Annotated in this window: 35 protein-coding genes and 1 tRNA gene (1 of these 36 running past the window's edge); 15 read left to right on the top strand and 21 right to left on the bottom strand. The window is 37.4% G+C overall.

Translation table 11 applies throughout. The features are described 5' to 3' along the window. Positions 1-9: 9 nt before the first annotated feature. Entirely contained in the window at positions 10-3,054 is a 3,045-nt protein-coding gene (locus XYLOR_RS11905) for a SusC/RagA family TonB-linked outer membrane protein (protein WP_084608608.1), read from the bottom strand. Between the two features lie 171 nt (positions 3,055-3,225). On the opposite strand from XYLOR_RS11905, the gene XYLOR_RS11900 reads away from it, so the two are divergent. Next, positions 3,226-7,296 (top strand): hybrid sensor histidine kinase/response regulator transcription factor, encoded by a 4,071-nt coding sequence (locus XYLOR_RS11900; protein WP_036879878.1) that lies wholly within the window; start codon positions 3,226-3,228, stop codon positions 7,294-7,296. A 280-nt stretch (positions 7,297-7,576) separates the two neighbouring features. On the opposite strand, the gene XYLOR_RS11895 is transcribed toward XYLOR_RS11900, so the two are convergent. Then, complete coding sequence (locus XYLOR_RS11895; protein WP_036879876.1) at positions 7,577-9,148, bottom strand: carboxylesterase/lipase family protein; 1,572 nt, start codon at positions 9,146-9,148, stop codon at positions 7,577-7,579. Between the two features lie 351 nt (positions 9,149-9,499). On the opposite strand from XYLOR_RS11895, the gene XYLOR_RS11890 reads away from it, so the two are divergent. From XYLOR_RS11890 to XYLOR_RS11880, 3 genes are all read left to right on the top strand, one after another. After that, positions 9,500-11,839 carry a glycoside hydrolase family 3 C-terminal domain-containing protein gene (locus XYLOR_RS11890; protein WP_036879874.1) on the top strand — a complete coding sequence of 780 codons (2,340 nt, stop codon included), beginning with the start codon at positions 9,500-9,502 and terminating at the stop codon, positions 11,837-11,839. A gap of 37 nt (positions 11,840-11,876) precedes the next feature. Beyond that, the gene (locus XYLOR_RS11885; RefSeq protein ID WP_036879872.1) at positions 11,877-14,147 is read left to right on the top strand and encodes a TonB-dependent receptor; all 2,271 of its coding nucleotides are present in this window, start codon (positions 11,877-11,879) and stop codon (positions 14,145-14,147) included. A gap of 70 nt (positions 14,148-14,217) precedes the next feature. After that, positions 14,218-15,843, top strand: a complete 1,626-nt coding sequence (locus XYLOR_RS11880; RefSeq protein ID WP_036879869.1) for a carboxylesterase/lipase family protein — start codon at positions 14,218-14,220, stop codon at positions 15,841-15,843. A gap of 70 nt (positions 15,844-15,913) precedes the next feature. Here XYLOR_RS11880 and XYLOR_RS11875 read toward each other — a convergent pair whose 3' ends face one another. The 7 genes from XYLOR_RS11875 to XYLOR_RS11845 all read right to left on the bottom strand — a co-directional run bounded on the left by XYLOR_RS11875 (position 15,914) and on the right by XYLOR_RS11845 (position 24,308). Next, on the bottom strand, positions 15,914-17,548 hold the full coding sequence (locus XYLOR_RS11875; RefSeq protein ID WP_036879867.1) for a DUF6377 domain-containing protein: 1,635 nt from the start codon (positions 17,546-17,548) through the stop codon (positions 15,914-15,916). A 103-nt stretch (positions 17,549-17,651) separates the two neighbouring features. Next, positions 17,652-18,782, bottom strand: coding sequence for a glycoside hydrolase family 43 protein (locus XYLOR_RS11870; RefSeq protein ID WP_036881072.1), 1,131 nt, complete (start codon positions 18,780-18,782; stop codon positions 17,652-17,654). Between the two features lie 110 nt (positions 18,783-18,892). Then, the gene (locus tag XYLOR_RS11865) at positions 18,893-20,560 is read right to left on the bottom strand and encodes a glycoside hydrolase family 43 protein (protein WP_036879864.1); all 1,668 of its coding nucleotides are present in this window, start codon (positions 20,558-20,560) and stop codon (positions 18,893-18,895) included. A 154-nt stretch (positions 20,561-20,714) separates the two neighbouring features. Further along, positions 20,715-21,140, bottom strand: coding sequence for a hypothetical protein (locus XYLOR_RS11860; protein WP_036879863.1), 426 nt, complete (start codon positions 21,138-21,140; stop codon positions 20,715-20,717). A 1,374-nt stretch (positions 21,141-22,514) separates the two neighbouring features. After that, positions 22,515-22,877: a DUF4377 domain-containing protein gene (locus XYLOR_RS13470; RefSeq protein WP_084608607.1), complete on the bottom strand. Its 363-nt coding sequence runs from the start codon at positions 22,875-22,877 to the stop codon at positions 22,515-22,517. 188 nt (positions 22,878-23,065) lie between these two features. After that, complete coding sequence (locus XYLOR_RS11850) at positions 23,066-23,500, bottom strand: hypothetical protein (protein WP_036879861.1); 435 nt, start codon at positions 23,498-23,500, stop codon at positions 23,066-23,068. Between the two features lie 127 nt (positions 23,501-23,627). Next, complete coding sequence (locus XYLOR_RS11845) at positions 23,628-24,308, bottom strand: NigD1/NigD2 family lipoprotein (RefSeq protein ID WP_036879859.1); 681 nt, start codon at positions 24,306-24,308, stop codon at positions 23,628-23,630. Between the two features lie 254 nt (positions 24,309-24,562). On the opposite strand from XYLOR_RS11845, the gene XYLOR_RS11840 reads away from it, so the two are divergent. After that, a complete protein-coding gene (locus XYLOR_RS11840; RefSeq protein WP_036879857.1) occupies positions 24,563-25,072 on the top strand; it encodes a hypothetical protein in 510 nt (169 codons plus the stop codon). Between the two features lie 3 nt (positions 25,073-25,075). Here the strand turns inward: XYLOR_RS11840 and XYLOR_RS11835 are convergent, their stop codons facing one another. Next, the gene (locus tag XYLOR_RS11835; protein WP_036879853.1) at positions 25,076-27,148 is read right to left on the bottom strand and encodes an outer membrane beta-barrel protein; all 2,073 of its coding nucleotides are present in this window, start codon (positions 27,146-27,148) and stop codon (positions 25,076-25,078) included. A 129-nt stretch (positions 27,149-27,277) separates the two neighbouring features. Here XYLOR_RS11835 and XYLOR_RS11830 point away from each other — a divergent pair, with 129 nt between their 5' ends. The 4 genes from XYLOR_RS11830 (at position 27,278) to XYLOR_RS11815 (ending at position 31,581) form a co-directional block, all read left to right on the top strand. Next, entirely contained in the window at positions 27,278-28,750 is a 1,473-nt protein-coding gene (locus XYLOR_RS11830) for a sensor histidine kinase (RefSeq protein WP_309477144.1), read from the top strand. Beyond that, entirely contained in the window at positions 28,743-29,441 is a 699-nt protein-coding gene (locus XYLOR_RS11825) for a response regulator transcription factor (RefSeq protein ID WP_036879847.1), read from the top strand. The genes XYLOR_RS11830 and XYLOR_RS11825 overlap by 8 nt, the downstream gene beginning before the upstream one ends. Positions 29,442-29,687: 246 nt before the next feature. Further along, a complete protein-coding gene (locus XYLOR_RS11820) occupies positions 29,688-30,935 on the top strand; it encodes a C10 family peptidase (RefSeq protein ID WP_036879844.1) in 1,248 nt (415 codons plus the stop codon). Positions 30,936-30,939: 4 nt separating this feature from the next. Beyond that, positions 30,940-31,581, top strand: a complete 642-nt coding sequence (locus XYLOR_RS11815) for a hypothetical protein (RefSeq protein ID WP_036879842.1) — start codon at positions 30,940-30,942, stop codon at positions 31,579-31,581. 83 nt (positions 31,582-31,664) lie between these two features. Here XYLOR_RS11815 and XYLOR_RS11810 read toward each other — a convergent pair whose 3' ends face one another. Further along, the gene (locus tag XYLOR_RS11810) at positions 31,665-33,215 is read right to left on the bottom strand and encodes a tetratricopeptide repeat protein (protein ID WP_036879839.1); all 1,551 of its coding nucleotides are present in this window, start codon (positions 33,213-33,215) and stop codon (positions 31,665-31,667) included. A gap of 374 nt (positions 33,216-33,589) precedes the next feature. Continuing rightward, positions 33,590-33,671: transfer RNA gene (locus XYLOR_RS11805), tRNA-Leu, on the bottom strand. A 125-nt stretch (positions 33,672-33,796) separates the two neighbouring features. Here XYLOR_RS11805 and XYLOR_RS11800 point away from each other — a divergent pair. Next, the gene (locus XYLOR_RS11800) at positions 33,797-34,888 is read left to right on the top strand and encodes a mannose-1-phosphate guanylyltransferase (RefSeq protein ID WP_036879836.1); all 1,092 of its coding nucleotides are present in this window, start codon (positions 33,797-33,799) and stop codon (positions 34,886-34,888) included. Between the two features lie 53 nt (positions 34,889-34,941). Here XYLOR_RS11800 and XYLOR_RS11795 read toward each other — a convergent pair whose 3' ends face one another. Both XYLOR_RS11795 and greA read right to left on the bottom strand, forming a co-directional pair. Next, positions 34,942-35,343 (bottom strand): HIT family protein, encoded by a 402-nt coding sequence (locus XYLOR_RS11795; RefSeq protein WP_036879833.1) that lies wholly within the window; start codon positions 35,341-35,343, stop codon positions 34,942-34,944. A gap of 3 nt (positions 35,344-35,346) precedes the next feature. Continuing rightward, positions 35,347-35,811, bottom strand: a complete 465-nt coding sequence (gene greA, locus XYLOR_RS11790; RefSeq protein ID WP_036879831.1) for a transcription elongation factor GreA — start codon at positions 35,809-35,811, stop codon at positions 35,347-35,349. 237 nt (positions 35,812-36,048) lie between these two features. On the opposite strand from greA, the gene XYLOR_RS11785 reads away from it, so the two are divergent. Together XYLOR_RS11785 and XYLOR_RS11780 are read left to right on the top strand one after the other, a co-directional pair. Then, entirely contained in the window at positions 36,049-37,347 is a 1,299-nt protein-coding gene (locus XYLOR_RS11785; RefSeq protein ID WP_036879828.1) for an L-cysteine desulfidase family protein, read from the top strand. Between the two features lie 22 nt (positions 37,348-37,369). Beyond that, on the top strand, positions 37,370-39,412 hold the full coding sequence (locus XYLOR_RS11780; RefSeq protein ID WP_036879825.1) for a protein-disulfide reductase DsbD family protein: 2,043 nt from the start codon (positions 37,370-37,372) through the stop codon (positions 39,410-39,412). A 180-nt stretch (positions 39,413-39,592) separates the two neighbouring features. Here the strand turns inward: XYLOR_RS11780 and XYLOR_RS11775 are convergent, their stop codons facing one another. From XYLOR_RS11775 to XYLOR_RS11745, 7 genes are all read right to left on the bottom strand, one after another. Beyond that, positions 39,593-42,994 carry a DEAD/DEAH box helicase gene (locus XYLOR_RS11775; protein WP_036879821.1) on the bottom strand — a complete coding sequence of 1,134 codons (3,402 nt, stop codon included), beginning with the start codon at positions 42,992-42,994 and terminating at the stop codon, positions 39,593-39,595. Positions 42,995-43,510: 516 nt separating this feature from the next. Then, a complete protein-coding gene (locus XYLOR_RS11770) occupies positions 43,511-44,500 on the bottom strand; it encodes a lysylphosphatidylglycerol synthase transmembrane domain-containing protein (protein ID WP_036879818.1) in 990 nt (329 codons plus the stop codon). Continuing rightward, complete coding sequence (locus XYLOR_RS11765; RefSeq protein WP_036881068.1) at positions 44,482-45,639, bottom strand: glycosyltransferase; 1,158 nt, start codon at positions 45,637-45,639, stop codon at positions 44,482-44,484. Before XYLOR_RS11765 ends, XYLOR_RS11770 begins: the two co-directional genes overlap by 19 nt. Before the next feature lie 125 nt (positions 45,640-45,764). Beyond that, the gene (hemG, locus tag XYLOR_RS11760; RefSeq protein WP_036879813.1) at positions 45,765-47,162 is read right to left on the bottom strand and encodes a protoporphyrinogen oxidase; all 1,398 of its coding nucleotides are present in this window, start codon (positions 47,160-47,162) and stop codon (positions 45,765-45,767) included. A gap of 11 nt (positions 47,163-47,173) precedes the next feature. After that, positions 47,174-48,541: an oxygen-independent coproporphyrinogen III oxidase gene (gene hemN, locus XYLOR_RS11755; protein WP_036879810.1), complete on the bottom strand. Its 1,368-nt coding sequence runs from the start codon at positions 48,539-48,541 to the stop codon at positions 47,174-47,176. Next, positions 48,510-49,757 (bottom strand): MFS transporter, encoded by a 1,248-nt coding sequence (locus XYLOR_RS11750; RefSeq protein ID WP_051508994.1) that lies wholly within the window; start codon positions 49,755-49,757, stop codon positions 48,510-48,512. The genes hemN and XYLOR_RS11750 overlap by 32 nt, the downstream gene beginning before the upstream one ends. A gap of 5 nt (positions 49,758-49,762) precedes the next feature. Continuing rightward, the gene (locus tag XYLOR_RS11745) at positions 49,763-51,823 is read right to left on the bottom strand and encodes a TonB-dependent receptor (RefSeq protein WP_036879808.1); all 2,061 of its coding nucleotides are present in this window, start codon (positions 51,821-51,823) and stop codon (positions 49,763-49,765) included. A gap of 895 nt (positions 51,824-52,718) precedes the next feature. Between XYLOR_RS11745 and XYLOR_RS11740 the strand changes: the two genes are divergently transcribed. The 3 genes in view from XYLOR_RS11740 to XYLOR_RS11730 are tightly spaced (at most 4 nt apart) and all read left to right on the top strand, a layout consistent with a single transcriptional unit that may run on beyond the window. Beyond that, a complete protein-coding gene (locus XYLOR_RS11740) occupies positions 52,719-55,895 on the top strand; it encodes a SusC/RagA family TonB-linked outer membrane protein (protein WP_036879805.1) in 3,177 nt (1,058 codons plus the stop codon). A 4-nt stretch (positions 55,896-55,899) separates the two neighbouring features. After that, complete coding sequence (locus XYLOR_RS11735) at positions 55,900-57,306, top strand: SusD/RagB family nutrient-binding outer membrane lipoprotein (protein ID WP_036879802.1); 1,407 nt, start codon at positions 55,900-55,902, stop codon at positions 57,304-57,306. A gap of 1 nt (position 57,307) precedes the next feature. Continuing rightward, positions 57,308-57,671 carry the start of an acyl-CoA--6-aminopenicillanic acid acyl-transferase gene (locus XYLOR_RS11730; RefSeq protein WP_036879799.1) on the top strand. The gene runs 881 nt beyond the window's last position, so only the first 364 of its 1,245 coding nucleotides appear in the window; it begins with the start codon at positions 57,308-57,310; its stop codon lies beyond the right edge, outside the window.

Genomic DNA, 57,671 nt, shown 5'->3' with positions numbered 1-57,671 from the left:
AATCATTAATTACAAAGTAAGATTAATCCCGAAGACCCAACTGCGTGTTGCAGGATAGTTCGTCTCCCAGTTGTCAGAACCGCGTCCATATTGAGAAGATTCAGGATCCCATCCTATCCAATTTGTAAATGTTGCCAAGTTACGTCCACTTACATAAAGTTGCAAACCACCAATACCCAAATTAGAAACTATCTGCAATGGGAAATTATAACTTAGTGTAATATCTTTGATTCGAGTAAAGTTTGCATCGCAAGGGAATCCATATCCATGTTTATTAGATGATTTACTCAAAGAACGCCATTCATTACTCTTATTTTCAGGTGTCCAATATCCTATTTCAGAAGGACCATTACGTCGTCCCATTTCATCAGCCGCCATACCAATTTCAGTATTATTCTTCATTAAGCCCTGTACTGTCTGAATAAATACATTCAGTGTAAAGTTCTTATACGTAAAAGTATTAGTAAGTCCACCAATCCATTTAGGAGTGGTTTGTCCTAGGATTGTACGGTCATTATCATCAATTTTATGATCTCCATTTAAATCAGCAAGTTTGACATCACCAGCTTGAGCAACAGGATCCCAATTTTTCTGATCACCTCTTGCTATTTCATCTTCTTGCCAGATGCCTACTTTCTTATAATCATAAATAACTCCTATTGGACTGCCAATGAACCAACGGTTGCCTATATCGTCTTTCCCGTCCCCATAAAGATCTTTAATTTTGTTTTTATTCCATGAGAAAACGATGGTACTGCTCCATGTGAAATCTTTTGTCGTTATATTATGAGTATTCAAGGTTGCTTCAATACCATAATTTTGAGTTTTACCCATATTCGAATAAACAGTTCTATAACCTGAAATATCAGGTAAATTGCGTTTCAACAGCAAATCAGTTGTCTGTGATGTATATCCATCAAAAGTACCACTAATTACGCCATTTAACACAGAAAAATCAATACCGACGTTAAAACTTTTTGTTTTTTCCCATGACAGGCCAGAGTTTCCCATTGCAGTATTTGCACCAAGAGTTGTCTGAGACGCACCTCCCATTGCAAGAGAATTACTATCCATCTTTGTTAACGACTGGTAAACACCGATAGCCTCATTACCAGACAATCCATAAGAAGCGCGCAATTTCAGGTTATCAAGCCAATTCTGACATTTACTCATAAAACTTTCTCTAGAAATATTCCAACCTAATGCTACTGATGGGAATGTTCCATATTTATTATTATTTCCAAAAACAGAAGAACCATCACGTCTTACTGTAAAAGTAAACAAATAACGACTATCATAAGAATAGTTGATACGCCCCATTTGTGATACTGTTGTATACAAATCCGCATAAGATGATACAGCCGGAGTAGCTCCTGCAGCAAGATTGTTCCATGTTAGGTTATCACTGATAAACTTACTTGCAGCTGCTTTATCTTCCTGATAATGACGTCGAGATGATGCATAAAGAGCAGTCAAGTCAATGTGATGTTTACTGAAATCTCGAGTGTAAGACAATATATTTTCTATTGTTCTTGATTGAGTTTCCTTATTTAGAATTTCTGCATAACCCGTAAGATTGTTAACAGACTCTCCCTGATATAAATTATTTCTTACAGGAACATAACTATATCCTGCATTTAATTTATATCTCAAACCTTCAAGTGGTTTTAAAATATTTCCAAAATTAACTTCGGCATAACCGTTCATACTAATATTCCACTGACGGCGTTCAGGATTTGTAGTAGTATTCAACATAGGATTACTCCAAAGTTGCTCACTATACATAGGGTATATACAATAAGAACCATCATCATTATATTCTTTTGCATAAGGACTCATTGCTGTAGCATTCAACAAATTGGCACGACCTCCATCCCTATTATGTGATACTATATATGAACTTGTACCTATCTTTAACCATTTTGTGACATTGGCATCAATATTCATACGCAAAGAATAACGTTTATAATTATATCCTTTCACGACACCTTTCTGATCCAAGAAATCACCCGATATATAATATTGCACATTATCTGCACCACCTGATACATTAATATTATTATCTGTAATGACACCTGTCTGGGTTACTTCATCAAGCCAGTCAGTAGTATGGCCATTCTTAAAATTATCTACTTCATTTTCATAACGGACATCATCATTATACATTTTTTCACCAGCATTTTGAGCTACATAATCTTTATACCTCTGTAATACTTGAGAAGCAGAACCTGGCTCTAACTTATGTGCAAAGTCTTCTATTCCTAGATATGCATTATAACGAATTGTCGGTTTACCACTATTACCGCGTTTAGTGGTTACCAATATTACTCCATTAGCACCATTAGTACCATAAATAGCTACAGCAGAAGCATCTTTTAATATTTCAATAGACTCTATGTCATTAGGATTAATATCATTAAGGCTACCGCCTGCTTTGCTTATTGGTACACCATCTACTACTACATATGGTCCAGAATCTGCATTTATCGAATTACGACCGCGAACCAATGCCGTAGGTGCTTCACCTGGAATAGAAGAAGCCTGAGTAATTGTAATACCGGCAGCAGCACCTTGTACAGCCTGCAACACATTAGATACAGGTAATTTTGAAAGACGATTTTTAGAAATAGATGTAACAGAACCTGTCATATCAGATTTTTTCTGTGTACCATAACCTACCACAACTACTTCATCAAGCGATTTTGCATCCTCTACTAATGTTATACTTATTGGTGCTAAACCTTGAAAAGATACTTCTTTCGTCTTGTATCCTACATACGAAATGACTAATGTTCCCTTTGACAAATTATCAATTGTGAAAGTTCCATTGAAATCTGTAACTGTTCCTGACTTTAGCCCCTTTATCATAACAGTTGCACCTATTATTGGTTCTCCGTTACGGTCCAATACAGTTCCTTTCAATTTCATTGACTGAGAAACCTTTTGTGGAGCTTGATATGCTCTTGCTGTTTGTGGCATAAATCCCAAACTTGTTACCATTACCGCCAAAAAGATGATCTTCTTAGGCGTGTGTTTTAAATAAGCATTTTTCATTAACAATAAATTTTATAGATTAAATTATCTGAATGCAAAATTATACTAACCTTCATTAATTGATGTCTCCATATCATTATTTAAAGGGAACTAATAAGTATTTCATATATAAAAAACATTATTTAGAAAAGAAATATTAACTTTGCGACGTAAAAACAATCTATAAATACCATGAAACAATTACTAATTATACTTTTAATAATAACATTCCCTTTCATTTCAAATGCGCAAAAATTCGAATACAGGGTCATGCGATTTACCAAAGCATCACCTTCAGATGAATTACGTTGTATATTTTTTGATCATACTGGAATGATGTGGATAGGAACTAATTCCGGATTGAAATCTTTTGATGGATATAACATAAATACATATCGCTCTGATGTTTCATCACCTAGAATATTTCCTAATAACTATGTTATGTCAATTACAGAAGACCATAACAATTGTTTATGGATCGGTACCCACAACGGCATCGTCAAAATAGATAGAAGAAACAACACTTTCAAATCATATTTTCTACCTTATAAAATACAAAGAATAATATATACTTTGTATACATCACGTGATGGTACAATATGGGCAGGAACAGATGGCGGATTAAATTATTACGACAAGAAAAAAGATAGATTCGTTAATTTCAATAACACTTTTGTACAAGAACCTAACGGTAAAAGACATCGTATACAAAGTTCTTATAGTGTAAAATCAATAATAGAAGATAATTATGGTAACATGTATGTAGGTACATGGAATACAGGACTTTTTAGATTCCATATTGGTTCACATGTTCTCTACAGATATCCTATTATTAATGGTGACAATAAAGCATATTCTCTTTATATCGACAGAAAAAATAGATTATGGATTGGTACTTGGGGGCATGGCATACTAATGATGAATAATCCATTAGACTTCAATAATCCACGTATACGTTGTTACAATAATCGGAATGATGTATTCAATACATATTATAAAATAATAGAAGATCCTATTTCAAATACAATCTGGGCTTGTTCAAGAGAAGGTATCAGTATTATAGACCTTTACAATGAAAAAAGTGGTTTTAAAAATTTCACTAACACAGGGTTTCCTAATCCAAAATCATTAGAATTCAATACTGATATGATTACAGACGGGAAAGGTAATATCTGGCTGGAAACTGTTTATGATGGTATAATACAGATAAATACGCGCCCTTCCTTTTTTCGAGTATGGAACGTAAATACAGGGAATCTCCCACTTAAGATAAATTCTGTATGTTCTATCTTTACGCAAGATGGAAAATACATTTGGCTAGGACTTAAACCATTCGGATTAGCATTATACAATCGTAATACAGGAAGTGAATTATTTGGTAATAAGATAAATGGATTGTCCAACATAAAAAAAGAAATGCTTAATTCCACTTTCTCATCTATCGTACAAAGATATAATGGGGATATATGGTTTGCTAATAACAGTTATGGCATTATGGTAATAAGAAAAGGAGGAGGAGCATACGCCTATGATTCTAAAAATTCGACATTCATTAAAGACAATTATGTAAATTCTCTATACCAAGCAAAAGATAATACAATGTGGATAGGACAACGTTCTGGAATTTGTATTGCTTATCCCAATAATTCTGGTATTATGCTCAAAATGATAGAAAAAAATAAGATCTTATCAAATTGCGAAGTTCGAGCTATCAGTGGCGACCATAAAGGACATATCTGGATAGCAACAGAAGATGAAGGTATAATACGTATCAGCGGTAATCCATACAGGCCACAAACTTTAGTATACCATCAATATTGCCCTACCAATAAAAATTATGCTGTTGACGACGCAACAACCTGCTTTGAAGATTCGCACCATAGACTTTGGGCTATATCGCACAGTGGTGGACTGTTTAGATATTCATATTCAGAAGACAAATTTATTGCTGTAAACAGTATTTATCATATCGATGGTGACAAAGTACTTGCTATAAACGAAGATGCTTTCGGGACACTGTGGCTTACTTCCGAAAAATCTTTTATACGATTATCGTTCAACGGTAAAAATACTCCAGATGTAACAAGTTTCGGTGAAGAAGATGGTTTGGGTTCTATGCTTTTCCAACCTAACGCCACATTCCGCTATCATAATGAACTGTTTTTCGGGAATTCTAAAAGTTTCTTTTCTTTCTTTCCACCTAAAGCCTTGAAAGATTATGACAACCTTAAAAAAAATCTTATCATAACAAATCTTATACTTGATGATAAAAATTATTCATCGTTAGACTCTTCATTAATTAAAATGGTGTCTGAAGTATCACCTACATTCACAAGAAGTATAACTATTCCATCTGGAATCGAAAAGTTTAGCATAGAATTTGCCCTTTTATCATATTCAAATCCAGAACATAACAAATACGCATACAAACTCGAAGGGTACGACAAGGATTGGAAATATAGGGATGCATCACTACGAAGAGCCACTTTTGAGAACCTCCCATCAGGAATATACAAATTACATCTAAAAGCTGCAGATAGTTTTGGAGAATGGCATGAGATGCCATATACAGTTACAATAAAAGTATTACCACCTTTTTATGCTACATGGTGGGCAATGATTTTATATTTTTTATTAATAATAGGAATAATCTATTTCTCTTTAAAGTGGTATCAGAACTACCTTAAGACAAAAAACAGACTTCATATGGCGGTTATATTCACAAATATTACCCATGAACTTCTTACACCTTTAACTGTTATTTCAGCTTCTGTTGACTATTTAAGAGAAGAATCTCCATCATTCACAAAAAATTACGATATGATTCAAGAAAATATACATAAACTTACAAAACTACTTAGACAGATTCTGGAAATAAGGAAATCGCAGGCAGGCGAACTTAAATTATTAGTTTCAAAGAAAGATTTATGTGAATTCGTACGCATCGAATGTAATAACATGATGCCTCTTTTAAAAAAGAAAAGATTGTCACTTGAGATTAAGTGCTCTCAAGATAAAATTTATGCATGGTTTGACTCTGACAAACTGGATAAAATTATTTATAATCTTTTATCAAATGCAATAAAATACACACAGGAAGATGGCAATATTAATGTTTCTGTGACAACCGACGGCATTTATGCGACACTTGTAATAGCAGATAATGGCATTGGCATAACAAAAGAAAAAATGAAAATGCTATATCATAGATTCTTTGATGGAGATTACCGAAAGATGAGAACAGAAGGTACAGGTATCGGTTTATCACTTACACATGATTTGATAACTCTCCATCACGGAAAAATAAATTGCCAAAGTGAAGAGAATAAGGGTACAATTTTCACAGTAAAAATACCTATATCCAAAAATTACTATAAAGAATCTGAAATAGATACAAGCAATAATGCAAAAGCTATAGATAAGGATACTAAGACTATTAATGGAGTAAGCGCTATAGAAATAGACAAAGAAGAGAAACCTGTCAATGATGAAGACTTTTATAGGATACTTATTGTGGAAGACAATGAAGAATTGCTGGAAATTATGGGAAGTCTGTTACATAGAAAATATAAAGTGTTTAAGGCGAAAAACGGCAAACAGGCTTATAACATAATATGTAAAGAGGAACTTGACATCGTAATTTCTGATGTTATGATGCCCGTTATGGATGGCATTGAATTAACACAAAAAATTAAAAACAGCGATGATTACGCACAATTGCCTGTAATCATGCTTACAGCAAGGACTCTTGATGAGGATAGAAATGAGGCTTATTCAATAGGTGCTGATGAATATATAACAAAGCCTTTCAAATTAGAAGACTTGCAACTACGCATTGACAACATCATTGCCAACCGTGAACGAATAAGAAAAAAATTCTGCAAACAAACTTATTTTAAGGTTTCTGATCAACATTATAGCAGTCCTGATGAGATTTTCATACAAAAAGCTGTAGTCTGCATACAGAATCACATTAAAGATGCAGATTATGACCGCGGAACATTCGCTTCTGATATGTGCATGAGTTCATCTTCTCTATATAATAAGATACGTGCTTTAACAGGACAGAACGTTACAGGCTTCATTAATAGTATGCGTCTGAAAGAGGCATGTCAAATTGTAAGGGAGAATCCATACATCCAAGTTACTGAATTGTCAATGTTAGTGGGATTCAATACGCCTAAGTATTTTTCCAAATGCTTTAAAAAAGAATTCGGAATATTACCTAAAGATTTCATAGAGAAAGAATATTCTAATTCATAACATTCAGGCAAAATCAAAGAAATATTCTTATTATATTATCGCTATCGTTTTTGAATTTTATTAATATACTATTTTGAAAAACAATTCTTTATTACATTAGCCGCAATGTTATTTAATTTAGGAGTAAGCGCACAAGATATCTCAATATGTACTCTATAATTAAGGATATCTGCTTACGCTTAATTCCTTCGGGTGTATTATCATACGGAAGCATAAGCCAGGGCAAAACACTGGCCATTACAAAAAACAGATATCAATGGATCATACAGTCACATATAAGTTATTTCTTTCTTTGATTATCAGTTTGCTCCCGTATATATTTATAATATTGATCGATAAGGTTGATTTTATCACGATTAGGTACACTTATGAGAGAAGCGCCATTGCTAAACTGCATCGTACTTTCATTATCTTTATTGAATGTAGGCCAGTAAGGCATTCCTTGAGCATTTGGATTTCCCGTTTTTGCAAAATTTACCCAATAGCGCTGAATAATCTCTGCAAGGGCAGCCTCAACAGGATACTTGTCACTCTGTTTTGTAAATGTGTTGCCTACGTAAAGTAGGTCATCAGCATGAGACACACCGTGACGTTTCTTGTCGCCTATACAACTGAGTTTGGATGGTTGCGCCAGGAATGCAGCATATACAGGCGCTTTACCTGTTTGTGACTGTAAATCCGCCCATGCATAAGATGGCCACGCAAAACCAGTATCACGGAAGAGGTCACCATTGCTAAAGTATGTTTCATCATCATTGTTACCTGGGTATAATTTCAATACATCATCTGTAAAACTACCGAAAGTCTGCTTTACATAGTTTTGGTATGCATCTACAGTCATTGGTCTTGTAAACATGGCACCTTCATCTGAGTTAGTCATGATGATAGCTGCTACATCATTATATTTCCCAAGGCTATAATTACGATACTGGTCATCGGTAATAACATATCCGTCAACACATGGCCAGAAGCCACCGAATCCTACATTGTCTCCTGTGAGAGCAAGTGCATCCATCTTGCGAAGATCTTTCAGCGACTTAGCCTTAAGATGTTTTTGAAATTCAAGTCCCTGTTGCTCTGCTCCTTTTTGAGAGGCATTAACCAAATGACTTTTTCTGGTATCGCTCCATGGACTGAAATATCCACCACTCTGACTTATTACTCCACGGAATAGACCTTTGGCAAGTGGTGAACCGGCTAGGATACTACAGCTAATGGCACCTGCCGACTCTCCGAATATTGTAACTTTTGATGGGTCACCTCCAAAGGCCGCTATATTTCGCTGTACCCATTTCAGTGCAAATATCTGATCAAGAACACCATAGTTGCCTGAATGACCGTCTTTCGATTCTTTTGTCAGTTCGGGATGTGCCATGAAACCAAGGGCTCCGGTACGATACTCTATACTCACGACAACAACACCGCGACGGGCCAAATTTGTCCATAAATCACCACCATAGTATTCTGTAGCAAATCCACCTCCATGTATCCATACCATTACCGGGAGTTTTTCGTCTACGGATGTAGCAGGTGTAGCAATTCCGAGATAAAGGCAATCTTCGCTCATCTTAGGATGACTGCCGTCACGGCGTGATGGCTGAGGTGGCCATGGACCATAGTCATCAGCCTTAAGTACACCTGTCCACGGCTTAGCCGGTTGTGGAGCTCTCCAACGAAGTTTTCCGACTGGTGGAGCTGCATAGGGTATAGCTTTGTAAACAGCCAGATCATTACCGTCGGGAGTTGCCTCTACATCACCTGTCTCTACATGGGTTTTCATTAAAGGACTTTTTTGAGCATAGCCCATTATAAATCCTAACAAAAGTGTAAGTGTTACGATTGAACGTTTCATGATATTATGTTTTTAGATATAATTTATATCTGTTGTTTCGTGATATTAGATGTAATAAAACGCCACAAATTTACAAAAAAATATATGTTATTTAATAATTCTTCAAATCTTATTTTAATATTCTTTGTTAAGATTGTCGATTTTTATAAATAATAACAAAAAAAGCCGAGAGTAAGTTTATCATGTATTTCATAAAAGTTTACTTTATGATATACTTTATATAAACGTAACTTATTTATTATCAGCAATATAAGTTTCACAAGCTACTTACTTTGATGTATTACTCATTGTTTAATCCTGATGAAAACATATTTAACTTTGCAGCAGAAAATCTAATAAATACTTACCAAAATGTTTAAGACTTTGATAATCACTTTTCTGGCCATACCTACATTAGTATGTGCACAGCAACCTCAATTAGGTAAAGACCCTATAGAGAAAGTAATAAATGCAATGACGCTCGACGAGAAACTGGACCTATTAATAGGTTCCGGCGGAAACGTAAAGACAGAGGCATCTGCAACTATCGGAAACTCTTCTGCATTAGTTCAAGGTGCTGCTGGTCAACTCAATGCCATTCCACGTCTCGGAATTCCTAATACGGTACTAGCCGACGGTCCTGCCGGACTTCGTATTCAGCCTAAACGCAATGGAACAGACAAAACGTTCTATTGTACACATTTTCCTATAGAGACTGTGATGAGTTCTACATGGAACTCAAATCTTGTAAGAGCTGTAGGAGCTGCCATTGGCGATGAAGTTAAACACTACGGTGTAGATGTACTTCTTGCCCCTGCAACCAATATACAGCGTAACCCTCTAAATGGACGTAACTTCGAATATTATAGCGAAGACCCCCTATTGGCAGGTAAAATAACCGCTGCCATGATAGATGGTGTTCAGAGCAACGGCGTAGGTACATCTCTTAAACATTTTGCACTAAACAATCAGGAAACAAACCGTACAAACAATAATGTTATTGGCAATCCACGAACATTCCGTGAAATTTATCTAAAACCATTCGAGATAGCTGTTAAAGAGAGCCATCCTTGGACTGTCATGACTTCTTATAACAAGATAAACGGTACATACACAAGCGAACGTGCCGACCTTCTCACTGAGATATTAAGACATGAATGGGGATTTAATGGTATGGTTATGACCGACTGGTATGGTGGACAGCATACTACCATGCAGATGGAGGCCGGCAACGATCTGATCATGCCCGGTAAACTAAGTCAGCGCGAGGAATTGCGTAAAGCGATCCTCAATGGAAATATCTCTATGGAGATCATAGACCGTAACATTAAAAATATCTTGGAATATATCATCAAGACTCCACGTTTCAATGGATATGTAGCAGATAACAATCCTGATCTTGATGCACATGCACAAGTTACCCGCAACGCAGCTATTGAAGGTATGGTACTACTCAAGGATGACAATAAAGCACTTCCTTTTACTTCTAATATAAAGAAACTAGCCGCGTTTGGATTTACTTCTTACGACTTCATAGCAGGCGGTACCGGCTCTGGAGATGTAAATCACGCCTATGTTGTCTCACTTATTGACGGACTTAAGAATGGTGGATTCTCAATAGATTCTTCTATAAAGGATTCTTACGAGAAATACATCCCGGGAGCAAAGGCAAAGATGCCAAAGCCACAGGGACAGTTTGCTGCATTCCTTCCTAAAAAACTCATACCTGAGATGGAACTTTCAAATAGTGAACTTATTAATGCAGCAAAAAATAATGATGCCGCAGTAATAACAATAGGAAAAACATCAGGAGAATTTGGCGACCGTAGCATAAAGACCAACTTCAATCTTACCGATGCAGAGAAGAAGATGATAAATGATGTAACAACAGTATTCCATAAAGAAGGTAAGAAAGTTATCGTTATTCTTAATGTCTGTGGTGTCATTGAGACCCGTAGCTGGATAAGCAAGCCTGATGCAGTACTTATCTCATGGCTTCCAGGTCAGGAGGGTGGTAATTCTGTAGCAGATATACTAGCCGGCAAAGAGAGTCCTTCGGGCCGTCTGCCAATGACTTGGCCGGTAAGTTATAACGACGTACCTTCTAAGAACGACTTTCCTAACCCTGATGAAATAAGCGATGACGACTTGACAAACTCTCTTAAAGGATTCTCGGAAATACGCACACAAGGTTCTAGAAAGAACTTTGATATTACAACTTACAACGATGGCATATATGTAGGTTACCGTTACTATACTACAAAGAACGTTCCTGTTTCATTCCCATTTGGCTATGGTCTGAGCTACACATCTTTCGAATATGGTAAACCTATTGTCAATAAAGACAATAATGGTAATATCAATATAACTGTCAATGTCAAGAACAAAGGCAAAATGGCAGGTAAGGAAGTAGTACAAGTATATGTTTCGGCACCCGGAAAAGATATGGATAAACCTGCAAGAGAACTTAAAGGTTTTGCAAAGACAAAGAGACTGGCTGTTGGCGAAAGTGAGACAGTTACTATAAATATTCCTTATGAGAGTCTTGCTTCGTTCAACGACCAATCTAACTGCTGGCAGGTTGAGAGTGGCATCTATAAAGTGATGGTTGCCAAGAATGCAGCAGACATGAAACCACTGACAACAACTGTTTACGAAGAAGGCAAAATAACCCAAAATGTAAGACCATGCCTCGTAGCAGAACAAAAATAATATCTAATAACACATTACAATCTTATCATTATCTATTATGAAACGTACAAAATTGATTTCATTACTGATGTTGTCGGCGGTAGTTATTCCGGCCACAACAAAAGCTCAGGTGAAAGCTGTAAAAGACACTATTCCTGAGACAAAAGAAGTAAAAAACCGCAATGTGATGCTTAACGCGTCAGCCGACAACCAACCGCGACAGATTTCTATCGGTCTGCCATCCAGTCTGTCGGCATCTATTTACGAAGATGGTCTGCCTGTATCATACAATATCTGGCCATGTCTGCCATTTCTTTATTGGACAGGTACTGCCGAACACGGACGTATGGGACTGCAATCTCTAGGTGAAAGTGCAATAACCAACGGTGCAGTAAATTATGCCGTACTTTCTTACACACGTGAGGGCGGTAATAAGTTTGAAGGTCACGTCAACTACACGACAAACATATTCAATCTGCAACGTTTTGATATGTCTGTAGCCGGACCAATAAAGAACGGATGGAGCTATTCATTCGGTGTGTATGCCAATCTGGATCCGGGTTCGAACAAACTGGCCGACGTGCAGTACTCTACCGACATGAAAATCATTAAGGCCGCTCTTACCAAGACGTTCAACAACAACAGAGGTAAAATGAGCCTTTTCTACAAATATGCTTACACCAAGAGTATGGGCGACAGCTACGGACCATTTATATATAATGGCGACGGTAGTGTCAGTGAGTATAACGGCTTCCGTCTGGGACATGATGGTTTCTTACCTGCTAATGGAAACATTACATATAAGGATGTTGTTACCGGCGAGACAAAGACTTACGACCGCAAAGATGGCATTCATGCCCTAAACAACAGTCTGATATTCAATCTTAACTACAATTTGAATAACGGCATGAACCTTGACGTTCGCTCTAAATATAATTACTCCAACTCATACTATTCTACCCTAGCATTAGCAGGTACAGGTTCAGCTACAGCCACATCAGGATATACATATGCTTACGATAACGGAACTAATAACGCAGGTGATGTATTCACAGGTAAATTCAATAACCGTTATCTACTAAGGGATATCGGTTGGGAACGTGACTGGATGACTACAGCAGAACTTAAAGGCAAAAAAGATGCGGCACACAAATGGCGAATTGGTATGAATTTCTGGTGGAACCGTCAAAGCATATCTGCAAGTACCGGTGTATATGCACACACCGTAGAAGCCAATCCTGTATGGCTCAAGTTTAATGGCAGTCAAGGCTTTGCCCTCAATACCGGTGGCGAATATTACAACTCACACGAAGTAAAGGCTGCCCTTTATGCATCAGACGACTGGCAAGTAACCAAACGTTTATGGCTATCTGCAGGGGTACGCGCAGAATACTATGGATTAGGCGGAACAGATGCTCTTGCTTATCTCAATGCAACAGACAAAACAGCTACTTATCCAAATAATATCCGTACGATAGGCTATAGCATCAACAATGGTACAATGACACACTTCAGCAATAACTGGCTGAACCCTGCTGCCACTATTCAGGGACGTTACACTATCTCTAATGGTTTCGGTCTACTTGCTGAATATGTTTATGCCATGCAGCATCCTAACTCACAGGATTATGCTGGTCCATACATGCCAATCCTTGATCCGGTCAACATTCATTTGGGCCGTGCAGGTTTCTTCTGGAACAAATCTTGGATGAAACTCGTATCTCAGGTTTCAATCATCTCACAGAGCAACTATAAGAGCCGTTCTCAATTCACTAATCCTAACAAGGCATCTGATGTAGTAACCATTCCTATCACAAACAATGTACAGACTATGGGTTGGACCACCGATGTCGTATTGACTCCATTTAAAGGATTTACATTCCATGGACTTCTCACATTACAGGATCCTAAATATAAGAATTTCAATATTACGGCTAACTTCAGTGACGGAACTTCTAAGTCTTACAACTTCAGCAATAAAATTACTACCGGTGTAAGCAAGACTATCATAGAATTAGATCCTAGTTATATGTTTGGTAAGTTCCGTGTATGGGCAAGTTTCAGATATCAGAGCAAGCAATATATCAACAAGACCAATACGCTGTATTTCAACGGTCGCTGGGAGACATTCGGTGGGCTAGACTATAGTGTAAACAAGTTCCTCAGCCTGTCATGCAATGTCATCAATTTCTTCAATCAGAAAGGCGCCAGTGGAAGTATCGGTTCAGCCGACTTAGTAGAAGATGTCTCTGCATACAAGAATTATCTTATGGCCGGAACATACATACGTCCGTTCACTGTTGAGTTCGCAGCACATATTAATTTCTAAATCAACAAAATATCCTCACCCTCAACACGTTATATAATGGTGTTCGGGTGAGGGTTATAAATATACTATTATGAAAAAACAATTCTTTATTACAGTAACCGCAATGTTCCTTACTTTAGGAGCAAGCGCACAAGATGCACCTCAGGTTCAGACCGGGAATGGCATTCTTGAGGGTATCAACGAGTCAGGCATCAAGGTGTTCAAGGGTGTTCCCTTTGCAGCCCCTCCTGTTGGCGACCTCAGATGGAAGGCTCCACAACCTGTACAGAAATGGGACGGTATTCGTAAAGCCGATGAGTTCGGTCCTAACCCTATGCAGGAGAATGTGTTTGGCGATATGATGTTTGGTACCAAGAAGATGAGCGAAGACTGCTTGTATCTTAATATATGGACACCTGCTAAGACTATGGACGAGAAATTACCTGTATTTATATATTTCAATGGTGGCGGACTTATGGCCGGCAGTGGCAGCGAACCACGATACGCAGGTCTGTCAATGGCCCGCAGAGGTATTGTAGCCATCACGGCCAACTATCGTGAAGGCATCTTTGGTTTCTTCGCTCACCCACAGTTGAGCAAAGAAGCATCATACAAGGGTTCGGGCAACTATGGTTTCCTAGACCAGGCTGCAGCCATCAAATGGGTTAAAGATAATATTTCAGCATTCGGCGGCGACCCAGACAGGATTACCATCATGGGCGAATCTGCCGGTTCGATGTCTGTAAGTGCTCTTATGGCATCACCCCTTACAAGAAACCTAATCAGTCAGGCAATGGGTTCAAGTGGTTCTGTACTAGGTTCGAGACCTATTGTCACTCTCAAAGAGGCTGAACAGGCCGGCGTAGAAACGACAAAGAAATTAGGATGCAAGTCTATAAAAGACCTTCGTGCTCTCTCTGCCGACGAACTGATGAAGCGTGCAGCTGTAAAGAGTGTGCCATCGTACAACATAGACAACTACTTCTTTACCGAGCAACCGGCTGAGACTTATGCCAAGGGCGAACAAGCTCAGGTACCATGCCTCATTGGTAACAACTCTTCAGAGATGGTACCTGCATATATTCTGCAAGGCAAACCGGCTACTATTGAGAATCTGAAACCTGTAGTAGAGAAAGCATTCAATGTACCTGCCGACAAACTACTGCCTATGTATGGTATCAATACCGATGCAGATATAATGCAACTTCCGGGTTATCAACTTGCCGGTGATATATTTATTGCTTATTCCACATGGAAATGGATGAATGTACAACAGCAGACATGCACTAAACCGGTATACAGATATATATTCTGTCGCCCACGTCCGGATATGGTAATGAAGAATAAAGAAGCAGGACTCGCAGGAGGCGTACAAGAAAAGAAGTCGGATGCACCTGCAGCACCAAAGATACCTGGAGCTATCCACTCGGCCGACATCGAATACGAAATGGGTAACCTTTCTACCAATAATGTATTTGCATGGAACGCAGACGACTATGCCATATCTAATATATTCGAAAGTTATTATGCCAACTTCATCAAGACAGGCAACCCTAACGGTCTAGGACTTCCTGAGTGGACACCGATCAACGGTCAGGCTGTTGCTCCGGTAATGCAGATAGATGTAAATACACATCTTAAAGCAGATCCTCAGATGGAAAGTAGGTATCAACTAATAGACAGTGGCAGAAGTACAATGAACACAGTAAAAAAATAACGTAACAGTTTTGTTTATTCAGGAAAACAGAAGGACGGCTGTATCGTTACAGCCGCCCTTTATTTATATATCAGTAATACATTTTCTCTATTGTATCTGCGAATTCCTTTTCGTCAATACAAGAGCCATGCCTTATTTTCAACCTGTAGTTATATATCGTCTGTGGCGAATAATGCAGAAAATCCGCGATGTTAACACTCTCTGTAATGCCAAGACTAACCAACGCGTATATACGAAGCTCGGGCGTAAGCACTTCTGGCGAAGCAACAACAATCTTCTTATCCGGCTTCATTAGTTGGTTAAAACGTTCTACAAAGTCAGGATGCAACTGCATGAATGCCTTATCAAACTGCTTATAGAAATCTTGCAGATACTCATCCACCGCAGTAGACGAATTAAGAGATTTCTTTGCATTATCCACCTTTCCGGCTATAAGCATGTTGTATATCCCCCGTTTATATTTCTGAACATCGCTTATATATCTAGAAACCAGAAGATATACATTCATGAAATTATTATTACGCAGCTTAAGTTCATCCTGCAGACGTATATTATTTTCCTTTAGCTGCTGTCTCATTACATCACCTTCTTTGACCAACTCATTCAGTTTGGCGTTCATCTCCTCCACCCTAACAATCATTTCAGCCTGATGATGACGCTTCTTTATGATAAGACTCAGTTCTATAAAAATCACTACCAGCGATAATACCAGCAATGCTATAATTATACCCATGTAAGTAGCCCTTCGCTCCAGAGCAGACTCAAAAGCCTTTGATATAATAGCATGAGCTTTAACGATGTCAAGACTTCTACCCATATCCTTATAAGCCTTGGCATTCTCACTGCACACCATAGCATAATCAAAGGCTCGCTTGCTGTCTTTATTCACATAAGGCGACTCTATAAGATAAATCAGAGACTGTGCTTCGCAGTTGGCCATACTGATATCGTTTATGGCCGAATGTATCAGATAATAGTAATACAAAGTCTTATTCCCATTCTTCTGATAAGATTTGGCAAGAGCCACCTCTATCATAGCGGCCATTATTGAAGGCTGCGGTACCGTCTTAAGTCTTACAAGCATTTTTTCCGGAGCATAATCACCAAATACCATCACACTGTAGTAGTCGTAACTCCACGAACCTTTTGGTAAGTATCTGCTATATTTTGCCCAGCAAAGTTTAGAGTCTATACTATATGGATCGGTCTTATCACCCAGTCCGGCTTTCAGTACACGCATATAATATTCTAAAGCAGCGATTGCATATTTACCCTGCATATTAGGAGAAACCTTCTCTATCGGTCCGCACTCTTGCAACTGAACCCTAGCCAGAGCATACTGTCCCCTGTATATTGATATCAGCAATTCGTCTATTCCCGCCTGTGTAAACAAATCCCATTGCTTCATGTCCGATGCCAGATTCTTGCATCTGTGTGCATAATATAAAGCAGAGTCTACATCAAACTTCTGATATTCATCATACAATCTTTTGCATAACACATATTTGTCGTTATCAAAAGTTGTGGTTTTGAGTGTTCTCTTAAGTTGGTCTATTTCATTCTGATGGTTCTGTATATATACATCACGCTTAGCCACGACAGCATCCAACTGCTGCATGGCAGCCTCGAGATCCACCTTCTGTGCCGCACACAATGATGAAACGAAAAAAGAGAACAATAATAGTTTTATTCTTTGAGCTTCCATAATATAAATTATGGCCCCAAAGATACAAATTTCTGACGAATATCAGATAATTTGCCACAAAATAATACAAAGTTTACATACTAACTGATTGAGAACAGATATCTTATGGTCTCCACTCATCCCTCCACTGTATTACAGGTATACCATTCTTAAAGTCTATTGGAAGCCATATATACCTGGCATCACTTGGATGGTTGGGTCGCCATATATCAGCCATAAAGATAAACTGATCCTTTTTGCCCTTCACCTTCAATACGAAAGTACCCTGACCTCCAAAAGTTGTAGCCGACTTAGGTCCGGTACAAGGATTAGGCAGTTGTGTCCATGGTCCCATTATATTCTTAGCTGTAAACATACGTGCCTCATTAGGAGCCCAACCGGTACATCCGCTTGTTATCATCCAGTAAGTTCCATCTTTCTTGAATATTGCAGGTGCCTCATTCATCTTAGAGGCTGCCACACGCACATATCTGCCCGTATGAGCAGTATAGTCGTCAGACAGTTCTGCTATCTGTAACGTCATGTTATCTTCAGACGAATATATATGATATGCCTTACCATCATCATCAATATATACAGTCTGGTCGCGGGCCATCTGCCCACTCTCCATGTCACGCTTCATAAATAGCCCCTTGACGATAGCGTCATTCCAGGCGGGAGTCCACCACTTCAGAGACATCAGTTCATCGTATTGCGAACATACTGCTGCCGAGTCTGCCTTACTGTAATTCAACGGATAACGTCCCGGATTGACCCTGCCCGACCGTAAGTAGCGATACGGTCCCTCTACTTTATCACTTATAGCTACCCCATAACGGGCAGCCGAATAGTCATGTCCTTTTAACTCCAGATGAAACCACATAACGAATTTACGGGTCTTGGCATTATACACCACTTTAGGACGTTCCAGTATACATCCTCTTACAATATCACTGTTCGGATCATCCGACACAGACAAAGCCACGCCACAATTCTTCCAGTCCAGCAGATTCTTAGAAGAGTAACAAGTAACCCCCACCATAGCCGAACTGGTAGTGTCAGCTTTATGCTCACCAAACCAGTAATAAGTACCCTTATAATTAATTATGCCACCACCGTGTGCATTGATATGCCTACCACTATCGTCCAACCATAATGCTCCCGGACGGAAACTGTCGTTGACATGCTTACCCGCAATCTGTACTGGCAGTAATGCAGATAATAAGAATAATGCAATCGTAAGTGTTGTTCTCATAATTAAAAATTTATCGGTACCTTTTATTATCAAATTATAAATAACAATACGAGCCATCGTCACTCATTAGTAAGAGTTCGATGGCTCATTATTGAAAATAATATTAAAGTTTATTCGTTAGCCGAAGTAGCATAAAGGCCAATACATGCCCCTATGAAACCTCCTGAGCGTCCTGTACTAAGATTGATAGCATCAGTACCCAGTGCAAGAGTCTGCCATGGACCATTGCCCACTGCATAGAAGAAATCATAATATCTTCCGTTACCACTTACCTTAAGTTTTAGTGGTTTCTGTGCATCCTCAGCACTTAGTTTGACAGAAGCTACTGTTACATTTGTTTTCTCTGAGCGCTGCAATGTTATCATCACGTCATTGCCTTTCTTTGTCTTGCCGAACACAAAGTTATATTGTTCGTTCTGCAACAGAGCCAGTCCGGCTAAGTCTTTAGATGAACTAGGCATATAGGTCAATTCGGTTTCTGCAGTGAAAGTAGTATGCTGCTGACGGCAGAAGATAGCTGAAGGAGATTCGCTCTGTGAAATATTTACAGGTTGCGGATCAATTGTAAGTCCGTCAGAACCCAAAGAGTAGAATTTATTCTTAGGATTGCGTAAGAATATCCATCTGATGTTAAGATTATCTGTTCCGAAATTATCTTCATAGCTAAAGTTACCGGTGTTGTAGTTCTCTGTAGGCTGTAGTCCCTTCTTATTATTTACAGTAGGAATAGCCTTACCACTCTCTAGTATTACAGGCCATCCGTTCTTCCATGTTACAGGCAACAGATAGGTATCACGACCTGTGTTATAGAAGTCTTCCTCATAAGGACGGCATCCCAAGAACACTGCCCACCACTGACCGTTAGGAGTCTGAACTATATCAGCATGGCCTGCACTTGATACGAAATCAGGACGATTAGGGTCAAGACCCTGACGCTGTGTCAGAATAGGGTTGCCACTGTAAGACTCGAATGGTCCGAAAGGATTCTTACTACGCAGGATAACCTCAGAATGCCAAGAACCTGTACCACCCTCTGCACACATCAGATAATAGAAGCCATTATACTTGAACATATGCGGTCCTTCTATCCAGATAGGATGATTCTCAAGATGAGTACCACCTCTTAAAATTTCTCTTGATGGTCCTACTGTGCTGTCACCCTTTACGCTGAATTCATGACATACGATAGAACGCTCGCCGACCCAGTCGTGTCCGCCTACAGGTTCATCATTATTTACGATATAAGCCTTGCCGTTATCATCGAAGCAGAACGAAGGGTCTATGCCAACCACATGAGGCAGGATTATAGGTTCGCTCCATCCTTTAGCAGGGTCTTTTGTCTTAACGAAGAAGTTTCCCATTCCCACGTTAGTGGTTATCATATAGAATGTTTTGTTCTTCTTGTTATATGTTATTGCAGGTGCAAATATACCTCCCGACACTTTCTGACGTCCCAGAGGCAGTTGTGACTGACGATCGAGTACAAATCCCATCTGTTTCCAGTTTACCAGATCTTTACTGGTAGAGATTGGCACACCGGGGAAGAAGCTAAAAGATGAATTTACCAAATAATAAGTATCCCCTTTTCTGCATATAGATGGGTCTGGATAGAATCCTGCCATGATAGGATTAAGATACTGATTGTTCCTATCTATTTTTTTATCGAAGCGGCTGTCATTGCCAGTATACTTAAAGTAACTGAAGTCAGCCTTTTGAGCCTTGGCAGCACCAATAGACATAAACATAAGGGCCGTAGCCATTAAAACTTTCTTATTCATTATTTGTAGATTTTGATAATATTAAATCGATGCAAAGTTATAACAATATAATCATACATACAAGTCAATTTATTGCATATTCTTTGCAGAATATAACAAATTGTTTCCTATTTGTATCATTCATGACAAACACCAATAATTATATCTAAATCAGCTACTCTATATACAGATTATTGTCTACAGAACATATTAGTTTATTCTGAAGTTGGATAATATTTTTCGCTTTATCCATATGACGGACAAAATACAATTGAGCCTCTTCTTTACGAAAGTAATAGCTACAGGGAGGATATGTATCTACTAGATTGAAGTTGTTATCGTATACATGCGATACTTTGTCTTTAGTCTTTAACATAAGCAATCTATTTTGAGTTAAGTCAAAGAGTCCGATACGTCTACTATTAAGTTTTTCGCCTTCAGGTATATCATCGCCGAAAGCAATCATCGCAAAGGTACTGTCTTTGCTAATTTTTATGCTCTGCGGGGTATACGGCAGTTTTATGATATCAGCCTTTGCCGTTACGCTAAAGGTTGATATAAAGATTGCGATCAATATGCTATAATACTTTATAATCTTCATTTCAAAAGTCTATTTCTTTAAAAAACACGTTTACAAGTTTGCTGTATATTATTTACTCATTATCATCTGCAAAGATATACAATTTTCTCCATTCGTTAAAAAAAATGCCCCATTTTGCCTCAGATTTTATAGCTAAAAGCCATTTTCGCCGGATATCTTAGTTTCTTTTGGATATTAATCAGATCCGTTTACAAGGGCATTAATAACAGATTCACCTCTTCGTGTCACCATTTTGAATTTTTCCAAAGTAGTTTTTTTATAAATAAGTGTCACTATACCACTTGCCCTTTGTTTATCGAGGTTTCAGGCATTTCTATATACCACAAAATACCACGAAGGTATCACTCGGAGCTATCATTCGACACATCAGGAAGATAGCTTTTAGGCCATTGGAGCTATGCTTTGACAAGGTTGGAACTATGCTTTGACAAGGTTAAAGCTATGCTCCAAGTGGTACTTGAGTGACTTTTTGTGGCATTTATACTGATCATTGCAAAGTTGTATTGTATTAGTATTCAGTTATTTAGTTCACCCAGTGGTAAAGTGGTAGTTATTTTTTTATTTATTCTGCAAAGTGCAGAGACTATTTTTGTTCATTTTATCTACAAATTATGTTTATTGATTTTTCTGCAATAATCGAGTATGAGTCTTTTCTCATGGATTTTATACGTTAATCTTTTTATTTTAATATCAATCTCGTCTATAATTACGGCATTTCACGAATGCTTTGATTAGCTTGTTCGAGGATATCAAAGAGACATTCTTTGTCCTAGATTCGAAAGCTTGTTTGGAGAGTGAAAAATATCTTCTATTAAATTACAAAAATCTGTGGTGATGGTGATGTTTTCTTTTACTGGTACACCAGTACCAGTATTTTCTTTTATCTTGTATTTTGTATCTTGTATCAGTTACGCGCCCGCTCGCGGGCATACCTTATTATGCAACGTTGAAAATGAGTTGGAAGTCATTTCCGAAGATGAGTTGGAAGATGAAATCGTCTTTTTAGCATATTCAGGTCCATTCCCCTATTACTTTTTATCAACTTGCGGCCTATCTGAAGGTAGCCTAATTTCTTCTTTTTCGTACTCTTTATTTGGGTCTAAAAATGCCTTGAGGGGTCTGAGTAGCTCACATGTATCCACTCACTTGCCCATCAAATTCATTAACTTATAACTTTCGATATGGTAACATGCAAATTTTGATGATGCAAAGGTACAAAGGCACAAATAAATAAAAGAACAAAAAAACGACACAGTTTATGTCATTGGACTACATAAATTGTATCGTTTTTTATTGGGTTATTTGAATAGAAATCATATACGAATAACATCTTAATATATTGAGTAAGATATACCCTATATGATTAACATTATGTCAATTATTTTGCTTGGATATTATTTTTAGCAATTCATATCTATCCGTATATCCGTCTGCAGGAGGATTTTCAATAGGCATTATTCTTACAAGCAACTTATATGTAAATCCTTCAGCATACTCAAATCCTTCAATTTTACTTCTACCTATATATAAATCTTGGTTTGTACCTTCTACAAGACACTTCATTACCTGGGCAGAATCATTAGCTCGTCCCGGGGGTCTCACTCCTACCCAAACTAGATTAGGAGATACATCCATAACAACAGTTTTACCATGGTTGTCATCACTACAGGAAAACATCAAAGTTGCTAAAAAGATAACAGCTAGCCCAAACAGTTTTGTAATAAAATTAGATTTCATAACAACAATAATTAATATTAAATAAATATCGAAAAGTTATGAGCACATTTAAAATCTGCGTACATGGCTTTACATTTTTACAAAGATAGTAATTTTATGAAAATATCGTTCTTTTTTATACTAGATTAAAATAATTATCACCCCGCTAATGTAAGCAATATGCAAAACCAACGAGTTTCAGAAACTATTTATATAGGATTCTCAATTATCTCAAAATCTTTATATTTATTGTCAACGACTAGGATAAATATAGGTTGCGTTGAGAATGACTGCTCTTTGCCCCGCCTTAATGTATAGGTCAATCGGAGTTGTTTATCTCTAACTTTCTTTAAAGATACCGGGGCTAGAGTCGTTTGAAAATCTGTTACAGGAAGGACCTTTATAATAACAAAACTTTTTTGAAAGTCAATTTTTGTTGGCTTACCTTTATCACCCATAAATGCAGCCATACCGAATTGTCTGTTAAACTCTTCTTGAGAGGTAATTTTCAGACTGCCTGGCAAAGAAGCATCATTGCGGTGAAAATAGTTATTGGCTTCTGTATAATCCACTGACTTAATAGTTGTGCAAGATGATAAAAAAATCATTGCCATGCAAAATAGAAACACATTCTTTTTGTTCATTGTTTTCTTATTTATATTTACTCTTAAAACAGGTTATACATAGACGCAAACATCTTTACCGCAAATATATTCTATACCTATATTATTATATTATAAGTTAAGTTACTGAAACTCCTGTTATTGGAATTTATTTACGTGTACAATACTTGAATGTTGCACTCTTTACTCCATCGAAAGATTGCCATTTCAAGGTTAGGTCTACTACTTTACCTTTTGTATCGGGTAAGTCGTTTAATCTGAATGCTATAAGACCATCACGCATCACTCCTCTTGTATCACCTGCTGCATTGTGATGTAATTCTATTTCGTATGGATTATTTGTGCTAACTAAATTGATAATATGTTTATTACCATTTCCGAAATAGGTACTAAATCTTAAAGTCAAATATCCATCTTCTACTAGGGTTGTCCAATCTTTTATAATTTCGATAGGATCGTTTCCATATACAGCATTATTCTGGTCGTTCAAGTTTTTGGCCATATTCTTTGTTAAGATAGTATCAACCCAATTAACATAGGCACATTTAGAATAATGTCCTGACTGCCCTTGCGCTATTTGGAAATTAGTTAAGGCTCTCACTTCCTTATTACCATAAGGAGATGTCTTAATATTTGTGGGCAGAATTGTTGTTGAATCATCCAATTGAAAGAAAACATTCCCGTCGGCAGGGTTTGTTTTAATAGTAACCAAAGCATTAGGAAAGTTGACAGAATTATAATAATAATCATTATTTTCTGTACAAGATTGCAAGCATGTTGTTCCCAAAAGAACAATAGCGCCAAATAATAAATAAAATACTTGTTTCATACTAATTTGATTTTTGTTTTCTAAATATTAAATCCGGAAAATGATAAATCTTGCTTGGAATTATTTGAAAAAAAGTTAAAGTTTCTATTTACTTTTTTAATAATAATGCAGCCTTTTCATATAATAAAGCTCTATAATAAAAAAGATGTTTATTCATTAATAGAAATATACTACGAATAAATGTCATTTACCTTTACCTGCATTGTGGGGAAGATGAAAGTGATAACTTCATAATAATTTTATAAACAATCTATATGAAAAAGATTTTAATCAGTTGCATTTTAGTGATTATAACCGGATGTACAACAGAAAAGGCTATAGTAGATAACATTAGAGTATCTGATGTAAACACGTCGGATTGCAAGACGTCTCTATCAAAAAAAGACACTCGCCCAGAGTTTTACGAAAACAATTTTAATAAAAAAACGACCATGAATATAACATTAGGGAATGATGGCATAGCGAGTGCTCAATTTAAAGATGTAAAAGACAATTGTATCATCGGAAAATTTCATGTTAATGCTATATGCAAAGACGCCCAAATTGTATTGATACTATATCCCGAAAAAGATATGCTTACAGATTGCGTATGTCAATATGATGTTGATTTTAAAATAGAGAATATGAATGTTGGCATTTATCAGATGAAGGTGTATCACACAACTTCTGATATGAAAATAAATGAAAAGAATAAAATATATGATGGCGTTATAAGCTTAAAACAAAATGAGCCACTTACATTGACAATAAGTGACTCATTTTGATTATTACTGTTTAAACCTTGATGTGTCAATGGCCTGATGCTTTTTCTCTTTATACCCTCCAAATTTATAAGTGAATGAAACGCCGAATTCACGATAACAAGAGAAATCCATACTTAGGTTCTGTCGATCGTAATTGATACGTGGATTGATGACAGAAGTCTGGAAAATGTCATTACAGAAAATACGAATTATGGCATGTTTTTTCAAAAAGAGCCACCGCGTACTGAGATTTACATCACCGGAAGCAGGCAGGTTATAAGTAGCCTGGATAGATTTAGAACGAATCATACCATCAACAGACAGGGTTATATCCGGACTCGTAGAAAGTGTGATGTTGTTGTTGATGTTTGCCATTACAAAAAAGACATGACGGTCAAAACTAATATCATAGAAATGATCGTCTTTCTCACGCTGCCATGCGCCTGTTAATGTCACTCTACTATCTAGCAATTGTGATACTTTAAAAGGTACAATAGCCTGTAGACCTGCTTGTTGCTGGAAATTAAAGTTTTGCGACTGATAACTGATAGCTAATCGGTCATGGCGTTGATATGGTGACTGCACAAAATAATTATTGGCGTAGTTAAACCATCCTATTAATTGATATTTGCTTTTCATTACATATACCGTCTGAAACTGATACTCATCAGTAGGTTTTAAATTAGGATTACCTGTAATCTCATTATATCCACCATTGCTGAATGTGGTAAAGTTAGTCATAGCCCAATATTCAGGATAGGTACGGTCATAACTCAGCCCAACCTGCAATACGTGACCCTGCTTTGGCATATAAGTAATATTAAAGGTAGGAAAGAAATCCCAATGATGCCAATTGGGAGAATGGTAGTACTCTGCTGCAACAGATGCCTCTGTAGTCAACTTGCTTCCGAAACTTTTATCAAAGCCTACATAGAGGTTTACATCGTTTTCAGACTGGTGAGTAGAGCTATTTGTAGGCTCTTCGCCGGTTGTTGAATTTGCATCGACATAGAATTGCGAACTGCTATTAATGCTGGTGGTATAAATTACGCCATAATTAAGATTCCAGTCTTTGCCTAAATGATGTTCTTGTGAAAGAAAAAACTTCCATCTATTTACTTTCTGATTGTTATCAACATTATAGCAAAGTTTACCGGTAGGCAGACTGCTGTTGAGAAATTGATTCTCGGGATTATGATAATATGTCATTTCTGCTCCGACCTTCAGGCCAAATGGGGCATTATAGTCCATTCGTAGATTGTGAAGCCAGTTATGACCAAATATGTCTGTCTGACCGAGTATGCTACCTGACATATCCTGAGAGTCATGTTTATGATTATATACACCATTATAGATAAAGCTAAGTGTATTATTATCTGCAAAACGATAATCCAGACCAAAGCGAAACTGATCACCATATTCACGGTTGCGTGAGATCTCATTTGAAATAATATCATGTACAGAACCATCGTCTAGACTATGATGACTGGTCTCGTCTGTCCATGAATAATCTTTGCCGTGACTATGCAGATACATTCCATCAATAGACAGTTTTCCTTTGCTATACAATAAAGAGGCTCGTTCTCCGAACCTGGCATCATGCTTTTGATTCAATGCCATATTAACTTCTCCTTGCAGCGGAGTACTTCCGTCAGTATGATGCTTAAGCACAATGTTAATGACAGCTCCACGTACCTGCATCTTTGCAGGTGCATTATACATTACTTCGGCTTTAGCTATACTATTGGCAGGAAGACTCCGCAAGAGAGAATTTAATTCTGTTGAAGTCATCGTAGTAACTTTTCCATCTAGGATTACTGTTGTAGGTATACCGCCAAGTGTTATTTTTTCGTTTTGCTCAATAACACCGGGAAGCTCTTTAACAGCATCATATATATTATCAACAGATTTCTTTTCTATCAGTCTTGGCAAATCATATATAATAGCACTTCCCTTAACCTTGGCAATAGGTCGTTCACCCTTAACGACAACATCGGGCAGCTGGTGGATAATGCTATCCATACGCAATGAATCAACAGACTGCGCACTGGCTGTTAATGCCAAAGATAAGGACGTTAATAATAAAAATTTTCTCATAATCTTCTTAATTTTTTATTTGATGCTGCAAAGTTACAGTGATTACATATGTAAACAAATCATTTTGGCTTATCAAGTCTTAAGAGAAAAGTTATTTAGTCTTATCACTTTTACCTTAGTATACTAAAAATGATTATCTTTGCAATCATGAAACTGTCATTGAAACATATCGTAATTTTGGTTATTATTGCCTTAACGGTAATATTTACTTATCAAGCCTATTGGCTGATAGGACTTTATGGCACTATGCAAAGCAAGATAAAAAGTGATATCAAGGAAACCGTCAGACTATCTGATTATGATGAAATATTTCATCGTATTGAGATATTGCGCAAAGAGAAGGATAGAAAGCATGGACAAATGAATATCAGTGTGGAAGTAAATGCTAAAGATCATTCTACAACGGTAAAAAATAAATCACAGCTAAAAGACCATACTGAAAACAACAATTACGTAACTAGTACAGAAATTTCTGATCTTGATCTTTCCACAATGTTACGTAATCCTAAAGGCATAATGCAGTTTGAAATCTATATGCAGCAGGGCATCCATTCAGGGCTTGACCTCATGAAAAATATAAATGTGAGATACTTTAACAAATTGCTTAACAGAAGACTTGATTCACTTGGTATCAACACCCCACGCCGATTATTATACATTCACTATTATAAGAAAGATGGAGAGAAGAAGGTTCTCCCAAAGACTCTTGCCTCTTTTGGCGAATCGAACTATGAATACACAGACACCGTGAAATTGTCTATTGACCCAGATAAGAGTTACTCATATGTATTATTGCTGCCACCAACCACGACTGTGGTTCTCCGCCAGATGAGTGGAATATTGGCAACATCATTCATAATTCTTATTGTCTTGATGTTTGTTTTTTGGTATCTGATACATACCATCATGAAGCAAAAGACTCTGGATGAGATGAAAAGCGACTTTACAAATAATATGACTCACGAACTGAAGACTCCCATAGCAGTAGCTTATGCAGCAAATGATGTTCTACTCAACTTTAATGGCACCAATGATACAGAGAAAACCAAAAAGTATCTTTCTATCACCCAAGAGCAATTGAAACGCCTTTCCGGTCTAGTTGAACAAATCTTATACATGAGCATGGAAAGACGAAAGACCATGAGTCTAAAGATAGAGGATGTGGATGTACTTGGGGTTATTCAACATCTTATTGCACAACAAAAGTTGAAGGCAGACAAACCGGTAGATATTACTATTGACATTCAAAAGAGCTTAACCGTGAAGGCTGATTTCTCGCACTTCTCAAATATAATTAGTAATCTATTGGATAATGCAGTAAAATATTCTAAAGAGAAAGCGGTTATCTTGATAACAGCTAATCGTTGTGATGATTTTATAGAGATAGATATTACCGATCATGGTATTGGTATAGAACAAGACAAGCAGAAATATATTTTCGATAAGTTCTATCGGGTGCCTCATGGAAATGTGCAAAACGTTAAGGGTTATGGACTTGGACTATACTACGTGAAGAGTATGATGGACAAATTTAATGGTTCGATTGACGTGGAGAGTGAGCCATCCAAGGGTACAACTTTTAAACTGAGATTCAATGGATGATATAAGAGTATTGCTGGTTGAAGATGAGACCACCCTGGCCATGATTATCAAGGATACACTAGATGCGCAAGGCTTTGAAATCACTACTGCAGCAGATGGCGAAGAAGGTCTACGGCTATTTAATGAGTCAAAGCCGGATGTCATTGTTGCTGATGTGATGATGCCAAAGATGGATGGATTTGAAATGGTACGGAGGATACGTAAAATTGATCCAGTAACGCCGGTATTGTTTCTTACGGCTCGCTCTGCCATCAACGACGTTGTTAAAGGATTTGAGTTAGGGGCCAATGATTATCTAAAGAAGCCTTTTGGTATGCAGGAATTGATAGTACGTATTAAGGCTCTGGCCAAGCGAACAGGACTTTATCAGACTATTAATCATTCTATAGATCTGAATAAAGAAATAACCATTGGACAATATCAGTTGAATACCAAGACAGAAAAGCTTATCTATGGTAGCTGTTCTGAGGAATTATCTCATCGCGAAACGGAAATTCTACGGATGTTAGCGGAGAATAAAGACTCTGTTGTTGAAACCAAAGATATTCTTCTTCAGTTGTGGGGTGATGACAGTTTTTTTAATACTCGTAGTCTTCAGGTGTTTATCACCAAACTTCGTCACAAAATGTCGAAAGATAATAATATCAGAATTATTAATGTAAGAGGTGTGGGATATAAATTAATCTTTTAATAGACTTTCTTTGTTGCAAAAACGCTTCAAAAAATGCCGCAGACCTGTATAATTATCTAAATTTCAATGATTTAGTTTTCCACTATTGCAACATCCTCTCCAAGTGAGTTTTGTTTAAGTTATTTTTTATTATACCTTTGTATTAAATATTCCATGAAAGGTATTATATATTATCCTTATTCGATTTTGAAAAATATCTTATTTTGACTTATTTGTTATGATCAGTATTACACAAAAATATAACTTATGAAAACTTTAGAAAGAAAAATTTTATTTCTAATTTTGGCTGCAATTGGATTGATATCATGCAACCAAGAAGACCAACTAAGTGTTAACAATCCATCTGATCATGAAAACAAAGTAACGATTGAAGAAGCCAAAGCAAATGTAATGGACTTTATTGCAAATATGAATAAAGGTACCAGAGCTTTTCCATCTAACGTTAGTATCGCAAATGTAGAGGCAATATCTCTACCTAGAGGCACAAGAGCAAGCTCTAATGTGAATTTGGATACTTTATTCTATGTCGTTAATTTTAAAGATAGTTGTGGATTTGCTATTGCATCCACAGATGATCGTGAAAAACCCATTCTTGCATTAGTAGAAAAGGGTAATTATTCATATAATGAAGCTGATACTACAAATGCTGGCTTTAATGCTTTCATAGATGGAATGATTGAGAAAGAAATAGGAGCTAAAGGACCAAGACTTCGTATTGATACGGATGACGAGAGTGGTGGCTCTTCAACAAGTATCCCTGATAAATTCGAAGTAATGTCTCCTTTGCTTACTACTAAATGGGACCAACGTTCTCCTTACAATAAATATTGTCCGGGCTCTTTCACGGGATGTGTTATAACTGCTATATCTCAAATATGTTCATATATTGGAATGCCATCATCTCGTATAAAATACTCATATAATAATGATCAAGAAGTTGGTGAGGCTACAATGAACTGGGCTAAAATAAACAATGAATGCAAAGAATCTGGTGGATATATTATTTCAGCCGATGCAACCGAACAGGTAGCCAGACTAATGAGGTTTTGGGGAGGGGTATTTGATGCTAATTATACTAATGGTGGTACTTCTGCAGATACAGGTGATGCTATATATAAAATGAGACGTTTTTATGGATTCGATATTTCAGGTTTGAATGATTATGACATAGACAATGTAATCTCAGATCTAAAAAAAGGCAATAGAATTATTCTCATGAGAGGAGATGGACGCTATTATCATGTCGGATTTGTATTCAAACAATATGTGGATGGACATGCCTGGGTCATTGATGGATATATTAATCAAGTTAAGAATGACAAGGAGTCTAAGTATGTACATTGTAACTGGGGTTGGGGTGGAGACAGAAACGGCTACTTCTTAAGTGATGTCTTAAATGCGGAACAGGATCCCGTTTATGATGACGGTGCAAAATCTACAACTAGGAGTGAGGACTACAGATACAAACTAAAAACAGCAACATTTATAAAATAAAAAGATGAAGAAATTTTTAAGAAATATATTAATGTTTATGTTGGTCTTGTCAATAATGCCAACATTCACATCCTGTGATAAAGTAGAAAATGATGGCCCATTTGGAATATCACCTTTTACGTTGTTTGTTAGATTTGAAAGTCCAAATGGAACAAATATACTCGACTCCTTGAATATAATAGGGGATGTAAATAAAGATGAAAGGATTTTGAATATTGATAATGGTGAAATCGACGTAAAGTGTTATCGTGTTAGCGATAATAAATTATTAGAGACAATCAGTGAACTTTGGATTCGCGCAAACGAGTCATGGAATAGTAAAGATAACCCAGATTATCACTATGAAAAGCTTGGTACTATGTTGCGCACCTCTTTTGTAGATGCAGATATATGGAATGAAGGCAAAGGGTCTACTAAGCACGATGAATCGTATGTAGTAAATATGAAAAGCCATAAAATATTTGGTAATGACAAGACACATACAATTAAATGGTATATTCACATTTATGGTAGAGGGTATTACGAAGCATACAAATGTGAGGTTGATGGAAAGCAGGTGTCGCTAGACAATGATCCACTATACCAAAGTCAAAATAATAATCATGGTATATATGCGATAAATACAGTCCAGATATTGGGGAATTAACTTAATTATTACTTTTATCTTCACATTTATAAAAATATAATAGAGCGGTGAGTCTCTCATAATAGAGAGGTTCGCTGCTTTTTTTAGACTTCCTTTTTCTTCTTTAATCTAGACCTAATAGAGCGAACTGTTGAATCGCTTACACCAAGAATGTATGCAATATCACTATCTTTAAATTCCATATCTTCAAGTATCAAGAATAAGTATTGCCTAACTCGTAAATCATGATACTGTTCTGTCCATGTATCAAATATGTCATTCTTTATAACTTTATAAAAATCAATTATGCATTTCAAATCTGCATCTGTATAGTGCACTATTGATTTTTTGTCCTTAATTGCTTCATAAATCTTATATCCGTTTCGTAAACTGTCTATGATAGACTGATGTGATAATTCTATTTTATTGGTTAGCTTATTAACAAGCCTTCCATTGCTGTTATTGGAATTCTTTAATTCATTAATTTTCTTATAGCATGAATCTATTTCAGTGGAATATCTATATGCTTTACTCTTGAATAATCTTATATTATATATGTATCTTTTAATTTTTTTCCTGTGATAATAAAAAAAGATAGATAGTGTTACTACTAAGATTGCGATGACTAAAAGCAGTATAGCTATTTTTCTATATAAAATTCTTTCAGATTTCTCTTTATCATATTTTGATTGGATTTCCAATACTCTTTGTCTTAAATTCTTTTTATGAATATTATTTTCTATTTTGTATAATTTATTTGATAGTATATACGCATTTTTGTAATTATGCTTATTGGTATAATAGTTTACTAAGGATTCATACATTGCGATTTCTTTTTCCGAATCATTAATTGTCGGACCATTATTCCAGTATTTAATAACCTGTTTTTCCTGACCATTATTGAATTTCATCTTACCTATTGTCAGATGATCTACTGTCGTTTTATATAATTCAATCGATTTGGTCGTATAATATTCAGATTCTTTGTACTTACCAAGTTCGAAACAAATACTGCCGATATTGCCTAGAATTATTGCCTGCTCATTCTTATCAAAGCTTTTAATTCCATATAAGCTTTTCTTAAAGAATAAATATGCTTTATCCGGTTGTCCTAATGAACTATATGCATTAGCTACAAGTGCATAGCCACGTGATATTAACTCATTATCTGATAATTTCACCGAACTTTTCAGCATTTTCTTTGCATATTCTAACTCTAAATCATAGTATTTTGCATTTGAATTAATGTAACATAGAAAATCATATATTTTGTTTTTTAATAGTTCGTCATTGGTATCTAATGCCAATTCTTCAGCTTCTTTGGCATCCATAGTTGCCTCTGTTTGTTGTTTCCTCTCATATATTATTGATGCTTTGTAATATAATGCGTTTGCTAGTCGTTTTTGATTATGGCTATTTTTGTAGTACTTTATACTATAGTCAATCATTGAGTATGAACTCAGATGAATGCATAATTTGTATGCAACTTCTGAATATAATAGTCCATATAATGCTTTATCTTTATCATTATTAATGTTGGAATACTTAATATGACGTAAAACCTGTAATGAAGAATCAGGATGTGTTTCAATACATTTTTCAGAAGCAGACAATAACTGTTCGATTGGTGTTCTATTACAACCAATTATAAACATAGTACATATAATGCACAAAAAATATTTTATGGTAATCGTCATATCAATTAATCACAACTTACTTGTATTACTGTGAAATTTAAATGCAAATATACATATATTTCTTATGAAAAACAAAAATATTAAAAAAGTGATTAAGTTTGTAACAAATATAATTTATCACCTGCTCAAGAAAATAGGCTAAGTTACAATAGATAAATGCTTTTTTGCAAGTGCATGCAAGGATGTCGGACTCAAAGTAAAATAGCGTAGCTGGAGAATTACTGCTACGCCGGCTGATATGTAAGATGAACTTATTGGCGATATATCCAAAATGTTGAGCAAAAACAAAAAAGCTAAGTATTGAATAATCAATTACCTAGCTTTCAGCGTTGTACCCAGACCCGGGATCGAACCGGGATGAATTGCTCCACTGGTGTTTGAGACCAGCGCGTCTACCAATTCCGCCATCTGGGCGTGTAGCGGGTGCAAAGGTACTAATAAAAATTGAACCTGCAAATTTTTAGTAGAAAAAAACTTAAAATCTTTGTTCATATCATTTATATTATCTAACTTAGTGGTCAAATATAAATAACAATAGTATGAACAACCCACAAAACAATTTTTGTGTAATACTCGCTGGTGGAAAAGGAAGGCGTCTATGGCCTTGCAGCCGTGAGAATTACCCGAAACAGTTTATAGATTTCTTTGGAACTGGACGTACTCAATTACAGCAAACTTATGACAGGTTTACTAAATTTATACCTAAAGAGAACATCTTTATAAGTACTAACCAAGATTATGTGAATTTGGTGAGACAGCAATTGCCAGATATACAGAAGTCGAATATTCTAGATGAACCCGTAAACAGAAATACGGCTCCAAGTCTGGCTTGGGCCAACCACCGTATATCATCTATTAATCCTAATGCAAATATTCTTGTAGCTCCATCAGATCAGCTTGTCTTTAATAACGATGTCTTCGAAAAGAATATCATACAGGGATTCGAATTCGTTGAGAAAAATGAACGTATGCTCACTATGGGTATTAAACCTACACGCCCGGAACCGGGATATGGATATATACAGATAGGTGAAAAATCTGATACAGAAGATGTGTATAAGGTAAAGTCGTTTACTGAAAAACCTGAACGTGAATTTGCAAAGATGTTCATGGAGAACGGTGAGTTCTATTGGAATACGGGTCTATTCCTTGCTAATAATAGGTGCATAAAGAGATGCTTCCATAATTTTCTACCACCTATATTGAAAGAATATGATGAGTCTGTAGATAAATTCGACTTTGAAAGTGAATCTGAATTTATCAAAGATCATTTCTCGCTATATCCTAATGTATCAATAGACTATGGTGTGCTTGACAAGTCTGATAATGTGTATGTAATGATATGCAATTTCGGATGGGCTGATATCGGTACATGGCACTCCATATATGAGAATATGAGTAATGGTACGGATGAGAATGTCGTAATAGACTCTGACGTAATAATGGAGAACTGCCATAACAATGTTATAAAGATTCCTAAAGGGAAACTGGCTGTCATTAATGGTCTGGAAGATACGATTGTTGCTGAGAAGGATAATGTATTGCTGATATGCAAGAAAGAAGACTCTTCGGCATTGATACGTAAATATGTAAACGAAGTTCAGATAAAACTGGGAGATGATTTTGTATAAAAAAGTAGATATATAATAAAGGGCGGTACTCAAATACCGCCCTTTATTATATATTACTCAGCTGTAAAAGCTTTGTATATGTTACCGGAAATTTCTTGAAACTCTTCTTCTGAGAGTTTCAACTTAGGATTAGAGAATATCATATCCTTTTCTGAATTCATAGGTACGAGGTGTATATGCGCATGCGCTACTTCAAGTCCTAATACTGCGACTCCAACTTTGACGCATGGATAAGCTTTCTTGATGGCAATAGCCACCTTCTTAGCAAAAACAACCATCTCGGCCAACTCGTCGTCGGTCATATCAAAAATATAATCTACCTCACGACGAGGTATAACAAGCGTATGTCCTTTTACTAAAGGGTTTATATCCAAAAATGCATAGAACTTATCGTTCTCGGCACATTTATAACTTGGTATCTCGCCTGCTGCAATCTTTGAAAAAATGTCTGCCATAATCTAGATTGAAATTTTGTCAATGCGTAATTTGATTGTGCCTCTTGGAATCTTTATTTCTACTTCGTCTCCTACTTTCTTACCAAGCAGACCCTGTGCTATAGGAGTATGGATAGAGATCTTACCTTCTCGCAGATTAGCCTCACTCTCACTTACGATAGTGTAACTCATCTTTGCCTTGTTAGTAAGATTAGTCATATCAACTTTAGACAAAATCTGTATCGTATCAGTGCTCAGACGTGAAGTGTCTACTATCTTTGCATCTGATATAGCTAATTTGATCTTGTTAATTTTGTCTTCCAGATGCGCTTGCGCTTCTTTGGCCGCATCATACTCTGAATTTTCACTCAAATCACCCTTGTCGCGAGCCTCTGCAATAGCGGCTGATGCCTTAGGGCGCTCAACAGTCTCTAGCTGTTTCAACTCGGCTACTAATTTCTCGTAACCCTCTTGTGACATGTAAGCCATAATTGTAATTTTTTATTTTATAGTTAATATAGTATTTCTTGGTGAACAAAACAAAACAAAGAATTCCGACAATTTCTCATGTCGGAATCCTTTTTCTATAATGTCCGTTTTAATCCTTACTTTTGCAAAAGTATATAATTATTTCGAATAAACCAAATTTTTAATGACAAAAAGTTGCGTGTGGTGAATTTTATTTATACTTTTGCAGTCACAAAAATACAATTTTATTGCATTTATATGCTAAACGAAGACGAAAGAAAAGCTATTTTAGAGCTTATACATAAGCAGGTAGTTCCTGCAATCGGTTGCACAGAACCAATATCTGTAGCACTATGTGTAGCAAAAGCAAAAGAGATTTTGGGTGAAGTTCCAGAAAGAATAGAAGCCAGACTAAGTGCAAACATAATAAAAAACGCTATGGGGGTCGGCATCCCGGGAACAGGCATGATCGGTTTGCCTATCGCAATTGCGCTAGGTGCCCTGATAGGGAAATCAGAGCTTGAACTTGAGGTTCTTAAAGGATGTAATAGTAAATCTGTCGAGGATGGTAAAAGGTTTATCTCTGAAGACAGAATTAAAATATCACTTGAAGAAAAAGATCCGGACAAACTTTTTATATCTATCCGATGTATTGGGGATGGACATGAATCTGAGGCCATCATCAAGGGGCATCATACAGATTTTGTATATCTGCGTAAGGATAATGAGGTGATGCTTGACAATAAAGCGGGCTGTACTGATCAGACGGATACTGAATTTGTAAAACTCACTTTAAATAAGGTATACGAATTTGCTAAAACAGAAGATATTGATAACATAAGATTCATACTTGAGGCAAAACGTCTTAATGAGAATGCCGCCGCTAAGGGACTGGAAGGAAACTACGGACATGAGTTGGGAAAGACCATGTGTAGTCCTCTGGGAAAGGGTATAATGGGTGATAGCATCTTCTCTAAAGTATTGTCTGATACAAGTTGTGCCTGTGATGCACGTATGGCAGGTGCAATGATACCTGTTATGAGCAACAGTGGCAGTGGTAATCAAGGTATATGCACAACGATGCCTGTAGTGGTTTTTGCAAAAGAAAATCACAACACGGAGGAAGAACTTATACGCGCACTTATACTCAGCAATCTAACAGCCATATATATAAAGCAGAATCTTGGAGCATTATCCGCCCTATGTGGTTGTGTGGTAGCATCTACAGGCAGTAGTTGTGGCATAACATATCTTATGGGTGGTACTTACGAGCAGATATCATATTCTGTAAAAAATATGATAGCCAATCTTACCGGTATGATATGCGATGGTGCCAAACCAAGTTGCGCTCTCAAACTTACCACAGGCGTTGGAACGGCCGTGATGAGTGCCATGCTTGCCATGCAGCACAAATATGTTACATCTGTAGAGGGTATAATAGATGATGATGTAGACCAAAGCATACGGAATCTTACACAGATAGGCAGCAAGGGAATGGATGAAACAGACAAGTATGTACTTGAGATAATGACACATAAGTCGTCTTGTAAACTATAAAAAACAATTACACAAAAATATAATGAAAACAATTAAGACAAGTATCACTACATTACTGCTGGCGTTGTTCGCCACTACAGTAATGGCCCAAATGCAAAATCCTGTACATTTTACTGTAAAACAGAATCAGGTTTCTCCTACAGAGGTTGACGTTATTTTCTCCGGTACCATTGGTTCAGGATGGCACGTCTATTCTACTAACATGGCCGGTGGCGGTCCTACATCTGCCACTATAAATATGGATAAGGCCCAAGGAGTAAAGAAAATTGGTGGATTGAAAGCTCACGGTGATGAAATAAGCGTGTTCGATAAATTATTTAACATGCAAGTACGTTACTTTAAAGGTAGTGTGCAATTTGTACAGAAGTTTAAAATCACAGCAAAAACATATAATATAAAAGGCTACTTGGAATATGGCGCTTGTAACGACCAAAGCTGTATGCCTCCTACATCTGTAGAATTCAACTACAGCGGCAAAGGTCCTGCAGACGCGCCACAACCTACTGACGACAAAACGGCAGCTGACGTAGATAATACAACTACGGCTAATACAGATACAGCAATGACTGCAAATGTAGTTAAAACAGATAGTGTTGCTCGTGATACATCAACAATAGTTGCAAAGAGTGACTTGTGGAAACCTGTCATAAAAGAGATGCAACAGTTTAATGGTAATGATAACAACAGCAATCACTCTTGGATGTACATATTCTTTATGGGATTCATCGGAGGACTTTTAGCTTTGTTCACTCCATGTGTATGGCCTATTATACCGATGACTGTTAGTTTCTTCCTAAAACGTAACAAAGACAAAAAACGTGGTATACGAGACGCTATTACATATGGTATATCTATTGTGGTGATTTACTTAGCTTTAGGGCTTGCGATTACGGCCATATTCGGTGCCAGTTCGCTAAACGCTTTGGCTACCAGTGCTGTATTTAATATACTATTCTGCCTGTTGCTTATTGTCTTTGCGGTATCATTCTTTGGATGGTTTGAGATCACTCTACCATCTTCATGGAGCAATTCAGTAGACAGTAAGGCATCTACAACAAGTGGCTTACTAAGTATCTTCCTTATGGCATTCACCCTTACACTTGTATCATTCTCATGTACTGGTCCAATAATAGGTTTCTTGCTAGTAGGAGTTTCGTCAACCGGTAACATTGCCGCACCGGCAATTGGAATGTTCGGATTCGCTCTTGCTCTTGCTTTGCCATTTACACTCTTTGCAATGTTCCCTACATGGTTAAAATCTGCACCAAAGTCTGGTTCATGGATGAACACCATAAAGATTGTATTAGGTTTCATAGAGTTGGCTTTCTCACTGAAATTTTTCTCTGTAGCAGACCTTGCTTATGGATGGCACCTGATGGATCGTGAAGTATTCTTGGCACTATGGATTGTAATATTCGGTATGCTAGGTCTATATCTTATCGGTAAACTTAAGTTTCAGAGTGACTTGGCCGGTGGAGAAGATAAACCGATGCCTGTACCATGCATCATGTTAGGACTTGTATCGATTGCATTCGCTGTATATATGATTCCAGGACTATGGGGCGCACCATGCAAAGCAATTAGTGCTTTTGCACCACCTATGAACACACAAGACTTCAATCTAAGTAAGGGTGAGGTAAGAGCTAAATATACAAATTATGAAGAAGGTATGGCTGCAGCCGCTGCCGAAGGCAAACCTGTTATCGTAGACTTCACAGGATTTGGATGTGTTAACTGTCGTAAGATGGAGGCTGCTGTATGGACAGATCCTTCTGTAGCAGAGAAACTGACTAAAGATTATGTCCTGATTTCTCTATATGTAGATGACAAAACCAAATTGGCTAAGCCAATAGAGATAACTGAGAATGGAGAAAAACGTACACTTCGTACAGTAGGTGACAAGTGGAGTTATCTACAGAGAAGTAAGTTCGGGGCTAATGCTCAGCCATTTTATGTAGCATTAGACAACCATGGTAATTTACTCGCCAAATCTTACAGTTATGATGAGAATATCGATCATTATATGAAGTTCCTGAATCAAGGATTAGACAATTATAAGAAATAGATTTGTTAAGATAATTGATTTAAATCAAAAAAGGGCCTCTTTTAAAAAATAAATTGATAAACATGCTACACGATGCCAAGATTTGTAATATCTTTGCATCGTGTTTTTCATAGTATTAGATTTAAGGTTAACAAAAGGTTGGGACTCAGCGGAGCCCCTTTTTTTATGCCCTAAATATTTTTATATTTTCATTTTCGTCTCAATGAATTCGATGAGACTTTTAAAAATGGCATTGCCTGAAAGTATTTTTGGATTGCCCGTAATTATCATTTGCTTTCTAGCTCTTGTTATTGCCACATTCAGCTTGCGGTCTATGATGTGTCCGTCTTCTACAAAGCTGTTGCCGGTAAGAAAATCAAGTTGGTAGTAATTCTGTATTGTGAACGAATAGATAATAACATCTCTCTGACTACCCTGATATCTTTCTACAGTATCTATGGACATATCCAACAGTTCGGGTATACCTAATTTTTCAATTTCTTTTCTTATCATGGCTATCTGATTGCGGTATGGCACTATTACGCCAACAGACTTGACAGGGTCGAACTTTTCTCCATAGAATCGATGAATACGTTGCAGGGTATCAGTTACGATACGTGCTTCATCTTGATTTACTTTTTCTGAAATGTCAGGTGTCTTGCAAAAATCAGAAGGAATGAATATCATTCTATTGTGCTGCAGTATACTATCCATTTCATCTTGTGCAGGCAAGTCGTAGTGAAGTTCTGTTTCTGTCTGGTGAGGACATGGAACTGGTTCAAGTCTCTCACGGAAGTAAAACATCTTATTAGGGAACTCAGCTATATCAGGATGCATCCTTCCCTGTTTGTGCAATATTCCGACAAAGTCTTGTCTGCCTGCACTATCTTCAGTGCGTATCAATCTTTCAAATAGCGAATTGCGGCAATCTGTAATGTGTATTTCTTTCAATAGAGGATCACTTACAGCCGAATCTTTCTCGCTCTGTTGCACTACAGCCGGCAACTGTTTATAATCACCGACCAGAATAAATTTACGAATGCAATTGCGTAACACCGTTTGTCCGTCAAGGTTCTCATTATAATGAGCAGACAGTATACCTATTATATTAGGTTCGAGGATCTGTGATGCCTCATCAACAATAGCCAGAGAGAAACGCTTAATATTAAATATGTATGGTTTTGATACAAGCATTGACGTTGTGCCTACTATTATACGCGAATTAATAATCTTGCTACGTATGTTGCTAAGTTTAGGACAGTCATCAATAGCTTTATCAATGAGATTATTTCTGAATCTCGGGTCACAACTGTATTCGTTGCCAATTCTAAGGAAGTCGCAACCGGCATCATTCAGCATAGAGCATATCTCATCAACTGCCCTATTGGTGTAAGCTGTCAGTAATATACTCGAATTGCTGTCTGTCAGTTCTTCTTCCACAAGAAACCTTATTGCCATAGATGTTTTTCCTGTACCTGGAGGACCTATCAGCAAGAAGTAATCCATGGCTTGTTTTGCCTTGAGCAGGATCTCATTATAATTTTCATTATAGCTTCTTGACAATTGCAGAGACTTATCTTGTCGAGGCTCACGCTGAGCCATAAGCAAATCTTTACGTCCACTCTCTGCAGTGATAAAATCATGCAACGACCGCACGGCTCCACTAGTTGAAGAATCAGATCCTCCATGTTCTATTGCAAATACTGCAGAATGTTTACCGTCAATATTATACATACATGATTCTATCACATTCTGGTTTTGCTGACCATCATTAAGATAGACAGTCAGTTGGTCTGTGCACATATCCTTAATTATACCTTTATATAGTATATTCTTTCGTGCATCAGGCTCCTCATTCTCTCTATATGAATAAAGGTATACCATATCACCTGTTCTGAAATTAGGAAGGAAGTCTTCGCCCTGATCAGGCACAGCCAGCGTGATAAGGTCATATCCGTTAAAGTCGGAACTCCTCTCCTTTCTGATTATATTCAGTCCGGTATATATATTACCTGTCTCTTTCTTCTCGGATAAAGGCATATTCCATATGTCGGCGTTGCAATTATTGACACCCTCTTGAGATCCAACCTTGGCAACACGTTGTTCTCGGTATACAAAAGTCATCATTGTGCAATAATAAGCCCTCTCCAACTTCGACATATGCTGTAATGGACTTGTGATTGCGTCAATTTCGGGATATAGATAATTGTGATAGAACATATTGTCCATCTTCTTTATGTTCAGTGTCTCAGGATTGATATCGTCTATTACACTCTCAAATCCATTATCAGCTATCTCAAGTTCTTCAGCTACCAATTCGTTTCTGAATCTTATAGACTCTCTGAACAATCGCTGATAAAAAGCGACTACTACAAGTCCGTCTGCAGGAGGATACTTAGAGTAAAGCAGACGTATGTCTACTGCATTATTCCCAAGATTGAAGTTGTATTTCAAAATACCATAATAAAGTAACAACTGCACATAATGCGGTTCTAGTTGGAAACTTCCGAATTCATTAGGATGCCCATTTTCAATATTAAGATTACGACCGGATTTTTGTTCCACTAGCAGTTTACAGTCGGAAGTCATAAGGTCGACACGTCCACGTATTCCTAATTTCTCACAGACAAACGATGGCTCCAGTATAGCTTTATCTTTATCATATGTTTTGAATAGTTCCACCACCACTTGCTTCAGATTGTTTGATTGGGTGTTAGCATCGAATATAAACTTATTACCATCAAATTTATTACAAGTACAAAACTCAAGCGCCTTCTCTTTAAAATTGTTCTTTATAGTTTCATTCACATGATAGTGATCCTGATTGATAATATCATCCAGAGCACTACCTGCAAAATTACCCAGAAGAGTAGCCTGTGTATTAGCTCTTGGCTTCATTCTGTTGATTGTATATAGTAGAGGATGATGTCCATAATCCTGAAAGCAGGCAGCAATACTACTGATATCAATCATAAAATCAGGCTCAACAACTATCAGTTTAGGTACTGCTATTCCATTTTCGAGGTGACAATCCAATAGATTCAGTTGCATACCCACTCTAAGTATGTCATCTATATATTTCATATCCTCAGCAGAATAATCCACCTTTAAATATTCATCTTCTGAATCCTGTTCTATTGTTAGTGTGATAAATTCCCCATCCCATTGTTTTACTATTCCACGAATATATCTGGCATTTATAGTATCCCTTTTAGAGTACGGTCTATTCTCTGTAGGGATCTTTCCTATTAGGAAGGAAGGAATACTTTCTTTGAATACCGCTGATATGAGCAGACACATAGCTCGTGCATCGTAAAGAATATCATCGTGGCTCAAAGCTGTAGACTTGTTAGAGTGGCGACGCATATCCTGAATGGCTATTTTGTCAGATGCAGATATATTATTGACCTTACATAAGAAATCCACTTGCGAGAATAAATTACCGAAAGCCTGATTCGTATTTTTTATTCCCTCATGACAAGTCAGAACAAGTGTCTCATGCATCATTTTATTGATACTGATGTGAGATATATCATCATTCAGAGTTATTATATACGAAACACGTTCGAAAAGTTCGTTTGCAGAAATATTATATGCTGGCATTATATCATTTATTACTTCTTATAAATCAGTATACAAAGATACACCTTATAAAGACTAAAAATGAATGTCAACACAATCTTTTTAACTTAAAATAAGTGTTTATCTCTTATAAACTATATTTTTGATACGTTATGAAAGTTTTGTGATACATAAAATAAGTAATTATGTAATAAAATTCAATAATTTTACACAACTATATATTGCTAACCAATCTTAATCTAATAAAGAAGCATCATAATTATGTTTATCAAACAGCAAATACCTTCAACCATTAAAAGATGGAGGTTGAACTGAAAAAGCTATGTATTATCCATTCCCTCAGGAGGAACTAAATAATAATCCTAACCTAAAGGGTAATGATATGAACTAAAAAACACATGTTTCGGTTAATAATTTGAAGTCTTGAGGCTGGGGGTTGCATCTTGCAATTCCTGGCCTTTTTTAAGTTATAAATTAATTGTAGATAATAACATCTTCAACTAGTAATCCATGAATAGCCGTATAAGACTCGTAGATTCAGCTCCTGAACTTTTTAATCCAACCTGGCAATATTATAAGTCCTCCGGCCAAATAGGCATAATATGTGATTATTCTCCATAAGCATGTTATCATCAACATAACACTTACATTGGTAACCATACTCGAATAATATGTAGAGAATACATACTCGCTTATACCACTTCCACCAGGGGTAGGACTTACCAACATGACCAGCCACATTATCAGTTGACGGGCAAAAGCCAATGTCTGTGCGCCAACCGGAATAAAAGGCGCCAACAATGCACCTGCCACAAGAAACCTGCAAGTCCAGGATATTGATGTAGCCAAAAAAGCTTTAGTCCAGAATATAGCAGGCTTATTTTTCATCTCTTTAGCACTCGTACGCAGATCTTTAGTTGATCGCTTTATTTTGTGCCGCCATCTCCTTAAAAATCTTATACTGAAAATACCAAGCAATATATTACAAATCAAATCCGGACGTTTGAAAATAGCTATATAAAGAATTCCCGTCCATATTGCAGTAACGACATATATAGGAACAAAGAAAAAAGAAACACTTGAGAATTTTCCGAAAAGTTCAGCAGAACCGAAAAAGAGGAACATTGCAGGACATGCAATAATAAGAAACAGTTCGTCCAGGAATACCGTTGTTATGGTTATTGCCACCCCCTTACCGGCAGGTATGCCATAAGCCTTAAGATATAAAGCTATTAGTCCGGCTCCTCCTACAGCCGAAGGTGTCGTAGCTGAAGAGAATTCACATAGCATGTTTTCTTTTAAAGCATCGGGCCATGAAAGATTGTGAGGCCTACACATAAGTCTCATTCTCCACGAGAGTCCCAGATCTCTACCGAACATCAATATGATAGCAAGTACAGCCGATGCTATGTTCATCCATGTAAATCTGATTTGTGCGAAAGCCTTCGCGTCAAACTCCTTATGAAACATTATGGCTGTCAGTCCCACCCCTATCACAATAGGGAGTGCTATACGCAATATACGCATTTTCTGTCTATTATTTCATTATATCTGCATTCCACCTCATCTATCACATCACTCCACGACCTGGCAATCGTTCTGGATGCATTCATTCCCACCTTTCCGATAATATCCTTATGCATGATGAGATTTTTTATTGTCATTGCGAAATCATAAATAGAATCCTGTGATAAGAAACCATTAAACCCGTCATTTATGATACCTGCCGAAGTAGATCCGGCCATTAGTATAGACGGGGTCTTCATTGCCGCGGATTCTCTCACTACTAGTGGAGCATTATCATATTTTGATGGAAACAAGAACAAGTCTGCCGCAGCATAGTAACGTTTCAGTATATCCCTGTCAGTGATTTGTCCGATGAAAGTAACCTTACCCGAAAGTCCTTTGCGTACAACCATCTCTTTCATTTCGTCTGCTGCATATCCGGTACCTACAAAAAACATTTTATAAGGCATCTCTTTCAGTATTTCCAGAGCATTAATAATAAATCCTGTGTTTTTCTCCCATATGTGCTGACCTACAAACAATAATACGTTATCTTCTGCCGAAAGTCCCAATTCATGTCTTGATGCCTCCTTTGTTAGAGTATCGTCATTATCCGAAGTAAAATCATTACCATTATCAACGACCTCCACGCGACCTTTATATCCATATTCACGTATCGTATCTTCTACATCAGCTTGCGGAATCCATACCTCGTCGGCCATATCGTAAAACTTGATTATATTCTTTATGATATAGTCTACGATAAATTTATTAGGTATGATACGTTCAAAGTCCTGTCTGTATTTTGAGTGGAAGGTCGCTATAATGGGAACATTCTGTTGTCTGGCAACACGCATCGCTATTGTGCCCGAAGAGAAAGGACAGTGAGCATGTACCAATTTGAAAGGAATACGTTCCATCTTCTGCATAAACTGCCTGTCAACATAAGGAAAGCCGTAACGGTAAGGTTTCCTGAAAGGTATCGGCAACGACGTATATCCATATACCGGATAAGGCTCATTATAGACCACGTCAGGACTGTTAGGTGTTATTACGCAGGTATTGCCCACTTTCTTATTCAACCAATAAGCATAATTTTTTGCCGCTACAGCCACACCATCCATAATAGGAGGAAAAGAGTCGTTGAATATACCAATCATAGGCTCCGACAGAAATGAATACTTTTTCATAATTCACAATCTTTTTAGTCGGTAGCAAAGTTAGATATACTATATTTCTAACATTTTTCTTTACAGATACAATTTTAGTACATTCTTTTTCCAAATTAATTACAAACACAACAATCGTTTGCTATCCTTACTGCTTGTCTTATCCTATCGGCCATGCCTATTCCGTCTCTTATATTCCCCGCCAGTATCAGTCCCGGATATTGATTCTCCAGTTTCTCGATGGTTTCCAATCGTTCGCCTGTGCTTATTTCATATTGTGGGATGGCTCTTTCATGTCTGAATATGTGTATCATATCCGGTTCTTCATTTTCATTATATCCCAACATTTTGTGCATCATAGCCTTTACGGTTTCCGTTATCTCACCGTCTGTCATGTTTATTGCCTCCGGATGTTTTACTCCTCCAATAAAGAATGAGTAGAGAGAACATCCCTCAGGAGCTCTTCCGTCGAAACAATCTGAAGGGAACAGTATACCAAGCACTGGCATACCTTCGCACGATGGTACCAATCCGCCAAAAGATGGTCTTATCTTTCGCCCTTCATCATTTATACCTACACTCACCTGTACAATAGGTGCATAGTATAAGTTACATATTTTGTTTATTTCTTCTTGGCCCACGAAAGATAAAAGCGACTTTAACGAATAAGCGCCTACCGTTGTTATTACTTTTCGGCACGTAATGGAGTGAGTCTCACTATCCGCAGATTTATAAGATACTCTCCATCCAGATTGTTCAGGCTGTATATCTATATTCATCACGTCAAGGGTAATATTACCCGCACCTATATTATTGCCCATAGCATCAACTAATCTCTCCAGACCACCTTGTGCAGAGAAAACTTTCTTTGTAGCCTTTAGATCACGTTCCGTCTTTTTCTCTTTCGATTTGGCAATGGCTCCCTTCACAAAACTGCCATAGTTATGCTCCAGATTATATAATTTTGGTAGAGCGAATCGTGTTACAAGTCGCATAGGATCGCCGGCATATACTCCCGATACAAATGGGTCTACTGCATATTTGAAATAAGATACGCCCAATCTTCTCTTGGCCAGTTCACCAACAGTCTCATTGACATCAGTACCCTTTCGCCTTAAAGGTTCGCCAAGTATGCGCAGTTTGTCATACCACGTGAAAAGAGGAGTACTTATAGCAGACATAAGTCCCGAAGGCAGTGCATGAAATTTATTACCCTTCCATATCAACCTGCACTTAGATGCCTCACGTGCAGTCTCCAGCACACAGTCGGGCATAAGAGATTCGAACAGTTCTGCTATCTCCGGATAAGATACAGCACCTGTATTCGGTCCGCTTTCGAATGTATATCCCTTATCCTCGAAAGTATGTATCTGTCCTCCGATTCGGGATTGACGTTCCAGTACCATTACGTTCTTATTCTTTTGGACAAGCGTATATGCAGTAGTCAACCCTGTCAGTCCTGCTCCTATCACCACAACGTCTCTGTGATCAACTTTAATGTCTATATCATTCATGGCGAATATTATTATATTGGTTTTGAAAATCTTAGTTTCGAGTCATCCATCATCCTGTCAAGACTCGCCGCAACATTGCGTACGAAAGGAGTTCCCGTATCTGTCATCTCTATCATGTTGTTATCGAATGTTATCAGACTGTCATCAGCCATCTCTCTGAGTTTAACCTCATTATATGCGGTAGCTGATTTAGCCTCATCCACAGTGATATGTAAGCGCTCGGCCAATGCCCTCCAGTCTATACGATAGTTGCACATCATACTTTCTATTACCTCACGTGTTATCTGTTGTTGTCTGTCGAGAGTATAACCTTTGCTGATACATAGTTTGCCCCTTGACATCGACTCTATATATTGTTTTATGTCTTTCGTATTTTGCGCATATGCCGTTTCCAGTTGACTTATTCCGCTTATACCGAAGGCATACACCTGAGCAGTTATTCTTCGCGGACAGTAGCCCTGGAAGTTGCGATGCAACTGATGGCATTCCAATGCCTTGTTCAGTTCATCATCAGGCAATACGAAATGATCCATCCCAACAGATCTGTATCCCGCCTCTTTCAGCATTGAAGAAGCTCTGTCAAACATCCCCATTTTCTCATCCCTGTCCGGCAGTCCTGCTTTTTCCAGTATCATCTGTCGTTTGTTTACCCACGGCACATGAGCATAACTGAATGTCACCATCCTATCCGGTCTCAGTTGTATGGCATGATTTATCGTGTCTGCAAAACTCTGTATAGTCTGTACCGGCAAACCATAGATAAAATCCAGATTGATTCTAGCCCCTTTGCCCCTTAGTATATCGAATATCTCTTCTTCATTGATAAGCGAAGCGCGTCTGTTCACTGTCTTAAGCACCTGCCTGTTGAAATCCTGTATGCCTATGCTGAAACGCGTGAAACCACTCTCAGCCAACATCGTCCAGTCTTCTCTTGTGAGGTATCCTGGATGACATTCTATGGCTATCTCAGGATGGTCTATCGTATCAAATGCAGACAGCAGATGCTCATTAAGTTCTCTGATATACTTTACGCTTATAGCCGTCGGACTTCCTCCGCCATAGTGTATCTGTGATATCTTGCGACCTTTGTTTATCAGTGGCAACATGATATCAATCTCCTTATGCAGAGCCTTTACGTATTCATCTACGGTCTCAGGGCTCCCCATGGCGAAAGAGTTGCATCCGCAATAATGACACAGATGTCGGCAGAAAGGAATATGAAAATAGAACGAAAGTTGGTTGCTTTGAGCACTGTTCGATTGCTCCACAGCTTTCAGATATTCATCATTGGTATAAGTACCAAAGTTGTTTGCTGTAGGATAACTGGTATACCTTGGTACAGGAACATTATATTTTTGAATTATTTTCGGTCTTAGCATTTTTGCTTTTTTTGTTTTTAAAGAATATTGCTATAAATATAAGTGACACAAAGGCTAGTGCGAGTTCCATTGCGAACAGTCCGCTGTATCCCATTCTATCTGCCACAAGTCCGCTTACCGATGCTACTATTATACCACTTAATTGAGCCAGCACAGTCTGCACAGTGAAGTCGGTACCTTCACGCCCCGCTCTTACGCAATCCATTGCCGATGTGTAAACCACTACAGATCCCATACCATAACTACTCCACAAAAGCATTATCCCGATATAAAGGGCTATCTTTGTGGGATGTGTATACGACATCTGCATAAAGTATAATGTAGATACAAGTATCAGTACCGCAACCCATATGCGTATTGTGTTGCATCCAAACTTCTTTATAAGTTTCCCGGCAGGATATGCTGCGACAAAGGCTACAGCCGTACCGAATATACCACTCATAAATCCAATCTCTTTTAGTCCGTATCCCAAATCCACCAGATATGGACGCAGTATCGAGAGTATACCTATAAAACTTGAGTAGTATAGTATCAGGAAACATACCTGTCGCCATATTCCCTTCTGAGAAAAGAACCATATGAAATCAGCACGTTTGGCATACACCGTCTCCCTCTTGTCGCCTGCCTGTATGCCTTTATTGTACTTAAGCGGTAATATGACCACCATCACGATCATGCACATACAAACTGTTACCGTACGCCATCCGAACTGGTGTAGAATAATAAGCAATACACCACTTCCTATCAGAGCACCGCCGAAACTTCCCATTGCCTGCATGCTATTTATCATACCCTTATTTTCGCTTCTGAATGTGAGTATTGCCAGAGCGTCTGTAGCTATATCCTGCGATGCCGATGCTACAAACGAACAGATAAGTAGTAGCAGTATCAATTGGATGTTTGTGTTTATATCTAGAAATCCTATTACAAGGATAAGCAAGGCATAAACCATTTCCGACCGTATGATGAACCTCTTATAATCGGCAGTACTTATACAGCGCCGGTCTACCAACGGTGACCACAAGAATTTCAATATCCAGGGCAACTTGATAAGTTGCATCAGTGCTATTGATGTCAATGAGAAATCAGCCTGACGCATAAGCACCTGAAGAGCTGTTGTAAAGAAACTCATCGGCACACTCTGCGCCACATATAGTCCAAAGAATGTAGCGAGTGTTATACTCTTGTTTGTTTTTACCAGACTATAGCTTTTCATCGATATCAAATATTAAATATTATCGACGTACCGATAGTAAATGGTTTACCCTTCTGGGCAAACTTACCTCCTGATACGAAGTAATAGCTTATGTAGTCAGTATCTGTAATATTCTTGCTCCACACCTCACACGTCAGTCGGCCCACAGTAGCCATCACCTTCATATTCAGTGTCATATAGAAAGGCTGACTCACTGCATTGTCTTCGTTCCAGTATATCTTTCCTACGCCAACCAACGAACCGCTGAATGTCAGTCGGTCTATCACGTTCAGTACTTTGTACATCGAGTAGTCTGCATTCAATGCGAATGTATTACGCGGCACCATTGGCAGCATCTTGTGCGAGTAGTCTTCTGTGTCACTCTTCTTGTATTCCAGGAATCTGGCATAGGTATAACCGTAGTTCAACTGTATGTTAAGACCTTTAACGGGATTCGACTGCAACGTAAACTCAACTCCCTTACTGTCAGAATGACCGGCATTTTGCTGTATATTACCCACCCCGGGTATCGTTTTGTTTATCTGCTGATTGCGCCAGTCTATATAGAACAGGCACAGCTCTGCATACAACTTATTGTCTAAGAAGTGCCACTTCGTGCCTACCTCATAATTCCAGTTATATTCGGGTTTGAAACTTTTCTCATCGTCTGTAATAAAAGTCTGGTTAAATCCACCTGCCTTATATCCCCTGGCTACAGATGCATATACCAGATTGTTCTGACCGAAAGAGTTTTGCAGAGAGAATTTTGGAGTTAACTGACTGAAATGCATTTTACTTTCAGAGTCTCCTGTCTTGACAATGTCCGAATTTACCACATGTTTGTAAGCCTCGTAAGTGTTTTCTGCATGCTCGTAGTCATATCTCACGCCAACCGAACCGGACAGTGTGCTGCTTATGTCATAGGTAGACTGATGATATACAGCCAGTCCTTTTGTAGGGATATCATAATATTTTGGAGTGGAGTAATTTTTTGTAAGATAACTCATTTCGAGAGAGTTCTTAGCCTTCTGTGTGAATAAGAACAGACCACCAATCCAGTGGTATGGACCACTACCTTTCGACTTTAGTGTAAACTCCTGACTTAACATGTTCTGTCTTAGTCGTTGTTCTACATAATATACCGCTGCAGGCGTAAAGTCTTGGTCTATTCCCTGATGATCTTTGATATACTGGTGAGATGTCTGACTGTTGAATATAATATGTCTGCCCTCATATTTTGCACTTATTCCCGAAGATATCACCGTACGCTTGTACATACTGTACGAGTCATAATTCACGCCCGCCCATTCTTTCGTATCCGGATTATAAATACCGTAAGGATATCCGCCCTGGTTAGATACGTCTAGACTCGAACTGATATGTAATGTCCACCTCTGTGCAGGTTTCCATACCAGTGATATTCTGCTTGCGCCATTCTTTATGTCGTCAGCCTTACTGCCTGTGGCCATGTTTGTAAAGTATCCGTCGTTCTGATGATAAGTACCCATCACAGAAAATCCCAGTCGGTCGTTCAACTTTGTATAATTAGATACTGTAGATTCAAAGTCATTATAATTGCCATACCCCACCTTCAGTCTCGTATTCTGATAATCGAGAGGCGATAGCGTATGTATGTTTATGATTCCACCTATGGCATTACGTCCATACAGTGTACCTTGAGGACCACGAAGCACATCAATGCTACTCACGTCAGCCAGATCAATATCAAAAGCTGATTTCTCAAAATGAGGAATATCATCTACATAGAAACCTATAGACGGAGCATTTATCTTCGATCCGATGCCCCTTATATATACCGGCGACGTTTGTTTAGAACCATAATCAGGCATGAAGAAATTTGGTACATAACTGCTCAATTCCTTTACGCTCTTTATTTCATTGTCATTAATAAAGTCTTTGCCTACATACGATGCCGATAATGGCGACTTACTTATCTTCTCTTGTTTTATACCCGTGACCAATACCTCGTCTAGTTTCAACTTCATTATTTTTGTTGTATCTTCAACCTCCGAAAAAACCATACTCGAAACCGCGAACAAGGAGCATAACAGCACTATTCTCTTCATAATTTATATCTTTTTATCTTAGCGGGTGCAAAAGTACGACAAATCCTATAACTGTGCAATCCTCATTTATTGGGAAAATATGTAACGCCGATTTGATAGATAAATAGAACATACATACCACATTAGCGGTATTCTAAAATACCATAAAAAGGGGATTGAAAGACCTATTAATTATACATAACTTTGCACCTTGAAATAATTATTAAAATTAATAGAAAAATGAAACGAATGTGTAATATCATTTTTATGTCAGTACGAATGCGTATGACAAAGATAATAAGAGTATTTAATCAGGTTGGCAATTTACAATTAAAGTTTTTAAAAGATGAAAAAAAAGTTTGTATATAATACGATTATCTTACATGTAATAAATGTCATTATATAATATGATATAAATAGTAGAATAACATTTTCAACACATGGATATTGTTGAAATGCTCATAAAAATTCTATTTGTATCTAAAATTATGTTTTCATTTACTATTTGCGAACAAACAATATCCAAATGCATCAAAAAGCAATAATATAATGTTAAATTCAAACTTTATGTTATAATTTGTTTTGTTATTAAAACAAAATGCTATATCTTTGCATTATTAAGGTTGCAAAATGACATTTACTGGTACAATAATAACAGACACAAATAACAACACAACACAAATTAAAACAAATTAGGTATGGGTAAGCATGAGTCAACATTAAAGCGTAAGTTAAACGCTTTTCATTTATGGGGATTAACTTTAAGATTGGTTATTTCAGGAGATTATTTCGTAAAGATTTTATTAGCAGAAAACAAATCATAAGGTCATAATTTTAATCATAAATAGCAATAATCAAATTATGTGGAGTTAGCATAGCTTGCTTCTCAGGTAATTAATACACAAAAACTTTGTATATGAAATCAATAGGAAAAATAATATTAGTAATATCTTTATTTGCTATATCACCTATGGCATATAGTCAAAACATCATATCAGGACAAATTACAGACTATAATAATGGTGAACCTCTTATAGGAGTTTCCATTCTTATTAAAGGGCAAAAAGATAAAGGTACTATAACGGATACGAATGGTAACTATCAGCTTTCTACCAATAGCAATTTGCCAATCACTTTAAAAGTTCAGTATATAGGATTCCAAAGCATTGAAAAGGAAGTCTATGATACGAAAGAACCTCTGAATATAAGGCTACATGAAAATTCACACCTCTTGGATGAGGTTGTTGTGACAGCACTTGGCAAGGCTCGTTCTGCTGATGAGTTAGGTTCTACCGCATCTGTAATTAGTAAAGACAAGATTGTCTCTGCAGGTACATCCACATTAATTAATGCTTTGAGTGGAAAAGCAGCAGGTGTAAGAATATCATCTCCTAATGGTGAACCCGGAAGTGGTTCAAATATTATTATTCGTGGAGCAAATACATTTATCGGTGAGAGTCAGCCTCTTATTATTCTAGATGGTACTCCTATCAGCAACGAGAGCTCTGGTGATACCGGATTCGCTCAGCAATCACGTCTTAATGACATTAATTCTAACGACATAGAGTCACTTCAGATATTGAAGGGGGCATCTGCATCCGCACTATGGGGATCTCGTGCAGCCAACGGAGTTATAGTTATTACCACAAAAAATGGTTCTCATTCATCTAAGCCTAACATATCGTATACATATAGTAAAAGTGTGGATTGGATAAGCCAACATCACCCATTGCAAAGCACATGGGGCCAGGGCACAGGTGGTAAGTGGAACAAGAACTCAAATTATTCATGGGGAGATAAAATATCAGACCGTTCAGGGGCATCAGATGTCTATGATAAGTCCGGAGGCTATTTCGTGGCTGAATCAGGCAATATATACTATCCTATCTTGCAGAAGAATTCAACGCAAACTTATGTAGACAGCAACTTTGATGCCATATTCAGAACAGGAGGTTTTGACCAGCATGAACTTTCCATAAGTGGTGGTGGCGACAAAGCAAATTATTATCTGAGTTATGGGGGACTTTTTCAGGATGGCGTTACTCGTGGGTCATATTATAACAAGCATAACTTCAGAATAAATGCCAATTATCGTTTTTCTGATTGGGTAAAGTCAAGCGCAAAGATAGCATACATAAATACCGCAGCCAACCGCATACAAAGTAATGGAGATAACGTAAACGGTGCTTATTTGTCACTACTTAGAACACCGGCCGATTTTGATATCCGAGATTATAAGGGGACTTATATAGATGCTAGCGGTGTGGCATATACCAACCGTCAACGCATGTATCGTAACGAGATAGGCGCAAACAGTCAACCTACATATAATAACCCTTTATGGAGTACCAACGAACAAGAGGCTTTAGAAAAGGTTAACCGTTTTATTATCACACCGGAACTGTTGATAAATCCATTCTCATGGTTAGATCTAACTCTGAGAGGTGGCATTGATTTCTATAATGATAGTCGCGATACATACTATCCTATTAATTCTGCCACAACCTCATACACATCTGGTTATTATAATTATCAGACAGCTCAGCACCTGGAACTTAATTTTGATGCAATAATAAGGGCAACACATAGATTCTCTAATAAATTTACGTTAATTGGTACTGCAGGATACAGTATTAACGACCGCAATACCACATCCAATAGCGATGTGCTAACACCATTTGATGTTCAGACAGATATAAAGTCATCTTCATTGTCATCCAATGATGCTGCTACGTCATGGACTAAATTGATTACACATATACGTTCTAATAGAGGCTACGCCATAGCAGATATTGAACTTTATGATCAACTTTTTGTTTCAGCAACAGGTATGCTGGAATCGACTTCGACAGTATCAAAATCACATTTTTACCCTTCTGTTGATGCAGCATGGCAGTTTACACATATTTTAAAATCTAATTTTTTGAGCTTCGGTAAATTAAGAGCTTCGTGGGGAAAGGTAGGCACTCAACCAGAAGCATATCGTACTACGACTTTGGCCACAGCCACAAATGGTTCTTTTGGTGGCAGTTATGCTGTGAGTAACACTAAAGGTAACAATGATCTGAAACCCGAAGTAAAAACTGAATGGGAAATTGGAACTGATTTGAGATTCTTCAATAATAAGTTAAGCATGAAGTTTACATATTATAATAATGTTATTCATGATCTTCTTTATAGTGTGGCTCTTAATCCGTCTCAGGGATACGGTTATAAATATTCTAATGCCGGTACGATGAAAAATCATGGAGTGGAGTTTGAAACTGTATACCACGTATTCGACAAGAAAGAATTCTCTTGGGACATAAACCTCAATTTCAGCCAGAATAAAAACCGTGTTACAGAATTAGGAGGAACTGGCCTTTTGAATATAAGCAGCACATCCGTTGCCCTTGAAGGTTATTCTCTAGGAGTTCTATACCGTCCGGGAGCATTACGTGATGGTAATGGCAACTTGATATTAGACAAGAATGGATTTCCACAGCTCTCAACTTCAAACGTTGTCTTAGGCGATCCTAATCCAAAGTGGCGTGGAGGTCTTGGCATGGATTTCAGATACAAGAACTTCGATTTTAGTTTCCTATTTGAACATTCTCATGGAGGAAAATACCTCAACCGCACCCAACTCGCACTTTATGGATATGGAGTTCACCGGGATGTTTCCCATGAAGTTACACTAACTAGTGATGTTGCCAATTATACCGGAAAGATTTTTAAAGCCGGTACAACAATAAGAGGAAATCTTTATGATTTTGGAGCCGGCACCGTCTTACTGGATGAATCCTGGTATAATGGTCTCGGTGGTGGTCTTGGAATAAACAAGGTTCATGACTTCTATGTTCAAGATAATACATGGACCAAACTTCGCAACATTACTCTTGGATATACATTAGATGATAATTGGTTCAAACATAAGACAGGTCTTAATTCTGTGAGATTTTCAGTTACCGGTAGAGATCTTCTTCTTTGGACAAATCTTGTAGGCATAGATCCGGAGAGCAATAACTATGGAGTGAGTAATGCACAGGGTATGGATTATTTTTCCAGCCCGGCTACACGCTCATTAATTTTTAGTATCAATATAAATTATTAAGCAAATGAACAATATGAATATAATACATAAAGCTTCCATTTTATTGGTAATATCTATGAGCTTTATATCTTGTGAGAGTTTAGTCGACGGAGTGAACAAAAACCCAAACAGTGTAAGCGTTTCTGATGTTGAAACCGGGTTATATGTCAATACTCCTGAATTGGCCCTTGTTGGAATTGAACGAGGTATAGATTCATACATTCCAGCTTTATGGACAGGACAGATTATTGGCACGAATCAGTTCCCATTGGCATATTATAATTATCAAGTTACAGAAAGTACATTTGATTTTAATGGATATCAGTCGGTTATTACACAGGCTAAATATATACAGAAGAGTGCTCCAGATAATAAATTCTACCAAGGTATCACACGCATAATGGAAGCATATCTGTTTGGTACTTACGCATCTCTATATGGAGATATACCCTGCACAGAAGTCTCAACAGATGTTGATTATCCAAAATTTGAGAGTCAGATTGAAGTCTTTGCATATGTTCAGAAGTTGCTCGACGAAGCTATCTCTTATTTAGATAGTGAAACATCTGTACAGTTCAAACAGGATTATTTCTTTAATGGGAATATCAATAAATGGAAAGAAACCGCATACACACTTAAAGCTCGTTACTTTACAATTACAAAAGAATATTCCAACGCCTATGAAAGTGCACTCAACGGTATAAGCACTAACGACAACTCTTTGTTTTTCCGTCCAATAGATGATAATCAGACATCTAATAAAAACAACTATTGGACTTACACTCAAAATCAGTATCTGGGAACAAATGATCTCAATGGGAAGCAATGCTTTCTATTTAATGAGCTAGACAAGCATAACAATAATAAGACTGACGAGACAGCTCGTAAAGCCTATTATTATATTGACCCTAACAATGCCACTCAGAACAAAGGATTCGCTTCAAAACTAGAACCGGAACCTTTGGTAACTTATGCTGAAAATCTTTTAATACTGGCAGAATCAGGTACACGCACACAAGGCTTCGATATCGGACTAAAGTATTTGAATACACTCAGAGACTTTTATAATAAAGGTGGTAATCTGAACAAATACTATTCATCTTATGGCCATAAGTATGATAGTTATACGAATGAAGATTTCCAGAAAGATGGAATTTTAAATAGTGATGGCATTTTACCTACAAGAGCATTGTTAAGAGAAATAATACTAGAGAGATATCTTAGCAGTTTCCTTACCTTAACGGCATTCGACGATGCACGTAGATTAAGAGGAGCTGGAGAAAGTGATATTGCCGTACCCATTCCACTAAACAACAATACTGCCACCAAACAACCGGAACGTTTCTATTATCCTGAAACAGAGATGCTTTCTAATATTAATGCTCCAAAAGATCCCGGAATATATGCCCCAACCGCAGTAAACAGTAAATAATATGAAGAAAATAAATAGAAAAATATTCCTGACACTAGTACTAGCATTACTAAGTGTTGATATAGCGACGGCATGCACGTCTGTTATAGTATCAGGTAAAATAACCAAAGACGGGCGTCCATTGATATTCAAAAATAGAGACACCTACAATTTGGATAATGTCAGCGTATTGGTACAAGGAGAGAAGTACCGCTATTTAGCTATTGTTGCAGCAAATGACACCACTCAAGAATGTGTTTGGTCAGGACATAATGAGAAAGGCTTTGCTATATTAAATACAGCAGCATATAATCTGAACTGCGATTGCAAAGAGGATCAGAGTAACGAAAATGACGGACGCATCATGAGAAGAGCACTCGAAATAT

Source organism: Xylanibacter oryzae DSM 17970 (genome assembly GCF_000585355.1).
Taxonomy (GTDB): domain Bacteria; phylum Bacteroidota; class Bacteroidia; order Bacteroidales; family Bacteroidaceae; genus Prevotella; species Prevotella oryzae.
The sequence above is the reverse complement of the archived record's forward strand: the minus strand, read 5'-3'. Positions and strand labels throughout refer to the sequence as shown.

What these genes read in the sequence shown, in the direction of transcription:
- XYLOR_RS11850 (WP_036879861.1), bottom strand. Translation starts at nt 23,500, where the DNA reads ATGAACAAAAAGAATGTGTTTCTATTTTGCATGGCAATGATTTTTTTA.
- XYLOR_RS13470 (WP_084608607.1), bottom strand. Translation starts at nt 22,877, where the DNA reads ATGAAATCTAATTTTATTACAAAACTGTTTGGGCTAGCTGTTATCTTT.
- XYLOR_RS11745 (WP_036879808.1), bottom strand. Translation starts at nt 51,823, where the DNA reads ATGAAGAGAATAGTGCTGTTATGCTCCTTGTTCGCGGTTTCGAGTATG.
- hemG (WP_036879813.1), bottom strand. Translation starts at nt 47,162, where the DNA reads ATGAATGATATAGACATTAAAGTTGATCACAGAGACGTTGTGGTGATA.
- XYLOR_RS11825 (WP_036879847.1), top strand. Translation starts at nt 28,743, where the DNA reads ATGGATGATATAAGAGTATTGCTGGTTGAAGATGAGACCACCCTGGCC.
- XYLOR_RS11750 (WP_051508994.1), bottom strand. Translation starts at nt 49,757, where the DNA reads ATGAAAAGCTATAGTCTGGTAAAAACAAACAAGAGTATAACACTCGCT.
- XYLOR_RS11880 (WP_036879869.1), top strand. Translation starts at nt 14,218, where the DNA reads ATGAAAAAACAATTCTTTATTACAGTAACCGCAATGTTCCTTACTTTA.
- XYLOR_RS11870 (WP_036881072.1), bottom strand. Translation starts at nt 18,782, where the DNA reads ATGAGAACAACACTTACGATTGCATTATTCTTATTATCTGCATTACTG.
- XYLOR_RS11900 (WP_036879878.1), top strand. Translation starts at nt 3,226, where the DNA reads ATGAAACAATTACTAATTATACTTTTAATAATAACATTCCCTTTCATT.
- XYLOR_RS11835 (WP_036879853.1), bottom strand. Translation starts at nt 27,148, where the DNA reads ATGAGAAAATTTTTATTATTAACGTCCTTATCTTTGGCATTAACAGCC.
- XYLOR_RS11830 (WP_309477144.1), top strand. Translation starts at nt 27,278, where the DNA reads ATGATTATCTTTGCAATCATGAAACTGTCATTGAAACATATCGTAATT.
- XYLOR_RS11885 (WP_036879872.1), top strand. Translation starts at nt 11,877, where the DNA reads ATGAAACGTACAAAATTGATTTCATTACTGATGTTGTCGGCGGTAGTT.
- XYLOR_RS11820 (WP_036879844.1), top strand. Translation starts at nt 29,688, where the DNA reads ATGAAAACTTTAGAAAGAAAAATTTTATTTCTAATTTTGGCTGCAATT.
- XYLOR_RS11795 (WP_036879833.1), bottom strand. Translation starts at nt 35,343, where the DNA reads ATGGCAGACATTTTTTCAAAGATTGCAGCAGGCGAGATACCAAGTTAT.
- XYLOR_RS11815 (WP_036879842.1), top strand. Translation starts at nt 30,940, where the DNA reads ATGAAGAAATTTTTAAGAAATATATTAATGTTTATGTTGGTCTTGTCA.
- XYLOR_RS11775 (WP_036879821.1), bottom strand. Translation starts at nt 42,994, where the DNA reads ATGCCAGCATATAATATTTCTGCAAACGAACTTTTCGAACGTGTTTCG.
- XYLOR_RS11770 (WP_036879818.1), bottom strand. Translation starts at nt 44,500, where the DNA reads ATGCGTATATTGCGTATAGCACTCCCTATTGTGATAGGGGTGGGACTG.
- XYLOR_RS11780 (WP_036879825.1), top strand. Translation starts at nt 37,370, where the DNA reads ATGAAAACAATTAAGACAAGTATCACTACATTACTGCTGGCGTTGTTC.
- XYLOR_RS11890 (WP_036879874.1), top strand. Translation starts at nt 9,500, where the DNA reads ATGTTTAAGACTTTGATAATCACTTTTCTGGCCATACCTACATTAGTA.
- XYLOR_RS11740 (WP_036879805.1), top strand. Translation starts at nt 52,719, where the DNA reads ATGAAATCAATAGGAAAAATAATATTAGTAATATCTTTATTTGCTATA.
- XYLOR_RS11735 (WP_036879802.1), top strand. Translation starts at nt 55,900, where the DNA reads ATGAACAATATGAATATAATACATAAAGCTTCCATTTTATTGGTAATA.
- XYLOR_RS11845 (WP_036879859.1), bottom strand. Translation starts at nt 24,308, where the DNA reads ATGAAACAAGTATTTTATTTATTATTTGGCGCTATTGTTCTTTTGGGA.
- XYLOR_RS11810 (WP_036879839.1), bottom strand. Translation starts at nt 33,215, where the DNA reads ATGTTTATAATTGGTTGTAATAGAACACCAATCGAACAGTTATTGTCT.
- XYLOR_RS11785 (WP_036879828.1), top strand. Translation starts at nt 36,049, where the DNA reads ATGCTAAACGAAGACGAAAGAAAAGCTATTTTAGAGCTTATACATAAG.
- XYLOR_RS11865 (WP_036879864.1), bottom strand. Translation starts at nt 20,560, where the DNA reads ATGAATAAGAAAGTTTTAATGGCTACGGCCCTTATGTTTATGTCTATT.
- XYLOR_RS11800 (WP_036879836.1), top strand. Translation starts at nt 33,797, where the DNA reads ATGAACAACCCACAAAACAATTTTTGTGTAATACTCGCTGGTGGAAAA.
- XYLOR_RS11765 (WP_036881068.1), bottom strand. Translation starts at nt 45,639, where the DNA reads ATGATTGGTATATTCAACGACTCTTTTCCTCCTATTATGGATGGTGTG.
- XYLOR_RS11905 (WP_084608608.1), bottom strand. Translation starts at nt 3,054, where the DNA reads ATGAAAAATGCTTATTTAAAACACACGCCTAAGAAGATCATCTTTTTG.
- greA (WP_036879831.1), bottom strand. Translation starts at nt 35,811, where the DNA reads ATGGCTTACATGTCACAAGAGGGTTACGAGAAATTAGTAGCCGAGTTG.
- XYLOR_RS11840 (WP_036879857.1), top strand. Translation starts at nt 24,563, where the DNA reads ATGAAAAAGATTTTAATCAGTTGCATTTTAGTGATTATAACCGGATGT.
- XYLOR_RS11895 (WP_036879876.1), bottom strand. Translation starts at nt 9,148, where the DNA reads ATGAAACGTTCAATCGTAACACTTACACTTTTGTTAGGATTTATAATG.
- XYLOR_RS11860 (WP_036879863.1), bottom strand. Translation starts at nt 21,140, where the DNA reads ATGAAGATTATAAAGTATTATAGCATATTGATCGCAATCTTTATATCA.
- XYLOR_RS11875 (WP_036879867.1), bottom strand. Translation starts at nt 17,548, where the DNA reads ATGGAAGCTCAAAGAATAAAACTATTATTGTTCTCTTTTTTCGTTTCA.
- hemN (WP_036879810.1), bottom strand. Translation starts at nt 48,541, where the DNA reads ATGCTAAGACCGAAAATAATTCAAAAATATAATGTTCCTGTACCAAGG.